This window comes from Streptomyces sp. NPDC058678, assembly GCF_042714835.1.
In the GTDB taxonomy this organism is placed as follows: domain Bacteria; phylum Actinomycetota; class Actinomycetes; order Streptomycetales; family Streptomycetaceae; genus Streptomyces.
In genome coordinates, this window is record NZ_JBHXSG010000013.1 from 113,145 (window position 1) to 168,121 (window position 54,977).

Annotated in this window: 47 protein-coding genes and 4 pseudogenes (1 of these 51 only partly in view); 17 read left to right on the top strand and 34 right to left on the bottom strand. The window is 69.7% G+C overall.

Features of this window, described 5'->3' with window-relative positions:
• Window positions 1-1,753, top strand: partial view of an alpha/beta fold hydrolase gene (locus ACFWWR_RS15045; RefSeq protein ID WP_384303536.1) — the 3' portion only. The gene continues 269 nt to the left of window position 1, outside the view; the window shows 1,753 of its 2,022 coding nt (coding positions 270-2,022); its start codon lies beyond the left edge, outside the window; it ends in the stop codon at window positions 1,751-1,753.
• A gap of 766 nt (window positions 1,754-2,519) precedes the next feature.
• A complete protein-coding gene (locus ACFWWR_RS15050) occupies window positions 2,520-3,107 on the top strand; it encodes a hypothetical protein (RefSeq protein ID WP_384303538.1) in 588 nt (195 codons plus the stop codon).
• Between the two features lie 501 nt (window positions 3,108-3,608).
• Here the strand turns inward: ACFWWR_RS15050 and ACFWWR_RS15055 are convergent.
• The 3 genes from ACFWWR_RS15055 to ACFWWR_RS15065 all read right to left on the bottom strand — a co-directional run bounded on the left by ACFWWR_RS15055 (window position 3,609) and on the right by ACFWWR_RS15065 (window position 6,591).
• Entirely contained in the window at window positions 3,609-5,060 is a 1,452-nt protein-coding gene (locus tag ACFWWR_RS15055) for an MFS transporter (protein ID WP_384303540.1), read from the bottom strand.
• A 116-nt stretch (window positions 5,061-5,176) separates the two neighbouring features.
• Window positions 5,177-5,923: a response regulator gene (locus ACFWWR_RS15060; RefSeq protein WP_384303542.1), complete on the bottom strand. Its 747-nt coding sequence runs from the start codon at window positions 5,921-5,923 to the stop codon at window positions 5,177-5,179.
• A 281-nt stretch (window positions 5,924-6,204) separates the two neighbouring features.
• Window positions 6,205-6,591: a hypothetical protein gene (locus ACFWWR_RS15065; protein ID WP_383875714.1), complete on the bottom strand. Its 387-nt coding sequence runs from the start codon at window positions 6,589-6,591 to the stop codon at window positions 6,205-6,207.
• 130 nt (window positions 6,592-6,721) lie between these two features.
• Here ACFWWR_RS15065 and ACFWWR_RS15070 point away from each other — a divergent pair, with 130 nt between their 5' ends.
• Entirely contained in the window at window positions 6,722-9,499 is a 2,778-nt protein-coding gene (locus ACFWWR_RS15070; protein WP_384303544.1) for an ATP-binding protein, read from the top strand.
• A gap of 107 nt (window positions 9,500-9,606) precedes the next feature.
• Here the strand turns inward: ACFWWR_RS15070 and ACFWWR_RS15075 are convergent, their stop codons facing one another.
• From ACFWWR_RS15075 to ACFWWR_RS15095, 5 genes are all read right to left on the bottom strand, one after another.
• Window positions 9,607-9,813: a hypothetical protein gene (locus ACFWWR_RS15075; protein WP_383878241.1), complete on the bottom strand. Its 207-nt coding sequence runs from the start codon at window positions 9,811-9,813 to the stop codon at window positions 9,607-9,609.
• Between the two features lie 133 nt (window positions 9,814-9,946).
• The gene (locus ACFWWR_RS15080; protein ID WP_384303546.1) at window positions 9,947-11,194 is read right to left on the bottom strand and encodes an NADH:flavin oxidoreductase/NADH oxidase family protein; all 1,248 of its coding nucleotides are present in this window, start codon (window positions 11,192-11,194) and stop codon (window positions 9,947-9,949) included.
• A gap of 80 nt (window positions 11,195-11,274) precedes the next feature.
• Window positions 11,275-12,744, bottom strand: a complete 1,470-nt coding sequence (locus tag ACFWWR_RS15085) for an amidase (protein ID WP_384303548.1) — start codon at window positions 12,742-12,744, stop codon at window positions 11,275-11,277.
• Between the two features lie 773 nt (window positions 12,745-13,517).
• Window positions 13,518-13,982 carry a MarR family winged helix-turn-helix transcriptional regulator gene (locus ACFWWR_RS15090; RefSeq protein WP_384303550.1) on the bottom strand — a complete coding sequence of 155 codons (465 nt, stop codon included), beginning with the start codon at window positions 13,980-13,982 and terminating at the stop codon, window positions 13,518-13,520.
• A gap of 165 nt (window positions 13,983-14,147) precedes the next feature.
• On the bottom strand, window positions 14,148-15,374 hold the full coding sequence (locus tag ACFWWR_RS15095) for an acyl-CoA dehydrogenase family protein (protein WP_384303552.1): 1,227 nt from the start codon (window positions 15,372-15,374) through the stop codon (window positions 14,148-14,150).
• Window positions 15,375-15,437: 63 nt separating this feature from the next.
• On the opposite strand from ACFWWR_RS15095, the gene ACFWWR_RS15100 reads away from it, so the two are divergent.
• Window positions 15,438-16,265 carry an SDR family oxidoreductase gene (locus ACFWWR_RS15100; protein WP_383878251.1) on the top strand — a complete coding sequence of 276 codons (828 nt, stop codon included), beginning with the start codon at window positions 15,438-15,440 and terminating at the stop codon, window positions 16,263-16,265.
• 11 nt (window positions 16,266-16,276) lie between these two features.
• On the opposite strand, the gene ACFWWR_RS15105 is transcribed toward ACFWWR_RS15100, so the two are convergent.
• Window positions 16,277-16,528 carry a hypothetical protein gene (locus ACFWWR_RS15105; protein WP_383878253.1) on the bottom strand — a complete coding sequence of 84 codons (252 nt, stop codon included), beginning with the start codon at window positions 16,526-16,528 and terminating at the stop codon, window positions 16,277-16,279.
• A 262-nt stretch (window positions 16,529-16,790) separates the two neighbouring features.
• On the opposite strand from ACFWWR_RS15105, the pseudogene ACFWWR_RS15110 reads away from it, so the two are divergent.
• Window positions 16,791-17,397: pseudogene (locus ACFWWR_RS15110) on the top strand (transposase).
• Window positions 17,394-17,876, top strand: a complete 483-nt coding sequence (locus ACFWWR_RS15115) for a hypothetical protein (protein ID WP_383874383.1) — start codon at window positions 17,394-17,396, stop codon at window positions 17,874-17,876. The pseudogene ACFWWR_RS15110 and the gene ACFWWR_RS15115 overlap by 4 nt, the downstream one beginning before the upstream one ends.
• Here the strand turns inward: ACFWWR_RS15115 and ACFWWR_RS15120 are convergent.
• Window positions 17,795-18,598: an alpha/beta fold hydrolase gene (locus ACFWWR_RS15120; RefSeq protein WP_384303554.1), complete on the bottom strand. Its 804-nt coding sequence runs from the start codon at window positions 18,596-18,598 to the stop codon at window positions 17,795-17,797. The two genes, ACFWWR_RS15115 and ACFWWR_RS15120, sit on opposite strands and share 82 nt — an antisense overlap.
• Window positions 18,599-19,575: 977 nt before the next feature.
• Here ACFWWR_RS15120 and ACFWWR_RS15125 point away from each other — a divergent pair.
• A complete protein-coding gene (locus tag ACFWWR_RS15125) occupies window positions 19,576-20,460 on the top strand; it encodes an alpha/beta fold hydrolase (protein ID WP_384303556.1) in 885 nt (294 codons plus the stop codon).
• Window positions 20,461-20,691: 231 nt separating this feature from the next.
• Here ACFWWR_RS15125 and ACFWWR_RS15130 read toward each other — a convergent pair whose 3' ends face one another.
• Complete coding sequence (locus ACFWWR_RS15130) at window positions 20,692-21,096, bottom strand: hypothetical protein (RefSeq protein ID WP_384303558.1); 405 nt, start codon at window positions 21,094-21,096, stop codon at window positions 20,692-20,694.
• A 257-nt stretch (window positions 21,097-21,353) separates the two neighbouring features.
• Here ACFWWR_RS15130 and ACFWWR_RS15135 point away from each other — a divergent pair, with 257 nt between their 5' ends.
• Together ACFWWR_RS15135 and ACFWWR_RS15140 are read left to right on the top strand one after the other, a co-directional pair.
• Window positions 21,354-21,827, top strand: a complete 474-nt coding sequence (locus tag ACFWWR_RS15135; protein WP_383874384.1) for a winged helix-turn-helix transcriptional regulator — start codon at window positions 21,354-21,356, stop codon at window positions 21,825-21,827.
• 256 nt (window positions 21,828-22,083) lie between these two features.
• On the top strand, window positions 22,084-22,956 hold the full coding sequence (locus tag ACFWWR_RS15140) for an alpha/beta fold hydrolase (RefSeq protein WP_384303560.1): 873 nt from the start codon (window positions 22,084-22,086) through the stop codon (window positions 22,954-22,956).
• 180 nt (window positions 22,957-23,136) lie between these two features.
• Here the strand turns inward: ACFWWR_RS15140 and ACFWWR_RS15145 are convergent.
• The 7 genes and pseudogenes from ACFWWR_RS15145 to ACFWWR_RS15175 form a co-directional block, all read right to left on the bottom strand.
• Window positions 23,137-23,988, bottom strand: a pseudogene (locus ACFWWR_RS15145) (MFS transporter); the annotation flags it as partial.
• A 70-nt stretch (window positions 23,989-24,058) separates the two neighbouring features.
• Window positions 24,059-24,757: an SDR family oxidoreductase gene (locus ACFWWR_RS15150; protein ID WP_383874377.1), complete on the bottom strand. Its 699-nt coding sequence runs from the start codon at window positions 24,755-24,757 to the stop codon at window positions 24,059-24,061.
• A gap of 184 nt (window positions 24,758-24,941) precedes the next feature.
• Window positions 24,942-25,425, bottom strand: a pseudogene (locus ACFWWR_RS15155) (zinc-binding dehydrogenase); the annotation flags it as partial.
• A 332-nt stretch (window positions 25,426-25,757) separates the two neighbouring features.
• Window positions 25,758-25,958, bottom strand: a pseudogene (locus tag ACFWWR_RS15160) (NAD(P)-binding protein); the annotation flags it as partial.
• Between the two features lie 112 nt (window positions 25,959-26,070).
• Window positions 26,071-27,528 (bottom strand): class I adenylate-forming enzyme family protein, encoded by a 1,458-nt coding sequence (locus ACFWWR_RS15165; protein ID WP_384303562.1) that lies wholly within the window; start codon window positions 27,526-27,528, stop codon window positions 26,071-26,073.
• Window positions 27,529-27,563: 35 nt separating this feature from the next.
• Entirely contained in the window at window positions 27,564-28,487 is a 924-nt protein-coding gene (locus tag ACFWWR_RS15170) for an alpha/beta hydrolase (protein WP_384303564.1), read from the bottom strand.
• A gap of 7 nt (window positions 28,488-28,494) precedes the next feature.
• Complete coding sequence (locus ACFWWR_RS15175; protein ID WP_384303566.1) at window positions 28,495-29,463, bottom strand: enoyl-CoA hydratase/isomerase family protein; 969 nt, start codon at window positions 29,461-29,463, stop codon at window positions 28,495-28,497.
• A 260-nt stretch (window positions 29,464-29,723) separates the two neighbouring features.
• Between ACFWWR_RS15175 and ACFWWR_RS15180 the strand changes: the two genes are divergently transcribed.
• Window positions 29,724-30,407, top strand: coding sequence for a TetR/AcrR family transcriptional regulator (locus ACFWWR_RS15180; protein WP_384303600.1), 684 nt, complete (start codon window positions 29,724-29,726; stop codon window positions 30,405-30,407).
• Window positions 30,408-30,441: 34 nt separating this feature from the next.
• Here ACFWWR_RS15180 and ACFWWR_RS15185 read toward each other — a convergent pair whose 3' ends face one another.
• The 9 genes from ACFWWR_RS15185 to ACFWWR_RS15225 form a co-directional block, all read right to left on the bottom strand.
• A complete protein-coding gene (locus tag ACFWWR_RS15185) occupies window positions 30,442-31,338 on the bottom strand; it encodes a short-chain dehydrogenase/reductase (protein WP_384303568.1) in 897 nt (298 codons plus the stop codon).
• A gap of 352 nt (window positions 31,339-31,690) precedes the next feature.
• Window positions 31,691-32,863, bottom strand: a complete 1,173-nt coding sequence (locus ACFWWR_RS15190; RefSeq protein ID WP_384303570.1) for an exo-alpha-sialidase — start codon at window positions 32,861-32,863, stop codon at window positions 31,691-31,693.
• Window positions 32,864-32,975: 112 nt separating this feature from the next.
• Entirely contained in the window at window positions 32,976-33,755 is a 780-nt protein-coding gene (locus tag ACFWWR_RS15195) for an HpcH/HpaI aldolase/citrate lyase family protein (protein ID WP_383874365.1), read from the bottom strand.
• A 74-nt stretch (window positions 33,756-33,829) separates the two neighbouring features.
• The gene (locus ACFWWR_RS15200) at window positions 33,830-34,819 is read right to left on the bottom strand and encodes an aldo/keto reductase (protein WP_384303572.1); all 990 of its coding nucleotides are present in this window, start codon (window positions 34,817-34,819) and stop codon (window positions 33,830-33,832) included.
• Window positions 34,816-35,757, bottom strand: a complete 942-nt coding sequence (locus ACFWWR_RS15205; protein WP_384303574.1) for an ABC transporter ATP-binding protein — start codon at window positions 35,755-35,757, stop codon at window positions 34,816-34,818. Before ACFWWR_RS15205 ends, ACFWWR_RS15200 begins: the two co-directional genes overlap by 4 nt.
• Complete coding sequence (locus ACFWWR_RS15210) at window positions 35,754-36,638, bottom strand: ABC transporter ATP-binding protein (RefSeq protein ID WP_383874359.1); 885 nt, start codon at window positions 36,636-36,638, stop codon at window positions 35,754-35,756. The genes ACFWWR_RS15205 and ACFWWR_RS15210 overlap by 4 nt, the downstream gene beginning before the upstream one ends.
• Before the next feature lie 3 nt (window positions 36,639-36,641).
• The gene (locus tag ACFWWR_RS15215) at window positions 36,642-37,556 is read right to left on the bottom strand and encodes an ABC transporter permease (RefSeq protein ID WP_384303576.1); all 915 of its coding nucleotides are present in this window, start codon (window positions 37,554-37,556) and stop codon (window positions 36,642-36,644) included.
• Window positions 37,557-37,558: 2 nt separating this feature from the next.
• A complete protein-coding gene (locus ACFWWR_RS15220; protein ID WP_384303578.1) occupies window positions 37,559-38,488 on the bottom strand; it encodes an ABC transporter permease in 930 nt (309 codons plus the stop codon).
• 3 nt (window positions 38,489-38,491) lie between these two features.
• Window positions 38,492-40,066 carry an ABC transporter substrate-binding protein gene (locus tag ACFWWR_RS15225; RefSeq protein WP_384303580.1) on the bottom strand — a complete coding sequence of 525 codons (1,575 nt, stop codon included), beginning with the start codon at window positions 40,064-40,066 and terminating at the stop codon, window positions 38,492-38,494.
• Between the two features lie 223 nt (window positions 40,067-40,289).
• Here ACFWWR_RS15225 and pdxA point away from each other — a divergent pair, with 223 nt between their 5' ends.
• The 3 genes from pdxA to ACFWWR_RS15240 are packed head-to-tail and all read left to right on the top strand — an operon-like array spanning window position 40,290 to window position 44,200.
• Window positions 40,290-42,599, top strand: a complete 2,310-nt coding sequence (gene pdxA / locus ACFWWR_RS15230) for a 4-hydroxythreonine-4-phosphate dehydrogenase PdxA (protein WP_384303582.1) — start codon at window positions 40,290-40,292, stop codon at window positions 42,597-42,599.
• Window positions 42,600-42,655: 56 nt separating this feature from the next.
• Window positions 42,656-43,468 carry a DeoR/GlpR family DNA-binding transcription regulator gene (locus ACFWWR_RS15235; RefSeq protein WP_383874349.1) on the top strand — a complete coding sequence of 271 codons (813 nt, stop codon included), beginning with the start codon at window positions 42,656-42,658 and terminating at the stop codon, window positions 43,466-43,468.
• A gap of 51 nt (window positions 43,469-43,519) precedes the next feature.
• Window positions 43,520-44,200 (top strand): SDR family NAD(P)-dependent oxidoreductase, encoded by a 681-nt coding sequence (locus ACFWWR_RS15240; RefSeq protein WP_383874347.1) that lies wholly within the window; start codon window positions 43,520-43,522, stop codon window positions 44,198-44,200.
• A 321-nt stretch (window positions 44,201-44,521) separates the two neighbouring features.
• On the opposite strand, the gene ACFWWR_RS15245 is transcribed toward ACFWWR_RS15240, so the two are convergent.
• The 6 genes from ACFWWR_RS15245 to ACFWWR_RS15270 all read right to left on the bottom strand — a co-directional run bounded on the left by ACFWWR_RS15245 (window position 44,522) and on the right by ACFWWR_RS15270 (window position 51,005).
• On the bottom strand, window positions 44,522-44,740 hold the full coding sequence (locus ACFWWR_RS15245; RefSeq protein WP_383874346.1) for a leucine zipper domain-containing protein: 219 nt from the start codon (window positions 44,738-44,740) through the stop codon (window positions 44,522-44,524).
• Between the two features lie 221 nt (window positions 44,741-44,961).
• The gene (locus ACFWWR_RS15250; protein ID WP_384303584.1) at window positions 44,962-45,759 is read right to left on the bottom strand and encodes an oxidoreductase; all 798 of its coding nucleotides are present in this window, start codon (window positions 45,757-45,759) and stop codon (window positions 44,962-44,964) included.
• Between the two features lie 291 nt (window positions 45,760-46,050).
• Entirely contained in the window at window positions 46,051-46,269 is a 219-nt protein-coding gene (locus ACFWWR_RS15255) for a hypothetical protein (protein WP_384303602.1), read from the bottom strand.
• Between the two features lie 173 nt (window positions 46,270-46,442).
• Window positions 46,443-47,879, bottom strand: a complete 1,437-nt coding sequence (locus ACFWWR_RS15260; protein WP_383874342.1) for an aldehyde dehydrogenase family protein — start codon at window positions 47,877-47,879, stop codon at window positions 46,443-46,445.
• Complete coding sequence (locus ACFWWR_RS15265) at window positions 47,876-49,408, bottom strand: GMC family oxidoreductase (protein ID WP_384303586.1); 1,533 nt, start codon at window positions 49,406-49,408, stop codon at window positions 47,876-47,878. Before ACFWWR_RS15265 ends, ACFWWR_RS15260 begins: the two co-directional genes overlap by 4 nt.
• A gap of 265 nt (window positions 49,409-49,673) precedes the next feature.
• Entirely contained in the window at window positions 49,674-51,005 is a 1,332-nt protein-coding gene (locus ACFWWR_RS15270; RefSeq protein ID WP_384303588.1) for an MFS transporter, read from the bottom strand.
• 55 nt (window positions 51,006-51,060) lie between these two features.
• Between ACFWWR_RS15270 and ACFWWR_RS15275 the strand changes: the two genes are divergently transcribed.
• Window positions 51,061-51,204 carry a hypothetical protein gene (locus tag ACFWWR_RS15275; protein ID WP_383874337.1) on the top strand — a complete coding sequence of 48 codons (144 nt, stop codon included), beginning with the start codon at window positions 51,061-51,063 and terminating at the stop codon, window positions 51,202-51,204.
• Between the two features lie 292 nt (window positions 51,205-51,496).
• On the opposite strand, the gene ACFWWR_RS15280 is transcribed toward ACFWWR_RS15275, so the two are convergent.
• Window positions 51,497-52,387 carry a LysR family transcriptional regulator gene (locus ACFWWR_RS15280; RefSeq protein ID WP_384303590.1) on the bottom strand — a complete coding sequence of 297 codons (891 nt, stop codon included), beginning with the start codon at window positions 52,385-52,387 and terminating at the stop codon, window positions 51,497-51,499.
• Between the two features lie 151 nt (window positions 52,388-52,538).
• On the opposite strand from ACFWWR_RS15280, the gene ACFWWR_RS15285 reads away from it, so the two are divergent.
• The 3 genes from ACFWWR_RS15285 to ACFWWR_RS15295 all read left to right on the top strand — a co-directional run.
• On the top strand, window positions 52,539-52,985 hold the full coding sequence (locus ACFWWR_RS15285) for a nuclear transport factor 2 family protein (RefSeq protein ID WP_383874334.1): 447 nt from the start codon (window positions 52,539-52,541) through the stop codon (window positions 52,983-52,985).
• A gap of 75 nt (window positions 52,986-53,060) precedes the next feature.
• Window positions 53,061-54,257 (top strand): NAD(P)/FAD-dependent oxidoreductase, encoded by a 1,197-nt coding sequence (locus tag ACFWWR_RS15290; RefSeq protein ID WP_384303592.1) that lies wholly within the window; start codon window positions 53,061-53,063, stop codon window positions 54,255-54,257.
• Window positions 54,258-54,429: 172 nt separating this feature from the next.
• The coding region (locus ACFWWR_RS15295; protein WP_384303594.1) for an SDR family oxidoreductase at window positions 54,430-54,977 on the top strand (548 nt) is incomplete at its 3' end.

Here is a 54,977-nt window from a genome sequence, read left to right on the forward strand (position 1 = left end):
GAACACCGATCCCTTCACACGGACGAGCTCCGACAGCACGGGTCCGGGGTTGTGGTCGCTGCCGGAGTACGGAGAAGCCGAGCGTATCGTTCACCATCCCAGCGGGATATCCGCATTCACGGTCGCGCACGGCGCAGGCACGGTTGCGTACACGGCCTCTGTGCTACCCGGTGCCGCCGACACCGCGGCGCACGCCGAGTTCCGCGAGAAGCGTGAGAGCGCCAAGATCACCGCAGTCCTCTATGACTCCGGCCCCACGCGCTTCGGGGGAGCCGACCTCGGCCCCGCGGAGCCGCACACCTTCGTCCTCCGCCCCGACGGCACACAGGCTGACGTCGGCGGTCAGGGCGTCGTAGGTGGTGGCGACCTGGCGCTCTCGCCGGATGGCACGCTCGTGGCCTATACGCGGGCTGTCGCAGGCAGCGATCCCGACGTGAACGCCAACGTCGTGGTGGTCGCCGACGCTGCCACGGGCGAAGTGCGCCGGATCTTCTCTCGCCCCGGCCACCACTACCACCGCCTGGTCTTCACCGCCGACGGCAGGAGCCTGGTGAGCCAGCGGCAGCGGGAGTTGACCTACGACACGCCGTGGCGGGTGACACTGGTCGCCTTCGATCCGGCCTCCGGCGCGGAGACAGATCTGCTGCCGGACTTCGACAACTGGCCGTGGCCGGGCTCACCGGTGGTCTCGCCGGTGCCAGGGGACGCCACGGTGTGGTTCACGGGCGACGAGCGCGGCCACTGTCCCGTCTTCCGCCGCGGTCCCGACGGCACCGTCACACGCCTGACCTCGTCCGGCGCCTACTCCTCCCTCTGCGTAGCCCTCGACGGGACCACCCTGTTCGCGCTGCGCAGCACCATCGACAGCCCGCCCGACGTGGTCCGGCTGGACGCCGCCGCGCCGGACCAGCAGCCGGTCACTCTCTGGGCCCCGGCCGACCCCGGCCCATTGCCCGGCACCCTGACCGAGGTCCACACCACAGCAGACGACGGATTCCCGCTGCGGGCCTGGCCGGTGCTACCGCGGGACGCCTCGGCCGAACGTCCGGCGCCCCTGGTCGTCCTCCCGCACGGAGGGCCCCAGATGTCATGGAGCGGCTGGACCTTCGGCTTCGGCCCCTGGCCCTTCGCGGCACGTGGCTACGCAGTGCTGCTACCGGACCCGGCACTGTCGACCGGCTACGGGCAGCGCATGCAGGAGCGGGGACTGGGTCAGTACGGAGGCCGCCCGTACCGCGACATCATGATGCTGGCCGACGCGACGCAGACGCGCGACGACATCGACGCGACTCGGACAGGCCTGGCCGGCCACTCCTACGGCGGCTATATCGCCAACCGGGCCGCGACGCTCACCGACCGCTTCAAAGCCATCGTCACCTACGGCGGACAGTGGAACCTGGAGTCGTTCCAGGCCGAAACCGACCTGCACGCGCACGCACGGCGAATCTTCGGCGACCCGCTGACGCAGCGACAGAGATACGAAACCGACTCACCGCACCTTGACGTACGGAAGGCAATGACGCCCATGCTCGTGGTGCACGGGGGAAAGGACTACCGAGTCCCGGTCGGGCAGGCGCTCGGCCTCTTCAACGACCTGCAGCGGCACGAAGTGCCGGTCAAATTCCTGTACTTCCCAGACGAGAGCCATTCCGTCGGCGCGCCCAACCACGTGCGGATTCTGTACGAGACGGTGTTGAACTTCCTCGACCACCACGTCCTCGGGCAAGAGTGGCACCGACCGCAGCTGCTCTAGTACCGACCGGGAAGGTTCGCCGGGTTGGGGCGGCCACGACGGGGAGGCAGGGTGTCCGATGGAGGGATCGCATCAAGGGCCACTCACTCCACTTTGCACCCGGTGAACGTTGCGGTCACAGCAATAGCGCGGCGGGAGACCCGTTCTGTGAGGCTGCCGAAAGTGCCTTGCGCAACACCTGTTGCGATCATTACGGTGCCTACTAATAGCCACTGAGCTGCGACGACTCCATCGAGAGTTTGCCTCGGGATCGGCGACCACCAGAGAACTGTCGATGTGCCGTGCGGATGAGGAGACCGTTGCTGCCAGGGCCGTGAGATGGGCGAAGGCGTCCGCCTGCTCGTGCCGCCGCGTCCGGTGTGTGCGAAGCGAGTTGGGCGAAGGCGTGACGCGGGCGGCCGGGTGCGGCGGTCGGCAGGGGGAGTCTCCGCGGTTCAGCGGTAGCCCTGTTCCCCTGCCGCTGCAGGTTGCGCGTGCAGAGGCATGGATGGATACGCCACGGGAAGAGAGGCCGCCCGGGCCGGTGGCCTCGCAGCAGCGGAGTGGTCGTCGCACCGGGCGCGTGCGCCGTGGTGAACCTGCTGGCCCGCCACTCATGTGAGTACGGTCATAATCCCAAATCTGGTCAGGCTCTTGTCCGCAGGCGGGCTCCCTGCTTATTGTCGTATGGTCGTAATGTAAAACCTCAACGAGCGTGCGGCGCAGCGTCCTGCGAACCCGAGGGCCAAAGAGGCCCAGCAACTCTCTCAGCCGAAAGGGACTTCCCATGAAGTCGCTGGTCTTGCCGAAGACGATGCCTGGGGCAGCGGACGAGGCACGGAGTGCGGAACGGGCGGACGCCGATACGGCCGCGGCGCGACGGAACCCGGGCGCCCCCGGTCCGCTCGCCTCCTTCGCCCGCTTCGTCGTGTTCGGCGGCGGTGTCGGGGTCGCGTCAAGCACTGCCGTGGCCGGGCTCGCCGGACTGATGCCCTGGGCTGTGGCGAACGCGCTGATCACCGTCGCCTCGACTCTCCTCAGTACGGAGCTCCACGCACGCTTCACCTTCGGGGCAGGGCATGCCGGATGGCGCCAGCACTGGCAGTCCGCGGGGTCGGCCACGGCCGCCTACGTGGTGACCTCCACCGCGGTACTCGTCCTGCACCTCGTGGAGCCGTCGGCCGGAGTGCTCTACGAGCAGGTCGTCTACCTCACCGCCGCCGGGCTCGCCGGCATCGGGCGTTTCCTGCTGCTGCGTGTGTTCGTCTTCGCCGGTGGCCGGACCCGGACCACGGTGCGGGCCATGGAGCCGGCGCCGGCGCGGGAAACGGGCGCCGCCAAGGTGTCCCTGCTCTTCCCGGTACCGGCGTTGTGAGCAAACCGGCCGACAGCGTTTCCTCGCAGATGACCGCCGACTCCAGTGAGGCCTCGGAGGGCCCGCAGCCGAACGTTCTCAACCGGTAGGCGAGGTGGGCACCGGAGTCGGGGAACGAGGGTGTCCACCACTTGCGAACCCGGACGCGGACGCGACATGTATCGGCGCGTCACTTCCTGTCCGCCTTCCGCCAGGACCTTGGTGAAGCACTCGGTGCTCTCGACCTCCAGGCCATCCGTCAACGGCATGGAGACCAGGGCCCGCAGCATCTGCTGCGGGCCCTGGGGCACCTACTGGCCGGCACACCGGTGAACAGCGGGTCGGGGATCGCTTCGGCCCGCGCTCGGAGTCGCGGGCCGACGTTTCGAGCCGGAGGGCTACTGGCACCCGTAGGTGATCCACACGAGCCGGTGTCTGTCCGGCATGGCCCTGTCCGTCGGCGGCGGTCTGGGTGTCCTCGACGATGGGGGCGTACGAGTGGCGCTGGGCGTGGCGCGAAGCTCAGATGATGGCAGGGGCGCCGGCCGGAGCATCCCCTGGGGCCAGGCCGGCAGCTGGGCCACCGGTCTTGCGTCGGCTGGGGATCAGGAACGTCAGTGCCGCCGCCACACTGAGCGCACCGGCAGCGAACCAGAGCGCCGGGATCAGTCCGTCCACGAACCGGGAAGCGGACTCGTAGCCCCCCTGGGCGGAGAAGATGGCCGCCAGGGACGCGACGCCGATGGCGCCGCCGACCTCACGGATCGCGTTGTTGGCGCCGGAGGCGATGCCCTCTTCCTCCGGGGGGACCGTGCTCATGACGAGGTTGGCGGTAGGGGCGAAGAACATGCCCATGCCGATGCCGCAGACGATCAGTGCCGGCACCAGGTCGGGGTAGGACACCTGCGGCTCGACGGCGAGCGCCCAGAGCCCCAGGCCCACGGCCTGCAGGGCAAGCCCCACCGCGACGACCGGTCCGCCGCCGATGCGGTCGGAGAGCGCCCCTGCGAGCGGTCCGGCGATCATGGGCATGGCGGTCCAGGGCAGCATCCGCACGCCGGCTTCCATCGGCGAGTAGCCGCCGACCGTCTGCAGGTACTGGCTGAGCAGGAAGATCGACCCGAACATGCCCAGGAACATCAGCAGGCTGGCGGCGTTGATGGCGCTGAAGGAGGGGTGGCGGAACAGGCGCATCGGCAACATCGGGTGCTTGGCGCGCTGTTCCCAGGCGACGAAGGCGACGAGCAGGAGGGCGCCGCCGATCAGGCCGCCGAGTACGAGGGGGCTGGTCCAGCCCTCGGCGTTGCCGCGGACCAGGGCGTAGACGATGCCGAACAGGCCGCCGCTGGCCAGCACGGTGCCGGGCAGGTCCAGGCTCGGGTTGGTGCCGTGGCTCTCGTTGAGGCGCAGCCGGGCGAGGGGGAGCAGTGCCAGGCCGATCGGGACGTTCACCCAGAAGATCCACTGCCAGGAGAGGTGCTCGGTGAGCGCGCCGCCGATGAGCGGTCCCATGGCGACGGCGATGCCGCTGGCCGCACCCCAGATGCCGAAGGCGACACCGCGCCGCTCGGCAGGGACGGCGGCCGACAGCAGGGTCAGGGTGAGCGGGGTGATGATCGCGGCGCCGAAGCCCTGCACCGCGCGGGCGGCGATCAGTTCGTTCATGCCCGGGGCGAGCGCGGCCGCGGCGGAGGCGGCGGTGAAGATGCCCAGCCCGAGGACGAACAGCCGGCGGCGGCCGAAACGGTCACCCAGGGAAGCGCCCAACATCATCAGCACGGAGAAGCTGAGTGTGTACGCGCTCACCGTCCACTCGAGTTCTTCCAGGCCGCCGCCGAGGTCCTCGCGGATGGAGGGCAGAGCCGTGGTGACGATCAGGTTGTCGAGCGCGGTGATGAATCCGGCCATGCTGGTGATGACCACGGCCCACACGGCGCTGCCGCGGCGGGCCGGTTGCTGGCTGTGCTGTTCCATGACTTCCCTTGACGGACTGGGTTGGTAATTGATCATTTGGATGACGCTGCCGGTGCTCAGCGTGAAACCGAGCCCCGTCAGCGGCAGGCTGCGTGCGGATTCCGCGTGACGGGACCTCAGCCGGCTGCGGACAGAGCGTCAGGACCTCTGCGGCCGACGCTGACTGGGCGCGGCGGTGCTGGTCGGGCGGGTCTGACCAGTCCGGTGTCGTAGGCGAAGATCACGGCCTGGACGCGGTCGCGGGCGCCGATCTTGGCGAGGATGTGGCTGACGTGGGTCTTGACGGTGGATTCGGCCAGCGACAGCCGTTCGCCGATCTCGAGGTTGCTCCAGCCGGAGGCAATGGCGGTCAGCACTTCGCGCTCGCGCTGCGTCAGGGATTCGTGCTTGCGCTGGGGCAGGAAGGCGAGCTGCCGCTTCTGGCCGGGGGCGCGGCCGGGCAGCCGGTCGGAGAAGACGTCGATGAGTTCGCGTGTCAGGCCGGGGGCGATGACCACGTCCCCGGCGGCCACGGACCGGATACCGGTGACGAGTGCGTCGGGCAGCGCGTCCTTCAGCAGAAACCCCCTGGCGCCGGCGCGCAGGGCGTCGTATGCGTGCTCGTCGATGTCGAAGGTCGTCAGGACCAGGACGTGGGAGCGGCCTCCGGACTCGACGATGCGGCGGGTGGCCTCGATGCCGTCCATGCCGGGCATCCATACGTCCATGAGCACGACGTCGGGGCGCAGTTCGGCGGCTTTGCGGACCGCTTCGGCGCCGTGGGTGGCCTCGCCCACCACGGTCAGATCGGGGTGCTGTTCCAGAAGCATCCGGAAGCCGAAGCGCTGCAGAGCGTGGTCGTCGACGATGAGAACGGTGGTCATGCAAAGTCTCCGTGTGGGCGGTGGTGGGGGTGGTGGGGACGAGAAGGGCACGAAACGGGCCAGTCGCCGCGGGAGTTGGGGCCCGCGGCAACCTCTCCCTGGCGGAGGGCGGCCCGGTCGCTCGCGGATGCCGACCGGCCTCTGGTCGTCGCCGTCATGGCCGTGCACCCGTGGGTGCACGACGGTCCGGTGTCCTCGGCGGTGATGTCTACCGCGTTGAGGACGGGGATGAAGATGAGGTGCGCCTCGAGGTACGGGGGCGGCGTCCTTGACGATGTCGGTCAGGACTTCCCGGACGTTGCGGTGGACGGCGAGCTGGAGACCTGGGTGAGGCCTGCCGCGTCGCCCTCGGTGTGCGGAGTGGCGGTGGACCAGGCGGCGCGCGCCCACCGCAACAGGGCGCCGAGGTCGACCAGGTCCGACTGGGGTGTGTACGGGGTGCCGTCCGGCTTCTCGCCGTCGTCGCGGATGACGGCGTCCGCGGCGTGCTTCTCCTTGCTGCCGTTGCTTTGATCTTGGTGCTTGCTTCCCGGTCGACAGTTGGTCGGCCGGTTGAGTGTGCGGAGTTGCCTGTCGAAGGCCCGGGCGGGAACGACATGGCGGAGCTTGCTGATGCCTCCGGTGGTCGGGCCGACGGCGTAGCGCAGTATCGCGAATGCGCTGATCACGTTTCGACGCTACTGATGAGGGGATGGCAGCGGATCCGTCACCGTATCGGTCATATAATTGTGAAAGTTGGTTGCGTGTGGGTACGGGGAGTGGCTCGGTGCGACAGCAGTCCCTTAAGCTTTCAAGCAAATGGACCTATACGGACGGCGCCCTGAGCAGGCAGCCCTTGACCGGATCCTTGACGGTGCTCGCCAAGGCGACGGGGCGACGTTGGTGCTGTGGGGCGACCCCGGCATCGGTAAGACCGCCCTGTTGGAGTACGTGACCGAGTCCGCTGCTGCGGACTTCACTGTCCTGCGATGCGGGGGCACTCGTCTTGAGTCGGGGCTGACGTTCGCCGCACTGCACGAATTGCTGTGGCCGGTGACGGAGCGGATCAGTACGCTCCCGGAGCCGCAGGCCAACGCCTTGAACGGGGCGCTCGGTACCAGTCACGACGTGGCGGACCGGTTCCTGATCGGCGTGGCCGTACTGACGCTCGTCGGCGAGCTGGCCAAGGAACGGCCGGTGCTCATCGTCGCCGATGACGCCCAATGGCTCGACGAGCCATCCGCACAGTGCCTGGCCTTCGTCGCGCGCCGACTGCGGAACGAGCCCGTGGTCATGCTCCTCACCGGACACGACGACCCCGTCGACGGCCCCTGGGAGAAACTGGCGGCCATGGAGGTCCAGGAGCTGGGCGACGAGGACGCCCGGCTCCTCGCCCGCGCCGTCGCTCCACATGCGGACGAGTCAGTGATCCGCCGCACGATCCGCGCGGCAGCCGGAAATCCCCTCGCACTCCAGGAGCTGACCACGTCCGTGGCGGCAGGCGACATCTCGGCGCACCCTCTTGCCGATGAGCAGATCGCCGTCGGACCCCGCCTGCGCCGTGCCTTCCGCGCCCGGATCGAGCGGTTGTCCGCGCCTGCCCGCACCGCACTCCTTCTCGCCGCCGCCGATGACCGTAGCGATCGAAACACCATGTGCCAGGCCGGACTTGGGCTCGGCCTCGACTCAGTCGCGTGGGACGAGGCGCTGCACTCGGGCCTGCTCACCACGCGCTCGGACGGTCGCATCTGCTTCCGCCACCAACTGATGGAGGCGGTGGTCTACGAGGAGGCGCCGCCCGCGAACCGCCAGGCCGTTCATCATGCGCTCGCCTCCGTACTGACCGGTGAGAACGCCGACGAGCTGCGCCCCTGGCACCTCGCCGCGGCCTTGGAAGCCGTGGGCCGACTCGACGAGGGGGTGGCCCGGCTGCTGGAGGAGTCGGCCCACCGGTCCTGGGCGCGCGGTGGCTGTGCCACGGCGGCCCGTGCCCTGCGGCGCGCGGCGAAGCTGTCTCCCTCTACGGACGACGCTGCCAGACGACTGGCTCACGGAGCGAGGGCGGCCTGGGAGGCCGGCCACGTCGACGTGGCGCGGGGGATGCTGGAGCGGGCCGAAGGGGTCTCCTCCGCATCCACGGTCGCGGATCTCAGCGAGGGGTTGCGCGGGCTGATCGAGTTCGCGCACGGCGATCTGGAAACCGCCTGCCGTCAGCTGACCAGGGACATGGAGCGGGTGGCCGATCCCGGGCAGGCGTTCAGGCTCGGCAGCATGGCGCTGCGGGCGGCGTGGGCGGCCAGTCATGGCGCACTTCAGCGCGAGGCGTTCCAGCGGCTCGAGCGGCGGCTCCCGCAAGGGAACTTCCCGAACGCCGACATGCTGCCGTTGCTGCGCCAATGGTGGACGGAGGACCGGCCCGTCGGCACCGATGACCGTGACCAGATCGTGGCCCCCGGCGCTGAAATCCTCACCCGGCTCAGCGGCAGTTCCTGGCTCCTGATGCCACCGGCACCGCTGGCGGTGGCCTGGGGCATCGAGTCCGCCCTGCAGGAGGCGCTCCGCCGTGAAATCGACACGCTGCGGCACACGGACCAGGTCACTGCCCTGACCCAGGCGCTGGCCCAGACCGTGGCGCTCGACATCGCGCAGGGCTCCTGGACCTCGGCCAAGGCGAACGCCCTTGAGGGGTTCCAGGTGGCCGAGGGGACCGGCGACGACCACCTGGCGGCGCAGTGCCTCGCCGGTCTCGGATGGCTGGCCGCAGTGCGAGGCGAGGAGCAGACCGTCGCGGACTTCGCCGCCCAGACCATCGATGAATGGGTGCCGCGTGGGGTGCGCGTCTTCAGTGCCGGCGCGGAGTGGAGCCTCGGTATGTCGGCGCTCTTCGCCGGCCGGGCCGAGGAGGCGCTGGACCGCCTGGTCCGGCTGAGCGAGCATGGGCACGAAGCGGCGAACGACACCATGGCCGTGCTCGCCGCGCTCGACACCGCCGAGGCCGCCCTCCAGGCAGGGCAGCGGGCGACGGCCGAGGAACAGGCGCGGCTGCTGAGGCGGTGGGCCGAACGGACGAACGCCCCATGGGCGATCTCCGCGACGCACCTTGTCCATGCACTGCTGGCGTCCCGAGCGGATGCGGAGAAGCAGTTCCGGCTTGCGCTGGATGTCCCCGGAGCCGCGTCGCGGCCCTTCAACTACGCCCGCACGCGCCTGCTCTACGGCGAGTGGCTGCGGCGGGCCCGCCGTCGTACCGATGCCCGGACACAACTGGCCGAAGCCGCGGAGACCTTCCGGCGACTCGACACGGCTCCGTTGCTCGCCCGCACGAGGGCCGAACAGGAGCTGACCGGGCAGCAACCGCGCCGGGACTCCGCGAGGGCAGGGGCACGGGACACCTCAACGACCCTCACGGCGCAGGAGTTGAGAGTCGTACGGCTGGCCGCGGAGGGACTCACCAACCGGGAGATCGGGGCACAGCTGCTGATCAGTCCTCGTACGGTGGGTCATCACCTGGCCAACGTGTTCCCCAAGCTCGGTATCGTCGCGCGCGCCGACCTCGCGCGCGTCGACTTCGAGGACGGCCTGCGTTTGCTGGGGTGACCGGTGGTGTCCCGGGGCTCCCGGGACACCACCGGTCACCTTTGGTATCCCGGGGCTGCCCGGGTGGTTCCCCGACGCCCGGATTGGCACCCTCGGGATGACCCCCGTCACGGTCCCTTGGGCTGGGTCAGCCGCCGTACCAGGTCCACCCAGGTGGCCTGGAGGCGTGCGGTGGCCACTCCGCGCTCCTCGCGCAGGTAGTCCGCCGCTTCGAAGCTCGTGGAGGCGAGAAGGGCGTGGGCGAGAATGTCGACCTTCCGGCAAGCGCTATGGCCCGGTGGACCCAGATGTGGGCTCAGCGAGATCAGCACCATGGACAGAAGGGCGTGTGGGGCGTTGAGTCGTCGCTGTCAAAGCCGGTGACCGGCGTCGAGATGCTCCACCGGGTAGCGCAGCCAGTGCCGAGGCAAACTCAGCGTGGGCTCCAACCGTTGACGCTGCGAGCGCTCATGACCCGCCTCGCTTGGCGCGGAACGAGGTGCGCCCGTTGCGCCGAACCATCGCGACGGTGGCTGCAAGGCTGCCGCGATTCAGGTCGGGGCGCAGGCCGGACCCGAGGCGATGTATCTGGTCGGTGTGCCAGCTGATGTCCAGTACCCCGTCCAGGGACTTGAGGTCGGTGATTTTGCCCAGCAGGGTCCTCATGCCGTAGCGCACCTGGTGTGCCGTGAGTGCCTCGGCCTGCCCTTCGAGGATGAGCCGGGCTGCGTCTGGCGTGGTGATCGTCGGCCGGCCGATGCCGACCACGTCGCACTCGCCGGCCTGTACGGCCTGCTGCATCGCATCGCGGGTGCGGAATCCGCCTGTGACGGCGAGTGGGATGTCGCCCACGAGCTCGCGAACAGTGCGGGCGTATTCCAAGAAGTACGCCTCGCGTGCCCTGGTGCTGGGGGCCGCCGAGCCGCTCATTGCCATGGACTCGTAACTACCGCCGCTGACCTCGATGAGGTCGACACCTTCGTGGGCCAGCGCGGCCAGCACGGCCTGGGACTCGTCCTCGGTGAAGCCGCCCCGCTGGAAGTCCGCCGAGTTGAGCTTGATGCCCACTGCGAAGCCGGGCCTGACGCGGCCGCGGATGCGGCGGACGACCTCGAGGCCGAAACGCATCCGCCGCTCGAGATCGCCGCCCCAGTCGTCGTCGCGCCGGTTCGACAGCGGTGACAGGAACTGCGAGATGAGATACCCGTGGGCCGCTTGCACCTGTACGCCGTTGAAGCCGGCGGTCTCGCACACGGCCGCGGCCGTGGCGAACCGCTCGATGATGTCCTCGATCTCGGCCGGTCGCAGTTCACGCGGCGTCGTGGCTCCGGGCAGTTTCGGCGGGATCGGGCTGGGGGCCACCGGCGTGTGTCCGATGGCCAAGGGGTTGGCTTGGCGCCCGGGGTGGTTGAGCTGAGCCCAGATCGCACCGCCCGAGTCCTGGGCTGACTTGGCCCAGCGCGAGAGCGCGTCGAGATCACGCTCGTCCTCGATGACGATGTTGCCCGGTTCACCAAGCTGTGCGCGATCGACCATGACGTTGCCGGTGATCATGAGGCCATAGCCGCCTCGGCTCCACGTGGAGTACAGACGGCCGAGGCGCTCGTCGGGTGCGTTGTTCTTGTTCCCCAGCGCCTCGCTGAGCGCTGACTTCATCAGGCGGTTGGGCAGTATCTGGCCGTTCGGGAGAGTGAGGGGGGTGTCCAGCGTGTTCATCTGGGCTCTTCTCGGTGTGGTCGGCGCCAGCCGGGGTTGTCTGGAGGTCGGGTTCGGGGGCGGTGCGGGTCGGCGGACCGTCACATGAAGGCCGGAGGGGGCTGGTAGCCCTCGAGTTCTCGGCCGAGGAGCTCGGCGAACTTGATGGTGGTGAGGTCGCCGCCGCTCGGACCCATCGCCTGGAGCCCGACAGGCAGACCGTCTCGGCCGGTTCGCACCGGGATGGTCGTCGCCGGAGAGCCGGCCACGTTGGCGATGGCGCTCCACTTGACCTGGTCCCAGTAAGGGCGAGACCGCTCGTCGACCTGGATCCGGCGTCCGAATCTGTCAACCGGCTTGTTGTGGTGAGGTGGTGCCGTGGTGGGTGTGACCGGCATGAGGAGGACATCGAAGTCCCGGAAGAACTCGGTCCACCGCTGCCGCAGCTCGTGGCGTGCCACGTCGGCCTGGAGCCAGCTGTAGTGGGACTGGAAGGTTCCGCGCAAGGCGTACAGCGCCTCTCCACGAGGATGCTGGGCAAGACGCGCGAGGAGAGCTGTGTTGGAGGCCGCGGTCAGTCCGGATCGGTCGTAGGTGAACGCACCGAAGAGCAGGCGCAGGAAAATGTCATGACTGGTCGCCATGTCATCGGGGAGGCCGGAGGGCCGCATCTCGACCTTCGCGCCGGCCGACTTGAGGGCGTTCAGGGCGTCGTCCATCGCTGTGGCGACGTCGTGGTCGACGGGGCACGAGGGGTCCTCGGGCCACACCGCGACCCGGAAGCCGTCCAGCTCGCTCGCCCTGGGTGGTGCGAGGGTGTAGCTGAAACCGCCGTCGCGCTCGGGCGGCCCTACCGTCGCGTGGAGGACGGGGACAAGGTCGCGTGCCTCCCGCACCTGGGCGCCCGCACAGGCGAGGTCGATCTCCCCCCACCGCCCCACACCGGGTCCGCCCGGCACGTGGCCGATGAGCGGAATGGACCGCCAGGTCGCCTTGTGTCCGTAGAGGCCGTTGAAGTGTGCTGGGATGCGGGTGGATCCGCCGATTTCCGAGCCGAAGTCGAAAGCGGTCAGCCCTGCGGCTGTAGCCACGGCGCCACCCCCTGCGGAGCCTCCGGACGTGCGTGCGGTGTTCCACGGGTTCAGCGTCGGTCCGAACACCGGGTTGTCCGCCTGGACGTCCTGGTTCCCCGCGGGCATGTTGGTCTTGCCGATGATCACCGCACCTGCGGCACGCAGCCGTCGCACCGCCTCGGCGTCCTGTTCGGGCACGTAGTCCTTGAGGTGGGGCCGACCACAGACGGTCCGCAGACCAGCGGTCTCGTAGCTGTCCTTCAGCGTGATCGGCAGACCGTGCAGCGGACCGAGTTCTGCCCCACTCGCGCGTTTCGCGTCGGCACTCCTGGCCTCGTGCCGCGCCCGTTCGACGTCAAGGGTCACGATCGCGTTGAGCGTCTTGTTGTGGGCGTCGATGCGGCTCAGGTAGACGTCGAGCAGTTCCTCACTCGATACCTCGCCCGAGGCCATCGCACTCAACTGGTCCGCGGCTGACTGGAACGGGAGGTCACGCACGGAGAGCCTCGTTTCTGTATGTGCTGATGCGGCGGGCTCAGAGGCCGAGAGGGGGGCGGTCCCCTAATCATCAATGAACGAACGGTCATACTATTATGACCATACGTTAATGTCTAGTGCTCGTCGCCTTTTGTGATTCCGCGGCCGGGCACCACTCCTCTGCCCTGGTTCGATTGGGCCCGGGGCCCGCGACGGTGGCTCGCCAAGCCTGCGTGACGAACTGAAAAGCGAAGCCCGGTCTGTGATCGCACGGGCGCGCCGGCAGAAGCTGTTTGTGTTCAGATCACTGGGCCGCTTACGCCCCTTGACTGACGTGCAGTGGGCGCGGCGCAAGCCTCTGATGCTGGATCGGATGCCAAGGCATGGAGGCCGTGCCCGGGGCCGTCGTGAGGTGATCGACGCGTCACCGAGAAGTTGCAGACCGGGTCGCAGCGGGTGCACATGCCAGTGAGGCGCGGCAACTGGTGGGCCTCTGTCACCAGATGTCGGAGTCGTCAGACGCTGCGGGGTGCGCGGGATCGGCCGGAGATCCCATCGTGCCTCTGGGGGCATCGGTACGGCAGATGTGAGGCCCGCTCCGACGGCATCCGATCGAACTCAGTGGACGTTAAGTCCGATCTTCCTAGGTTCGTGATCGCTCGATCGAGGTACTGATCGTCGGGCACCATGTGGTCGCTGAAGGAAAAGAGAAGTGCGACCTCGGCGGCCGCCCTTCCGGGACTTTGCCAGAACCGGGGCGTACCGCCGCACCCGGGTACGATCCCCCCAAGCCGCTAAGCCCGTTTCGCTCCATTCTGCTCCCGGACGGCGTCGAACAGGGAGGTCAGAGTGGGACTTCCCGCGAGGCTGCCCAGCAGGGCGTGAAGCGAGTCTCGTTCCGTGGCACCCAGGTCTGCGAGGACTTCACCGTCGAGATCGACGAGTGTGCGGTTGAGGTCGGCAAGAACCTTGCGGCCTTCGGCGGTGATGTCCACGGCGTAGCGGCGACGATCCTGTGGATCTCGCGTCCGCTCGGCGTATCCGGTGCGCTCCAGGTCGTCGAGACTCGTCACCATCGTCGCCGGGTCGATGCGCAGGAATGAACCAAGTGCCAGTTGCGGCATGGCGCCGTTGTCCGCAAGAGCTTGCAAGACGCTGTAGTGCCGCACTCGCAGACCGGTCCCGCCGATACCGTCCTCAGCGATCCTGAACGCCACCTGCCCGAGCTTGACCAGCAGGCAGATGGTGTGTTCGGCCACTGTCCCTGGTACCAGCGGAGCCTCGGACATCGTTTATCCCGCCCATGGTTAGTCATACGTATGGTCCTGTCCATCGTACGAGAAAGCCCGAGGCGGCGGGACCGCTGCAGGCCGACGGGATGCCCCACTGTCCGTCGGCTTACTGCACCGGCGCGTCCTGGGTGATCAGCCGACGATGGCCCGACCGAAGATCTGCCGAGCTATGACCCACTTCTGGATCTCATTGGTCCCCTCGTAGATCTCACCGATTTTGCTGTCCCGGTAGATCGCCTCGACAGGGCCGGGGCTGCCGTCGGCACCCAGTTCGCGCGCGAAGCCGAGGCCTCCGAAGGCTTGGACGGCGTCGCGTGCCATGTCCACGGACAGCTTGGTGGCGTAGTACTTCGCCATCGCGGCCTCGGGCTCCGGGGACGGGTCACCGGCATCCAGACGCAGGGCGGCCTTGGTGCAGAGGGTGCGGGCGTTCTCGATCTCGGTGGCCCGTTCGGCGAGCAGGAACTGCCAGTGCTGGTTGGCGGCCACCGGTTTGCCGAAGGTGTGTCGCGTCGACAGGTGGGCCACGGTGTGATCGAAGGCGGCCTGCGCCATGCCGACCCCGGCAGCCGCGATGCCGATCCGGCCATAGGTCAGAGTCGACAGCGCATGGCGCAGTCCGTGCCCTTCGGCGCCACCAAGGAGGTCGTCGTCGGAAAGCTGCACTCCCGTGAATCGGATGTCCGCGGTGAGCTGACCGCGGTTTCCCATCTTGCGGTCGGGAAGGCCGACTTCCACGCCCGGAAGTGCTGTGTCGACGATGAACATGCTCAGCCGCCTGCCGGTGCGGGCGAGAACCACCACGAACCCTGCGACGGGCGAGTTGGAGATCCACCGTTTGTGGCCGTTCAGCACCCAGCCGGCCTCGGTGCGTATCGCCTCGGTCTGTACCGCTTGCGGAGACAGGTCGCTGGAGGCATCCGGCTCAGTGGTGGCGAAGGCGCCGACCACTGAGCCTTCCGCGACCTTTCGCAGCCACCGCTGCTGCTGCTCCTCAGTGCCCTGCCGCAGGGCGTTGCCCGCCAGGATGCAGTGCACATCGAAGACGGCCGCGACGCTGCTCGAGTAGTAGGCCAGTTCCTCGATGGCCGCGGCAGTGGCGGTCGCCGGGTGGGTCAGGCCATCGCCGCCGACCTCGCCGGGGAAGGGGATTCGGAAGACCCCCGCCGACGCAAGCCCTTCAAAAACATGCCGGGGGAAGCCGTCCGTGCGCTCGTCGCCACCGGCGATCGCCACGGCGTGCGGAGCCACTTCGCGTTCTGCGATCCGGCGCACGGCAGCGCGAACGGACTGTGTCTCTTTGGGGGCCAGGAGCTCGTGGTAGAGCCGGTCGATCTGGCGTGTGGGAGTCGAAGTCATACGTGGAAGATACCATTAGTATCGCGTATCATTAGTCCGACAATCTATTTTGGAGGTTCAGCCATGACTCAGACGCTGGCCGGCAAGACCGTCCTGATGTCGGGAGGCAGCCGCGGCATCGGACTCGCCATCGCCCTGCGCGCGGCCCGCGACGGTGCGAACGTGGTGATGCTCGCCAAGACCGCCGTGCCGCATCCAAAGCTCGAAGGCACGGTCCACACCGCCGTCGACGAGGTTGAGCGCGCGGGCGGCAAGGGGCTGGCCGTAGTCGGCGACGTCCGCGAAGAGGACGATGTGCGCACCGCCGTCAACGCGGCGGTCAGCGCCTTCGGCGGCATCGACATCGTGGTCAACAACGCCAGCGCGATCGACCTGTCGTCGTCGGAGCAGCTGGAGATGAAGCGGTACGACCTGATGCAGGACATCAACACGCGTGGCACGTTCCTACTGAGCAAGGCAGCGATCCCACATCTGCGCAAGGTGAGCAACCCGCACATCCTCACGCTCTCCCCGCCGTTGAACCTCGCGCCGCACTGGGTGGGGAAGCATCTCGGTTACACGCTGTCGAAGTACGGCATGAGTCTGTGCACCATCGGGCTCGCCGAGGAGCTCGCCGCCGACGGCATCGCCGCCAACTCGCTATGGCCGCGGACCCTGATCAACACAGCCGCCGTGCGCAATGTGGTCGGCGGCGCCGGACAAGCCCGTAGTCCGCGGATCATGGCTGACGCCGCGTACGCCATCGTCACGCGTGACGCGCGGAAGTGCACCGCCAACCTGTTCATCGACGACGAGGTCCTCTCGGACGAGGGCGTCACCGACCTGTCCGCCTACAGCCCTGCCGGCTTTGAGGGTGATCTCGCGCTCGACATATTCGTCGATCCGGCCTGATCCCGCACCGCTCAGCACATGAACGCGAGGGCGTTCTCAAGGACCTCGTCGGCGAGCTTCGAGCCGAAGGCGACGCGGGACAGTTGCAGCGACCCCGCCATCATCGCGAAGAGTCCGAGGGCCTTGGCGCGTGCGGGCGTGGGATCCTCGGGTGCCAGATGGCCGACGATCTCGTCCACGATGGCCCGCGCGCCGTCGCTGCCGACCCGATTGACCGCGTCCGGGCAGCGGCCGACTCCTCGAGCAAGGCGACGGAAGCACATCCGACGCCGCGCTGGTCCCGGCGCCCGGGCGACAGACAGTCGCGAACGAGACCGCGACGACGTTGGCGACGACGTCGCCCTCCGATGCGAAGTGGCCGCAGAAGCCTCGGTCGGTCAAACCGGCATCCGACATCAGCGTGGCGGTGCCGGAGCCACCGACACCGTCTAAGTGGACGTTAAGTCCGATCTTCCTAGGTTCGTGATCGCTCGATCGAGGTACTGATCGTCGGGCAGGCCATCTGCTGAGCATGTGCATGCTGAGATGCGGGACGTGAAGAGAGAGCCGTACCACAGCGACTTATCGGACGAGCAGTGGGCGTTGATCGAGCCGATGATCACGGCCTGGAAGCAGGACCGGGTGGCCCGGTCGGCGACCGGAGATCCCGGGTCCTGTGACCTTCGGGAGGTCGTGAACGCGATCTTCTATCAGAACCGGACGGGCTGCCAGTGGCGCTCTGGGGCTGATCATCGGCGTCGTGGTGCTGGCCGCATCCGCCCACGACAACACCGCCGGCACCGCCCTGCTCGACCAGGCCGCCGACCGCTGCGGGAACCAGCTGAAGAAGGCCCTGGTGGACCAGGGCTTCAAGGACGAAGTCCTCATCCACGGCGCCCTGTTGGACATCGACGTCGAGGTCGTCCGCCGCAACCTCGACGACCAAGGCAAAGGCTTCGTCCCGCAACCGAAAAGGTGGATCGTGGAGCAGGTCAACGGCACGTTGATGCTGCACCGGCGCCTGGCCCGCGAGTACGACCACCGCCCCGAGACCTCCGCCTCACGCGTCTACTGGGCCTCGATCGCGAACATGACCCGCCGCCTCACCACACCCGCACCGGCCTGGCGAGACACCCTCGGGCTGGCCGCGTGAACATCGCCGACCTTCTGGCCAGCCTCCAGGCCCAGCACGACGAAACCATGGCTCGGGCCGGTGAACTACGCGACCAGATCGAGCACTTGACCGCCGCCCTGGCCGAGACCGAAGTGCGACTCGCGGACCTGGCCACCGCACACAAGGTCATCGCCGAGCTCGCACCGGCCCAGGACGAACCCGAACCGCCCGAGACGAACACCGCCTACCAGGCCATCGTGAACGCCTTCAACCAGCACCCCAAGCGGGAGTCCCGAGCCCGTGAGCTGCACGAGCTCCTCGGCATGCCCACCGACGAGGCGTCGGTCAACGTCACCCGCGCCCGCCTTGGACGCCTCACCCGCCAAGGATTCCTCACCCAACCCGGACGAGGCCGCTACCAGGACTTAACGTCCACTCAGGACTCGAGGAACCCAAGCGCCCTTGCGACGAAATCCTCGTGGTTCTGGAAGACCCCCCCGTGGCCGGAGTCCGGGTAGAGGGGCACAAGTTCGCTCTTGGGCAGACGAGCGGCCAGGTCGATTGTGTTCTGGCTGGGCACCATCCGGTCGTTCGCACCGTTTGCCACCAGGACGGGTTGGCGCACGGCCGACAGGTCCGACGGGGCCAGGCGACCCCATCGTTTGACGGCCTTCAGCTGGGCACGGAGCGACGGCAGCGAGATGTCCTTGTCGCGGTTGTCCGTGCGCTCCTCCAGCCGTTGCAGAAAGGCGCGTCCTGCCCGTCGGCCGCTTGCGGTGTCGGTGAAGAAGAGGGAGAGCTTCGGGTCCTGGCGGATCAGGGCCCCCTTGAGCGTGGCCTGGATGGCAAGAGCCGGAACCTTGTCTATGCCGTGGCCGCCGGCGGGGCCGGTGCCCGCGAGGATGACCTTGCGGACGAGGCGTGGTTCTTCTTCCGCCATGACCTGCGCGACGAAGCCGCCCATCGACAGACCGAACAGATCGACCTGGTCGAAGCCAAGGGCACGGATGAACCGCACCGCGTCGCGGGCCATCCCTTCGATCGTGTCCGGCGTGGAGCCGCCCGACCCGCCCACCCCGCGGTTCCCGAAGGTGATCACCCGGCGCCGTGCGGCGAGTCCGTCGACGATACGCGGATCCCAGTTGTCCAGGTTTCCGGACAGGTGGATCAGGAGGATCAACGGTACGCCGTCCTCCGGGCCGAGCTGCCGATAGACGAAATCCACGCCGTCGACGGACACGGAGCGGGTCGGCGCGTTCGCGTACGACGATCGTGAGGGGGAGGGGGAATTGCGCGGTGCGCTCATGTCCAGGTCTTTCATGTAGGTGGGGCGGGGCGTTCTCGTCGCTGGAGGATCAGAGGGAAACGGGTTCTACACGTCATCCTGACGACGACCTTGCCGGCCTTCGCGTGTCCAACTGTTTCGGTACGGCTGCCGACAGAGGGCCGGCAGCCTCGGTGATGAGTGCGTGTCAGGCGGCTGGGTGAAGTACCCGACGCTCGCCTCGGTGGCAGAACTCTTCGGAGCGGCCTTACCTCGCGTCATGGATGCCGGGGTGTCTGGTGCCATGCTCCCGCGATTAAATTACGCTCATCATTCTAAGCGGCCGGCCGGTGGGCCGCAAGAGGGGCCTTTCTCTCGTGTGTGCCATTTCTCGTGGTGGGTGCGGTGCCGGTCGGTGGCACGAGCGCTTCGATCACGTCTCGACGCGGCTCGCAGGCGGCGGCCCTGAGGTCTCCGGGGCGGCGAGGGAGGGCATGCTTCCTCTTTCGGTACGCCAAGGCCTTCACCAAGCAGGTGGCCGATGTCCTCGCTCCCGACCGCACCGCTGACGCCCGGGTGGTGCGGGGTGGCGTTCGGTTGGCCCTGAGGGCGGGCGTCGCCTCATGTGACGTTGGGGCAGCGCCCGCCTCCATTTGCCGTGGGGCGACATGCGGCCCGGCCGGCAGTCGGTGCGCCCTGGCCGTGCCGCTTCGTCCGCTCCGCGACATCGAGGGCCTGCCTGTGGGGGAGGGGTGGACTTCTCGCGGTACCGATTCGCTGTCTGGGTGTCCCGGCCTCGCTGCCGTCGTGTGCGAGCTTCTCTTGCGAGGTGCATTAAAGTATGGTCATAATTCAATCGTCGGTGAGGCTGAAGGGCTCAACCGAACAGGTCCGACTCCTACGGGCCTTCTGCCGTCGACCGAACCGACTGCAGCCGCAGTCCACAAACCCCCATGCAGAAGGGCACGGCCGTGAACGACGCGCAAGGAGTACGAGGCGACGTGGTGACGTCGTACAAGAAGGCGCCCACACGCACCCTCGCCGCCGGTGGAGTGACCTTCGCCTACCGCGACCTCGGCCCGAAGACCGGCGTCCCGGTGGTCTTCATCACCCACCTTGCCGCGGTCCTCGACAACTGGGACCCCCGGGTCGTCGACGGCATCGCCGCCAGGCATCGCGTCATCACCTTCGACAACAGGGGTGTCGGCGCTTCCAGCGGCTCGACGCCAAAGACCATCGAGGAGATGGCGAAGGACGCCGTCACCTTCATCCGTGCACTCGGGCTCGAGCATGTCGACATTCACGGCTTCTCGATGGGCGGCATGATCGCCCAGGTGATCGCGCAGGACGAACCGCAGCTCGTCCGCAAGCTGATCCTCACGGGCACCGGCCCCGCAGGCGGCGAGGGCATCAAGAACGTGAGCCGACTGTCCCATCTCGACACTGTCCGGGCCCTGTTCACCCTCCAGGACCCGAAGCAGTTCCTCTTCTTCACCCGCACCGCGGGCGGGCGCCGAGCCGGAAAGCAGTTCCTGGCCCGCCTCAAGGAGCGTACCCACGACCGGGACAAGGCGATCTCCCTCAAGTCGTACTTCGCCCAGCTCAAGGCCATCCACCGCTGGGGGCTCGCGCAGCCCCAGGACCTCTCCGTCATCCATCAGCCCGTGCTCATCGCCAACGGCCAGAGCGACAGGATGGTGCCGACGCAGAACTCGTTCGAACTGGCCCGGCGACTGTCGAACGCCGACCTGGTCGTCTACCCCGACGCCGGCCACGGAGGCATCTTCCAGTTCCACGAGCAGTTCGTGGCGGAAGCCCTCGACTTCCTTGAGTGGTAATGAGTGGGGGGCGAGCGGCACGTGCGCCGGGGACGTTGGAGGCTTCTCCGGCCCGGCTGGTCGACCGCCCGTCAATCGGTCATCAGTCGAGGTCGGAGAAGCCACTTCGCGAGCCCGCGAGTGGCCATGCCCGGACGCGCGGAACGGCTGTCGCATCCGGGCTCGGCTCAATGCCCTCACGCATCGCCAGGCGAGGTCGACCGTCACACTGTTGCGGCTCGGTCGCTCCTGTCAGTCCAAGAACGTGTGGGCGTTCTCGATTCCCCGCTCGAGGACCTCGTCGGCGAACTTACGGTCGGCGAGGGCGCGGGACAGTTGCAGCGTCCCCACCATCATGGTGAAGAGCCCGATGGCCTTGCCGCGAGCGGACTGCGGATCCGCAGGCGCCAGACGGGCGGCGATCTCTTCCACGATGGCCGTCGCGCCCTCGGTGGACGCCTGCTTGGTGACGTCCGCGCAGCGGCCGATCTCGTCGAGCAGCGCGGCGGAGGGGCATCCGGTGCTGGGCTGGTCACGGTGTTCGGGCGACAGGTAGACGCGAACGAAGTCCTCCAGCCCCTGTCGGCCGGGCCGCAGCGCGTCGTACTTCTCCATCTGTGTGCGCAGTTCATCGGCGACAACGTTGGCGACGGCCACAGGCTTCCTCCCGTCGCGATGTGAGGCCGCTGCCTTGCAATCCGAGCTCAGTCCATGGTCTGACGTATGTAATGTTATGCCTGCGAGGCCATGTGCATGGCTTACGCCCCGCGGTGGGCGTTCGACCCCAGTGGTGATCGTCGATTGCGAGGTCGAGTGGCGATCGCGGCATCGAGAGCTGAGTATCTAAAAGTAAACTAAACTCGGTTAGTATTGCTTCCATGGATGCGTGGACCGAAGTTCTGCAAGACACCGGCATGGACCCCCGACTCGACCGGGACACGTCCAACTGCTCGATCGCGCGGACTCTTGAGATCGTGGGCGAGAAGTGGACGATCCTGATCCTGCGTGAGGTGTGGTACGGCTCGTCCCGGTTCGGTGACTTCGAACGTGTCCTGGGCTGTCCTCGTAACCTTCTGGCGACGCGGCTTCGGATGCTGGTGGAGGAAGGGATCCTGGCGACCGAGACGTACAAGGAGCCAGGTTCGCGGAGTCGGCCGAAGTATGTGATCACCCCTAAGGGCATGGATCTGGTGCCCGCCGTGATGGGGCTGCTGCAGTGGGGTGACCGCTACCGCGCCGACGCGGAGGGGCCGGCGGTGCTGGCGCGACACCGCGGGTGCGGGGCGCAGGTCGACGTCCAGATTCGCTGCGAACGAGGCCACCCGGTGCAAGCCGAGGACATCGAGAGCGTCCCCGGCCCAGCCTTTCGTATGAGGTCGCCCGAGTGAGCTGAGGACTACTCCTCCGTCAGCTTTCCGTGATCCGGCCGCTCTGTCGGGTACGCGCCTGATGGAGGCGGACCTTGGTGCGGTTTCCGCGGCGGGACACGGAGCACCAGCGGCGGTTGCGGGCCGGGAGCGGTCCAGGAAGCGCAGTGCACAGCGGTCCGCTCCGCAGACGCGTACGCGCCGGATCTCGGCGGACAGAAGCAAGTCGACGGCGTCCTGGGCGATGAGCGTCAACGCGAGGGTGGGAGGCGCATCCATGGGACAGCCGACAGTGGCGACCGGAGTGACGCAGGTGGACGGGGTCCGCCTGCACTACGTCCGAGGCGGGTCCGGACCTCTGCTCGTCCTGCTCCACGGCTGGCCGCAGACCTCCGACTGCTGGCGGCCGGTACTGGCGGATCTCGCCGCCGACTACACCGTCGTGGCGCCGGACCTGCGCGGATACGGCCTGAGCGACAAGCCCACCACTGGTTACGACAAGCGGCGTATGGCCGCCGACATGGCAGGCCTCGTCGAGGCGCTCGGCTTCGAGCGGGCCATGGTCGTGGGCCACGACCGCGGCGCTCGCGTGGGGCACCGCTGGGCGCTGGACCGCCCGGACCAGGTGGAGCGGCTGGCCGTGCTCGACATCGTCCCCACCCGGGAGATGTTCAGCCGCCTGGACGCCTCGCTCGCCTCCGGGTACTGGCACTGGCTGTTCCACATGCAGCCCGATCTGCCCGAGCGCTTGGTGGGGCACGACATCCGCGGGTATCTCGAGTACTTCTTCGAGCGGTGGACCTACAACCGCCACGCACTCACAACCGAGGCGGTCGACGGCTACGTCCGTGCGTTCTCCCGCCCGGGCGCCCTGCGTGCGAGCCTCGACGACTACCGCGCCATGGAGGAGGACACCGCGCTCGACGACGTCGACGCCGCCGAAGGCCGCCGCCTCACCATGCCGCTGCTGGCGCTGTGGGGTTCCGTGGGGCTGCCTGCCCGCCTGCCGACACTGGAGATCTGGCGTGACTACGCCGACGACGTCACCGGTGCCGAGATCCCGGAGTGCGGCCACTTCATCCCGGAGGAGCAACCGGAGGCGCTGCTGGCGCATCTGAGGCCTTTCCTGGCCGGCGGGACGAGCCGGTGAGCCCTTACGGTGACGGAAGTCGATGCCCCTCAGCCGGTCGAGGGCCGGCCCGAGGGGTGCGCTGTCCGAGGGGCCCTCGACCACGGTGTGATGAACCCGCGCGGCGAACGAGCCCGGAAGGCAGGACAGGCTGATGGGCGGCCCGCCGTACACCGGCTGGGCCGCCCCTCGGTCCGGGATTCAGGTCGCGACCGTGACGCCGGCCGCAGCATCTGCCGTGGCCAGGCCGGCAGCCGGTCCGTCGGCCTTGCGCTGCCGGGGCGTCAGCAACGCCAGGGCCGCGGCCAGGGCGAGCGCACCGGCCCCGACCCAGAGCGCCGGGACCAGCCCGTGCACGAACAGTGCGGCGGACCCGTAGCCGCCCTGGGCGGAGAAGACCGCCGCCAGCGAGGCGACGCCGATGGCGCCGCCGACCTCACGGATCGCGTTGTTGGCGCCGGAGGCGATGCCCTGCTCCTCGGGGCGGACCTTACTCATGACGAGGTTGGCGCTGGGAGCGAAGAACATCCCCATGCCGATCCCGCAGACGATCAGAGCCGGCAGCAGAGCGGTGTACGACACCTGCGGCTCGACCGCCAGCGCCCAGAGCCCGAGGCCCACCGCGTTCAGGGCCATGCCCACCGTGACGACCGGTGCGCCGCCGATGCGGTCGGACAGGGCTCCTGCGAGCGGTCCGGCGATCATGGGCATCGCGGTCCAGGGCAGCATCCGCACGCCGGCTTCCATAGGTGAGTAGCCGCCGAAGGTCTGCAGGTACTGGCTGAGCAGGAAGATCGCCCCGAACATGCCCAGCAACATCAGCAGGCTGGCCGCGTTGATGGCGCTGAAGGAACGGTGGCGGAACAGGCGCATCGGCAGCATCGGGTGCTTGGCGCGCAGTTCGTAGAAGACGAAGCCGACGAGCAGGGCCGTACCCGCGATGAAGCCCCCCAGCACCGTTGTGCTGGTCCAGCCGTCGGCGTTGCCGCGTATCAGGGCGTAGACGATGCCGAACAGACCGCCACTGGCCAGGATTGTTCCGACCAGGGCGAGGGACGGCATGGCGTGCGGCAGCGAGCACCGGCATCGACTCGGCTCGGTGCGGATTCTTGGGCGGCTGCCCTTAGGGGAGCTGCGGGTAGAGCACGGAGACGCCTCCGGCCAGTGCGGCCTGGGCCTGGCGGGCGGCGTCGTCCGCGAGGATCTCGTAGGCGTCGGCGGCGATGCCGTCGATGGCGATCCGGGCGATGTCGGCGGGGTCGGACTTGGCCGAGGTGACGGCCCGGACCATGTCGGTGTCCATGTAGCCGACGTGCAGGCCGGCCACGCGGATGCCCTGGTCGGCGAGCTGCACGCGCAGGGCGTTGGTGAGCGACCACTCCGCGGACTTGGCGGCGCAGTAGGCACCGAATTCCGGGAAGCTGACCCAGGACAGGCCGGACAAGACGTTCAGGATTGCGCCGCCGCCGTTGGCCGCGATCTGGGGTGCGAAGGTGCGGGTCACCGAGAGGGTGCCGAAGTAGTGGGTGTCCATTTCCACTCGGACGTCGTTCAGGTCCGCGTTCAGCAGGTCGGCGCCGGTGGAGGATCCGGCGTTGTTGATGAGGAGGGTCACGTCGCCGGTGGCCTGGGCTGCGGCCGCGACGGAGGCGGGGTCGGTGATGTCGAGCGCGATCGGCTTGGCGCCGGGCAGGTCGACCTGGTCGGGGTTGCGGGCGCCGGCGTAGACGGTGGCGCCGCGGCTGAGCAGTTCGGCGGCGAGGGCCCGGCCGAAGCCCCGGTTGGCTCCGGTGACGAGGGCGGTGCTGGTGGAGAGGTCCATGGAGGTTCCTGACGAAATGGCGATTGAAGTATGACCGTAATATTAAACGGGGAGAGTCGGTGCGCGCAAGCGCTCTGCGCGAAAGGTGTGCCCCGCCCCTGGTGCGCCGACTGTGCCCGCGACCAACCGAAAGGGGCCTGCCATGCGCACGGCAGGCCCCCTTCGCGGTCCGTCGAAGGTGGACTCAGAGCTTGACGATCATCTTTCCGACGTTCTCGCCCCGCATCATCGCGAGGAAGGCGTCCAGGGTGCTGTCGGGGCCGTCCCGCACAGGACGATCCGTGCGTGCAGCTTGAGGGCGCCGATCACCGCCTCCAGGTGCTCACCCCCGACGTTGTCGAAGAAGACGTCGATGCCCTCCGGCGCCGCCTTGGCCAGTTGTTCGGCGACCGGCCCGTTCTTGTAGTTGAACGCCGCCTCATAGCCGTACTCCTCGATGAGCAGCTTGACCTTCTCGTCCGAGCCCGCGCTGCCGATCACCCGTCCGGCGCCCTTCAGCTTGGCGATCTGCCCGACCTGGGTGCCGACGGCACCTGCCGCCCGGAGACGAATACCGTGTCGCCCTCCTTGATCTTCGCGAACCGCTGCAGACCGATGTACGCGGTGAGGCCGGGGACGCCGAGCACGCCCAGGTAAGCGGTGAGAGGCGCGAGGTCCGGGTCCACCTTCTGGGTTGTTGCGGGTGGACGATCGGGCCGCGGAAGTCTCGCGCCCCTCGAAGTGGGGGGTGTAGCCGCCGGCGTAGTCGTAGTAGCCGGCAGCTGAGAACAGCACGCCGCAGGTGACGTCGAACTGATCGCCGCCGTTGGTGGGTTCGAGCGTCACGGTCCGGCGTGAGGTGTCGGACGAGAAATCCGCGCGGAGCACCTTGTGGCCGAGGCGCAGGTGCCGATCGAGGTCGTTCTCGGTGATCGCCTCGTGCAGGTAGTCGAGGATCTCGTGTGCGTCGGATGGCGTTGTCCTTGGTCCACGGCTTGAACTCGAAGCCGAAGCTCTGCATGTCGGCGTCGGATCGAATACCCGGGTAACGGAACAGGTCCCAGGTCCCGCCGATCGCGTCGCGGCCGTCGACGATGGCGAAGGTCCGACCCGGCTGCTTCGACTTCAGGTGACAGCCCAGGTCGATGCCGGAGATGCCGGCTCCGACGATCAGCACGTCGACATGCTGGAGCCTCGGTGTCACTGCGGCGGTTTCGCTCATCGGGTTCCTCCTTGAGGCTGTGGCCGCCCGGAACTGGACTCACCCCGGACGGGACTACAGGCCGTCACCTGAGACGCCCCAGAGCGCGCCATCAACTTGATCAGGACCGGGCCTAGAGGGCGGCGTGGCGGGTACGCAACGAGGCTTTGTCGATCTTGCCGACCGCGTTCTTCGGGATGGCTTCCACCACGAAGAACGCGGTCGGGCGCTTGTAGCCGGTAAGGCTGCGCGCGCAGAGGGCTTTGAGAGCCGACAGATCGACGTTCGACCCCGGCCGCGGCTGGACGTAGGCGACAACCACCTCGCCCCACTTTTCGTCGGGTACGCCGATCACCGCGGCCTCGAGCACCGACGAGTCGCCTGCGAGCACGTCCTCGATCTCCTTGGGGTAGATGTTCTCCCCACCACGGATGATCATGTCTTTCGAGCGCCCGACCAGGGTCAGATAGCCCGCGGCGTCGAGGTGGCCCACATCGCCCGTGTGCAGCCAGCCGTCGACGATGACTTTGGCTGTTTCGTCGGGGCGGCCGAGGTAACCACGCATGACGTTGGGGCCCTTCACGACGACTTCACCGTCCAAGCCCGGCGCCACCTCGCTGCCGTCGGCGTCGACGATCCGGATCTCCTGGCCGGGGAAGGGAAGCCCCACGGTCCCGGCGCGCCGCGGGCCGGCGACGGGGTTGATGGTGGAGCCGCAGGTTCCTTCGGACAGCCCGTACCCCTCGACGAGGGGGAACCCGTACCGGGCCTCGAACCGGGACAGCAGATCGGCGGAGGCGGGTGCGGCGCCGCAGACTCCGAACCGCAGCGACGACGTGTCGGGCCGGACGTCCGGGAGTGCCGCGAGGATGCTGTAGATCGTCGGTACCGCGCTGAAGAAGGTGGGGCGCTCCTGCTCGACGAGGTCGAAGAAGGTGCGGGGATCGAACCGGCCTGCGACGACGACGCTCGCGCCCACGAGCAGAGGCATGAGGACGCTGACCACGATGCCGTTGACGTGGAAGAGCGGCAGGATCAGCAGGCACCGGTCGGCCGGCCCGACCTCCAACGCCTGGCGCCCCATCTCCACCATGGCGTCGATGTTGGCGTGGTCGAGCATCACGCCCTTGGGCACCCCGGTCGTACCGCTGGTGTAGATGAGCAGGGCCAGCGTGGCCGGGTCCAGAAGCGGTGCTTGATCCGGCTCCACCGTTCCTTCGTACAGTTCGCCGACGGCGAGTACGGCAACACCGTGCGCCACTACGGCCGCACCGTCCTCGACCACCAGCAGGCGCGCACCGGAGTCCTGGAGCTGTCGAGCCACTTCGACGTCGGTCATGCTCGGGTTGACCGGTGTGATGGTGGCGCCGAGCCGCCAGGCGGCGAACAGCAGGATGACGAACTCGACGCGGTTCGTCAGCTGGAGGGCGACGACGTCACCGGGACCGATTCCGAGGTCCTGGAGCTGACGCGCTGCCATGCGGACCCGGCTCAGCAGCTGCGAGTTGGTGAGGGACTGGTGCCCGTCGCAGACCGCGGCCCCGTGGGGGTCGAGCTCGGCGCGGCGGTCGGGCAGAGAAGCGAAATTCATGGCGGGCGTACCTGTCTCGGTGTGATGCGATCCGGTCAAGGAGTCGACGCGGCGGGTGCCGGGTGCAACTGGCGGGCGAGGAACTCCGTCTGGTCGCGCACCAGTTCCTCGAAGGTCTCGCCGGTGTAGAAGTCGAAGTGGCCGGCGTCGTACCTCTTGATCTCTCCTCGGGGCGCGGTGCCCGCGTACCGGAGGGTCTGGGCGGGGGGCGTGACCGAGTCGGTGTTGCTGACGCAGAAGAGGATCGGCATGGTGACCTTCTTCGCCGCACGTCCGGGCCGGTAGGCGGCGATGGTCGGGATCACCCGTGCCGCCACCTCGTTGCGGAACGTTGTCCCGGGCGGCTGCAGCGCCTGGTATCCGGGCAGGGCGTCCGCAGCGTTCATGAGGGCCGGTGAACCGGGGGCGGCGGCGATGGGAACCATCGCGGGCGCCCTGCCGCGGACCCTGGTCGCCAGATCCCGGGCGAGCACGGGGGTCATCCTGAGTGAGGCGACCGGGCCCAGTGCGAGCGCGGACGCGAGGCCGTCGGTGAACGGGCACTGGGCCACGGCCGCGCGCAGTTCGGGATGGCGGGAGGCGACGGTGATGGCGTGGCCGCCGCCGAAGGAGCTGCCCCAGACCGCGACACGGGAGCGGTCGACGTCCGGGCGGGACTTGACGTAGGCGAGCGCGGCATCCCAGTCGGCGAGCTGACGCTTGATCGACAAAAACTGGCGCGGCTGGCCGCCGCTGTCGCCGAAGTGCCGATAGGTGAAGGCCACGGCGGCGATACCGGCCTGCGCGAAACGCTCGGCGAAGGCGTCCAGGCGCATCTCGCGGGTGGCGCCCAGGCCGTGCCCGAGGACGACGACGGGCGGGGAGGTGACGCCTGTGGGGAGGTAGAACCACCCGGCACAGCTGCTGTCACCGGAGGGGAACGTGATGTCGTGGCGGGTGAAGGAGTGCGCGGTGGTCATCGTTGGCTCACCGTCCGTTCGCCGAGCGGTGCCCGGGCACACTGCCCGAGGCGAGCGCCTGTGCGTAGGTGTCCGGCCGGTAGAGCGGGAGCTCGCCGGTGGCGTCCGTCGTCTCCATGTAGTCGAGCATCAGTTCCTGCCCCTCCTTCGACATGACTCGGGTGAAGAACTCGGCGCGTTCGACGTGCAGGCCGTCCTCCAGGGACATCGAGCCGCCGAAGTACACCGCCCTCTTGGCGGCCGAGACCGAACCCTTGGACCGCTTGCCGAAGCGCTCCGCGAGTTCGACCGCCTGCGCGAGCACCTTGTGCTGCGGAACGACCTGGTCGACCGCGCCGTTGGCGAGAGCCTCCGCGGGCGTGAACGGCTTACCTTCGAGGATCGCGGCCAGGGACCGGTGGGTGCCGATCAGGCGGGTCAGCCGCTGGGTGCCGCCTCCACCCGGGATGATGCCGAGGAGGATTTCCGGCTGGCCGATGAAGTAGTCCCCGTCGGCCATGACCCGCAGATCGCATGCCCAGGCGAACTCGGCGCCGAGACCGAGAGCCGAACCGTTGAGGGCGGCGACGAAGAGGACACCGCTGGCGTTCATCCGGAGGAAGGTCGTGTGCAGACGCTCCAGCTGGAGGGCTCCCCGCATCGGGGTCCTGCGCATCACAGACCCGAGGAGACGGGACCGGTCCACGTGCTTAGCCGCGCGTACGACGGCGGCGGCACCGCGTCGGCCGACCGTAGGGCTCGCGGCGCCCTCTTCCTGCAGCCACCGAACCGCGGCATGGCTGACGAACCGCTCGGGATGCGCCCCGGTGAAGACGACGGCACGGATGCTCGGATCGCGGTCGGCCCGGGTAACCAGCTTGTCCAGCTGATGGGCGATGTCGAGGCCGAACACCTGGTGCCGGCCGCCGTCGACCCGGACGACCAGGACGGCCCCGAGATCTTCGACTTCCAGATGGCCCTTGTCCTTGTACGGCATGAATTCTGCTCCCGTGCTGAGTTCATGGGGGTGGAGACTGCGTGGGGACAACCGCGGAGGCGTGTCGCAGCGATGGGGTCGGGTTCGCCCCGACGGGCTGGGTCCGCACCGGTGGCAGGAGACTGGACCGGCGCGTGATGACGTGTCCCAGGACGGACGCGTGTATCCGGCACGTCACGTCACGTGCGATGTGTACTATTGCCGTGAGGATTACATAACCAAGTTATTTCAGGTGTGTCAACGGTGGAGGCGTGCGAGACATGGCAGGGCGGGCGAGGCTTGATGACGCACCGGAACGGCTTGTGCGGGCGGCCATCGGTCTGCTGGCCGAGCAGGGGCCATCGGCTGTGAAAGCGCGCACGGTGGCTTCCGCGAGCGGACTGTCGACGATGGTGGTCTACAGCCACTTCGGTGGGATCCCCGAGCTGATGGGCGCTGTTGCCGACCATGGGTTCAAGGAACTCGGCAGAGCGTTCGCACAGGTACCGGTGACGCAGGACTCGATCGCGGATCTCTATGCCATGGCCTTGAGCTGCCGGCGGCTGGCCCGCGAGAATCCTCACCTCTACGACCTGATGTTCGGGCTGTCCACTCGGGCGACGTACCGGCCCCTGTCGGATGCGGACCTTCGCCTGAGTGGGCATTCCCCGGCCTTTCGGGAAGCCCACGCTCATGTGATCGCAGCGTGCGAACGGCTCGTGCACTCCGGCAGGGTCGAGCGGCAGGAACCCGAAGTCATCGCCGCCCAGTTGTGGAGTCTCGTGCACGGTTACATCACGCTTGAACTGGCTGACCATTTCGTCGAGTTCGACGACGCCGTGGTGCAGGTCCTGCTGCCGATGGGCGTGAACTTCTCTGTCGGGTTGGGTGACGAGCGGGAACGTGCCAAGGCCTCGCACGAGGCCGGCGCCCGCCTGTACGACTCGATCGTCCAAGGCCACTGAGGAGTCGGGTGGTGGGGCACAGTCCGGTGCCCGGCTAGGACGACCTGGTCTCCACGGCAGGGGCATCGGTACCCGGCGTGAGTTGGTCATGCCTCCCCAACGCCGCGACCTCCCGTTCGAGGGACGGAACCGCCCGGGCCGCGAAGCGCCTCGCCCAGGGCCAGGCGAGCGGTGAGTTCAGCGCTCCCTTCGCCCAGTTGGCCACGGCGACCGCGCGCGGCACGTACACGCGGCTGCGTCGGCGCACGAGCCCGTCGACGATCGCGGCAGCCGCCCGGTCGGCGCTCGTGGTGACGTTGCCCGGATAGGGCAGCCGCCGGCGCAGCCCCTGGAAGGAGGGGAGGTCCGCCTCGGCGCCCCGGACGAGGTCCGTGTCGATCCAGGAGGGGTGCACCAGGCCGACCGTGACGCCGAGATGTGCCACCTCCTGACGGTAGGTCAGGGCGAGCAACTCGGCCGCCGCCTTGCTCGCGCCGTACGAGGCCATCGCGGCCAGCGGCATGAACGACAGCGCGGACGCCACGACCACCACATGACCCCGGCTGCGCTCCAGATGGGGGGTCGCGTACTTGAGGGTGCGGAACACGCCGTTCAGGTTGATGTCCAGGACCCGCTCGAACGACGCCTCGTCCGTCTGCCGCACCGTCCCGTACGCCACCACGCCGGCATTGGCGACGACGAGGTCGATGCCGCCCATCACCTCCGCCGCCGCATCGATCGCCGACCGTAGGGCGGCACTGTCGCGCACATCGGCCTCATGCCACGAAGCGGCGGGGCCCAGGTCCTCGGCGAGGTCGCGCAACCGATCGGGCTCCAGTCCGATCACGGTCACACGAGCCCCTCGGGCGGCCGCCAGTCGGGCCACCTTCTCGCCGATGCCGCGTGCCGCACCTGTGACAACCAGCCTTCTGCCCTGCAAGTCACGTTTCATGACGGCAACATAACTTCGTTATTGATGGGGCGCAAGATGCCGCGCACCGGCCGATGCTCGGTTTACCTGCTGGGTCTCACGACTGGACGAACCTGCACCGGCTGGACCGGCTGGTGGGGGAGGGACCAGGCACCGCGCTTGCGGCGGAAGCACGTCCTGCCGTTTCGGGGCATCATCGAGACGGTGGTGGCAAGACGCCCGCGGCGCAGGTCGGGTTCCAGGCCCCCGCGTCTGCGGCATGATCCGCCGGACGGGCCTAGGCGCATCTTGTGTGCGATGACCGCCTCGGCGCGACCCGCGAGGATCACGTCCGCGGCTCGGCCGTCGAGGCCCGACCGGCCCGAGCGGTCACTCACCTCGCGCTCCGCGAGGTGAGCCTGATGTGGCGGATGACCTTTCGGTGGTGTGTGTAGGCGATGTGGAGGGCGCCGTCCGGTGTCTGCGTTATCGAGGGATAGGACAGTTCGCGGTTGAGGCCGTCGCGGGAGTTGTTGGTCAGGCAGTGGCCGTCGCCGGTCACGAGGTCGGCGCGCAGCGGCCAGCTGAGGCCGCCGTCGGACGAGAGGGCGAGGCTGAGCGGCGCGCGCGGGGCTCCCCAGAACGCGGTCGAGGGGGTCTGCCGTACCGCCGTCGTCACCGAGCCGTCCGGGGCCTTGCCGTCGGCGAGTGAGCCCGTGTCGTCGATCTCGTCGTAGAGGGAGATTCGGCGGGCGGTCGCGTCGGCGGCGCTGCTGTGGTTGTAGACGAGGGCCAGGCGGCCGTCGGCCAACGGGACGTACTGGATCGAGGAGTTGTTGTTCGGCAGGTCCAGCGGTTGCGGCTCGCTCCAGGTGTCGCCGTCGTCCAGCGACACGGACCGGTGCACGGCGTCGGCGCGCCGGCTGCGGTAGAGGGCGAGCAGGGAACCGTCCGGCAGTCGGTGGACGTTCATGTGCACCAGGCCCGTGGAGCCGGGCACGGGGTGCTCGGACCAGGTGCCGCCGTCGTCGTCGCTGATCATGACGGCGCTGGTGTCGAGGTCGCCCGACCACTTCTCGCCGGGGGCGGTCCGGCAGCGGAAGACGGGCAGCAGCAGGCGGCCGGTGGGCAGGACGACGGGTGGCTGGCGGACGAAGACGCCGCCGACGCCCGGGGTCGCGGGGAACAGGGTGCGGGTCGGCTCCCAGGTCGTGCCGTGGTCGTGGCTGACGCGCAGCCGTACCTCGGCGGTGTCCTGGTCTCCGCCTCGCTGGGCGGTGTGCAGCAGCCACAGGGAGCCCGCGGGCATGGGGAAGAGCACGGGATTCTGCTCGGAGCGTGCCGGGTCGTCCGAGAGGCGGACGGGCTCCGTCCACGTCGTGGTGCCGGGCGCGAGCCTCGAGAACCACACGCTGATGTCCGCCATGCCCTCCTGCGTGCCGCCGAACCAGACGCAGCCGAGGTCGCCGCCGGGCAGCACGGTGAGGTTGGCGGCGTGGCTCTGCACGGTCGGTGCGGGCAGCGTGGTGTCGGTGCGGTCGAAGCTGTCGAGGAGTCGGTTGGTCACAGTGCCCCTCCAAGGGTCCGGACAGCGGCCAAGTGCTGGCGGGCGGTCTGTTCCAGGTGCACCAGGTCGCAGGCGGCGATCGCGAAGGTGAAGGAGTCGAGGCGTCGGTTCGTCACAGTGCGTCCTCAGGGGTCCGGGCAGCGGTCAGGTGTCGGCGCGCGGTCTGTTCCAGGTGCACGAGGTCGCAGGCGACGGTCGCGAACGTGAAGCCCTCGGCGAGGCGCTTGGCGGCGCTCGCGCCGTCCGGGTTGTGGATGCCCGCGGCGATTCCGGCGGCCGCCGCCGCCTCGCGTACGGTGCCGAGCGCGGCCTCGAAGGCGTCGGCCAGGTTCGGGTCCGTGGACGAGGCGCCGCCGAGGGCGATGCGCAGGTCGGAGGGGCCGACGTAGACGCCGTCGAGGCCCGGCGTCGCGCAGATCGCCTCGACGTCGGCGAGTCCTTCGGCCGTCTCGATCATGGCGAGGACGACCGTGGTGTCGTGCGTGTCGGCCGGGTCGGGGCCGATCCTCAGCGCCGAGCGCATCGGGCCGTAGGAGCGCCGGCCGAGGGGCGGGTAGCGGACCGCGGCCACGGCCTCGGCGGCCTGCGCGGCCGTGTCGACCAGCGGCACGATCACTCCGGTCGCGCCCGCGTCGAGGGCGCGGCCGATCGGGGCGGGGTCGTTGGCCTCCACCCGGACCAGGCCGACGGCCGTGGAGCCCCGGCTGTCGATCGCGAGGAGGTTGTTGAGCATGCCGGAGTAGCCGAACAGGCCGTGCTGGGCGTCCAGGGCGACGTAGTCGTAACCGAGGCGGGCGATGCGTTCGGTGGCCACGGGCGCGTCCATCAGGCACCAGTAGCCGAGCAGTTGCTCGCGGGCGCGCAGGGCGGCGGTGAACTCTGCGGGGGTCATGGGCAGGTGTTCCTTCGCAGGGGGCGGGGCGTCGAAGTCGCGTACGGGCTCAGCGGTTGTAGGTCGTGCAGGGCTCAGCGGTTGTAGGCGGGCATGGGGCCGCGCAGGCCGGCGCCGACCTCGTCACAGGCGGCGGTCACGTCGGGGGGCAGCGGTCCGGCCTGCGCGGCGGCGAGGTTGGCGCGCAGGTGCCCGGTCCGGGAACCGCCGAGCAGCAGCGCGTCGGTCGAGTCCCGGTCGAGGAGCCAGCGCAGGGCCAGTTCGGTGAGCGGGATGCCCGCGTCCTCGGCGATACGGGTCAGTTCGGCGACCGCGGCGAACAGGCGGGGATCCCAGTAGCGCTGCCGGTACATGTCCGCGAGCCGGGAGTCGGCGAACCGTCCGGTCTCGGGGGCCTTCTCGTAGTGGTGCCGTCCGGTGAGGAGGCCGCCGCCGAGCGGGTTGTAGACCATGGTGCGCAGACCGGTGACGGCGGCGTACGCCGCATACTCGACGTATTCCTCCTCGATCCGGCGGGCGAGCAGATTGTGCAGCTGCTGGGCCACGACCGGGCGTGGGGCACCCACCTCGTCGGCGACCCGCACCAGTTCGGCGATCTGCCAGGCGGCGTAGTTGGAGACGCCGAGCGCGAGGACCTTCCCCTCCGCGACGAACTCGGCGACGGTGGCGAGGGTCTCGGCGAGCGGTGTGGCCCGGTCGGGCTGGTGCAGATAGAACAGGTCGACGTGGTCGGTGCCGAGTCGCTTGAGGCTGCCTTCCAGGGCGGCGCGCAGGCCGGGGGCGGACAGCGGGGCGTGCTCCGCCTGGTCGGGGTGCGGCATGCCGGCCTTGGTGGCGAGCACGATCCGGTCGCGGTGGGCGGGGAGCAGCTCGGCGAGGATGCGTTCGCTGTCGCCGCCTGCGTAGCTGTTCGCGGTGTCCACGCCGGTGATGCTGGCCTCCAGCGCCGTCGCGAGCATGTCCGCGGCGCCGGCCCGGTCGACGGTGTCGCCGAACGTCATGGTGCCGAGGACGAGCCGGGACAGGGGCACGGGTACGTTCGGCAGTTCGATGCCGGTGGTCACTTGCCGGTTCCTTCCGGTGAGGCGGTCAGGGGGGTGTGGGGAGTCCGGGGCGTGTGCGGCTCCGGTGCGGCGGTGGCCGAGGCCGCGGCCGAAGCCGCCAGGGTGCGGGGTTTGAGTCCCCTGATCGCCGTAGGGTCGAGGGCGGCGCGGCGCAGCGCGCGGGTGTAGGGCTCGGTGGGGGCGGCGAGGACGTCGGCGGTACGGCCGCGCTCGATGACCCGTCCCGCCTTCAGGACGACGACGTCGGTGCTGATCTCGCGCACCACGCCGAGGTGGTGGGCGATGACGATGTAGGTGATGCCGGTCTCCTCGCGCAGTTCGCGCAGCAGATCGAGGACCTGGGCCTGCACGGACACGTCGAGGGCCGAGGTGGCCTCGTCGCACACCAGGAGGTCGGGTTCCGAGGCCAGGGCGCGGGCGATGGCGATGCGCTGTCGTTGTCCGCCGGAGAACTCGCCGGGCCGTCGTTCGAGTGCCGTGGCCGGCAGTCCGACGCGGTCGAGCAGTCCGGTGGCGCGGCGGCGCCGTTCGGCCTTGTCCTTCACGCCCGCGACGCGCAGCGGTTCGGCCACGATCTCCAGGGCGGTCAGGTGCGGGGCGAGGGATCCGTAGGGATCCTGGAAGACCATCTGGGCGCGGCGCCGCAGCGGCCTCAGGCGCCGCTCGGGCAGCGCGGCGAGGTCGGTGCCGTCCAGCACGATCCGCCCGGAGGCGGGCTTGAGCAGCCGTACGATCGCGCAGGCGATGGTCGACTTGCCGCTGCCCGACTCGCCGACGACGGCGAGTGAGCCGCCGCGGGGCACGCTGAAGCTGACGTGGTCGACGGCGCGCACGGGGCCGGCCGGGGTGGGGTAGTCGACGACGAGGTCCTCGACGGCGAGGAACGTCGACGCGTCAGTCACGTCGGCGGCCTCCGGTGTCGCTGCTGCTGGGCTCATCGGACTGCTCCCTGTGTGCTGTGGTCGTCGAGCCCGTCCTCGTCCCAGGGCCCGAGGCTCGGGACGGCCGCGAGCAGTTTCCCGGTGTACGGGTGTGCGGGCCTCTCGACGATCTGCTGGGCCGGTCCCGACTCGACGAACCGGCCCTCCTTCATGACGTGGATGCGGTCGGACACCAGCCGGGCGACGCCGAGGTCGTGGGTGATCATCAACATGCCCACGCCGGTGCGTTCCTGAAGGTCCATCAGCAGGTCGAGGACGCTCGCCTGGACGGTGGCGTCCAGGGCGGAGGTGGGTTCGTCGGCGACCAGCAGCCGCGGTTCGGCGGCCAGCGCGACGGCGATGAGGATGCGCTGGAGCATGCCGCCGGAGAACTGGTGCGGGTACGCCTTCCAGCGCGTTTCGGGCCTGCTGATCCGTACCTGGTCCAGCAGGTGGGTGCCGCGCTCGCGGGCCTCGGCCCGCGACAGGCCGGGGTGACGCAGCCGGAGGGCCTCGCCGAGCTGCCGCCCGACCGTGTGGACGGGGCTGAGCGCGGTCATCGGGTCCTGGGGGATGAGGGACACGGTACGGCCGCGCGCCCGCCGGGCCGCCCCGGGGTCGGTGACGACGTCCTCGCCGCCGATGCGGGCGGTGCCGGACAGCACGGCGAGGCCTTCGGGCAGCAGCCGCAGCACGCCCATCGCCGTGGTGGACTTGCCGGACCCGGACTCCCCGATGAGCGTGACGGTCTCGCCGCGTTGGACGGTGAAACTCACGCCGTCGACGGCGCGGACCACGCCACGATGGGTGACCAGTTCGATCTGCAGGTCCTCGACCTCCAGCAGGGCGCCGGAGGCCGGCAGCAGGGCGCCGGAGGCCTGTGAGGTGTCGCTGGTCATGGCTCAGGCTCCCTTCGCGGGCTTCGTCGTACGGATGCGGTCGCGCAGGCCGTCGCCCATGAGGTTGACGCCGACCACGAGGAGGGCGATGACCAGGCCGGGGAGGGTGACCAGCCACCAGGAGGTGGTGATGTAGTCCTGGCCGTCGGAGATGATGCGGCCCCAGGTGGCGAACGGCCGCTGGGGTCCGGCGCCCAGGAAGCTGAGGGCGCTCTCCAGGAGCACGGCCTGGGCGAGCAGCAGCAGGACCACCAGGCTCGCGGGGCGCAGGACGTTGGGGATGATGTGCCGTCCCAGGACCGACCAGCTGCGCATACCGAGGAGACGGGCGGCCGCCACATAGGGTTTCTCGCGTTCGACGAGGACCAGGGAGCGGGTCAGCCGGGCCACTTCCGGCCACTGGGCGATCGCGATCACGCAGGTGATGACGGTGACCGACGGGCCGAAGAGGGCGACGACGAGCAGCAGCATCATCAGCAGGGGCAGCGCCAGCTGGGCTTCGAGGAGCCGGCTGACGACCGTGTCGATCCAGCCCCCGAAATAGCCGGCCGCCGAGCCCGTGGCGATCCCGATGAGCCCGGAGACGACGACGGCGAGGATGCCCACGGTCAGCGACACCTGGCCGCCGTGCAGGATGCGGGAGAGCAGATCGCGTCCGAGCTGGTCGGTGCCGAACAGGTGCCCGTCGGTGAACGGCGGCACCCGGCGCCCGGCGAGGTTCTGGGCGTCCGGGTCCGGCAGCGGCAGCAGGCTCGCGAGGGCCACCGGCAGGGCGACCAGCGCGGTGCACAGGGCTCCCGCCCACAGTTTGAAGCGGGCGCTGCGCCGCTGCCTGGTGGCGGTGGCGCGGGCCAGGTGCCCGGCGGTGACGGCACTGGACCGGGCGCTGTCGGCGGACGGTGTGAGCGTGGTGGACATGGTCAGGCCGCCTTTCCGAGTCGGACCCGCGGGTCGAGGAGCGGGTAGGCGAGGTCGACGAGGAGCTGGACGAGGATGGCGAGGGTCGCCGTGACCAGGACGGTTGCCTGGATGAGCGGGTAGTCGCGGGTCTCCAGGGCGCGGACGACGAGGGAACCGACGCCGGGCCAGCCGAAGACGACCTCCACCAGCACGACGCCGTTGAGCAGTGCCGCGAAGCGGGTGCCGACCGCGGTGACCAGCGGGACGGACGAGTTGGCGAGGGCGTATCGCCAGGTGAGGGCCCGTTCGGAGACACCGCGCGAGCGGGCCACGGTGATGTACGGCGAGGCGAGTGCCGTGGTCATCTCGCGGCGTACGAGCCGTGAGACGAGGGCGAGTTGGAGGGTCGCGATGGTGAGGGTCGGCAGGACGAGGCCGCTCCAGGAGGTGAAGCCGGAGGCGGGCAGCACCGGCAGCAGCACGGCGAAGACGGTCAGCAGCATCACGCCGGTCCAGAAGTCCGGCATGGACTGTCCGGTGATGGTCAGGACGTTGGCGCCGAGTTCGCGCGAGGTGTCGGCGTGGCGGGCCATCCACACCCCCAGCGGGACCGCGACGGCGACGGTGACGGCGATCGCCGCGACGGAGAGCGTGATCGTGTACGGCATGCGGTCCAGGACCACGCTGAGGGCGGAGTCGTGGAAGGAGTAGCTGGTGCCGAGGTCGCCGCTCAGCAGGTCGCGCAGGAAGATTCCGTACTGGGTGATCAATGGCTTGTCGAGGCCGAACTGGGCGCGGATCCGCTCCAGGTCGGCGGTGGTGGCGCTCGGCGGCGCGTATGCGGCGGCGGGGTCTCCGGGGGCGAGCCGGACCAGCACGAACACCGTGGAGATGGTCAGGAAGACGGTCAGCAGGCTCTGGCCGAGACGGCGGGCGAGGTACTTGGTCACGGCTCAGCCCTCCAGCCGTACGGCGGTCAGGTCGTAGGAGTTGATCGGCAGCAGCCGGATGCCGTCGACGCGGGCGCGGCGGGCGAGCACGGTCTTCGGCACGAAGGCCCACATGGCCGGCCAGGTGTCCCAGACGGCGTGCTGGGCGGCGGTCAGTTTGCGGTCACGGGTGGCGGGGTCGGTCTCGGTGGCCGCGTCGGACAGCTGTCGGGCGATGCCGGGGATGACGTAGCCCATGAACGCGTCACCGGTGCGCTCGTCCTCGGCCGTGCCCGCGTACATGGCTTGCAGCATGGTGGTGGCCTGGCCGGTGGTGCCGGGGAAGCCGTTGCCGATGACGTCCCAGTCGCCTCCCTTGCCCTGGCGCCACTTGAGGATGTCGCCGCCGGGCTCGAACTGCTGCAGGGCGGCGCGCACACCGACCTCCTTCAGCATCTCCGCGACGGCCTCCATCACGGAGGCGTCCGCGGCGAACTCGCCCGACTCCCAGATGATTTTGATCCGCAGCCCGTCGGCGCCCAGGGACTTGAGCAACTGCCGTGCGCGTGCGGGTTCGTGGGCGTAGCGGCCGGTGGGTTCGGCGCCCTGGAGGCTGAGTGGGACGACTCCCCGGGCCTGCTCGGCCGAGTCGGTGAGCACGTCCCGGACGAGGGACTCGCCGTCGATGGCGTACGTCAGCGCCCGGCGCACCCGGGCGTCGGCCAGCGGATGCCCCCGCGGCTTGCGGAAGTTGTAGAAGAGCTGGCAGATCCGCACCCCGGAGGTCTGCTCGAGGTGCACGCCGGGCAGACCGGTGAGCTGTTCGGCGGAGTCGGGGGTGATGGTGTCGATGACGTCCAGTTCGCCGCTGCGCAGGGCGACGACCCGGCTCGACTCCTCCGGTACGAAGCGGACCCGGACCCGTTCGACGGGCGGCCGCCCGCCCCAGTACTCCGGAACGCGGGCCAGGGTGTACTCGCCCGCGCCGCTGTTGGCGCCGACCACCCGGTAGGGGCCGGTGCCGACGCCGGAGCGCAGTTCCTCGGGCCGGTTGTCCTTCGCCGGGGTGATGAGGATGTTGGACATCAGCCGGTCCAGGACGGGCACCGGCTTGCGGGTGTGGAGCAGGAAGGTGCGCTCGCCCGTCGCCTCGACCTCGGGGAGTTCGGGGAACAGGCCGAGGATGAACGAGCCGGCGACCTCTCCGTACATCCGCACCGCGGTGGCCACGTCGTCGACGGTCACGGGCCGGCCGTCGGAGTAGCGGATCCCGTCGCGCAGGCGGACGCTCCAGGTGGTCGGCGCGGTCATCTCGAACCGGTCGGCGAGGACCGGTGCGAGTCGCATGTCCGGACCGATGGAGGTGAGGGCCTGACGCACGGCCCGCTGCACGGTCACCGCGGCGTCGAACTGGTTGAGCTTGTTGTCCAGGCTGACCAGCGAGCGGTTCAGCCCGAGCGTGAGGGTGCCGGGGCCGGGGGCGCCGGTGGGTCCGGCGCAGGCGGCCAGCGGGGAGAGAGCGAGACCGGCGCCGCCCGCGGCGCCCCAGCGCAGCAGGGTGCGACGGCTTGGCGTCTCACTCGGTGGAGTTCGGGTCATCGTCGACCTCTCGGGGTTTTTTGTGCGGCGACCGGCTCGGGACGGCGCCCGGTCCCGCAGGACCGCCGTCGGTTGCCGTCGGTTTCTGTCGCGCCGGAAACCGTTCCACGGTTGCGCGAATCACGCAATAGGTCTCGCGCACATCGCGCAGACTGTGCCATCATCGAGCGCCGAGGCCGCCCCGCATGCCACCCCGGCTCGACTACAGGTCCAGGAGGATGACGTGTCCTTCCCCTTCCCCTCCCTCTCCCTCCGCCGCGAGGGGACGGCACCGCGACGTGTCCTCGCCCTTGCCGACGACCTGTCCGGGGCGGCGGAGACCGCGATGGCGCTGGGCGTGCCGGGCCGGATCGTGCTCGGTCCGGCGCCCTTGGACGCGCACGCGTACGGCGAGGCCGTCGTGGTCGACCTCGACTGCCGGTCCCTGCCCGCGGCCGACGCGGCCCGGCGCGTACGGGAGGCACTGCGAGCCGTGCCCTCGGACGTTCTGGTGCTGAAGAAGGCCGACTCGCTGCTGCGGGGCAACCTCGCCGCCGAGACGGCCGCCTGCGCCGACGGCACCAAGGGCGTCGTCGTCGCCACCGCCCTGCCCGCCCTCGGCCGCACGGTCCGCGGCGGTGTCGTCCATCTCGACGGCGTCCCCCTGCACATCACGGACGCCTGGCGGGCGGAGAGCACCGCGCCCCCGCCGTCGATCTCCGCCGCGCTCGGGGACGCCCGTACGACGCTCGTCCCTCTGGAGGCGGTACGGGGCGACGCGTTGCCCGCCGTGCTGCGCGCGGCGATCGCAGCCGGACACCTTCCGGTGTGCGACGCCGAGACGGACTCGGACCTGGACCTGATCGCCGCGGCGGCGCTCGCATGCGGGCCCGGCGTCCGCCTGACGGGCACGAGCGGCCTCGCCGCGGCGGTCGGCCGCCTGCTGAGGCGTACCGGCGGGACGCCGGCCGCCACCACGGCGGGACAAGCGGCTCCGGCTCCGGTCGGGGGACGCAGCCAACGTCCCCTCCTGGTCGTCGTCGGCACCGCCGATCCCTCCGTGCCTGCGCAGATCGCGCAACTCACGGAGCGCGGGGCCCGCCATGTACATGTGCACCCCGACGCCCTGACCTCCGACGTCCGGTCGCCCCCGGGCGTACCGGGTCCGTCTTCCGGCCTGTCGGACGATGTCACCGTCCTCAGCATCGACAGCGGCCCGGGCATCCGGCCCGGTTCGGCACGCCGTCTGGTGTCCACACTCGCTCGCCTCGCCGCCGAACGCGCGGGCGACGCCGACCTCGTCCTGACGGGTGGCGAGACCGCCCGCCGCGTCCTCGACGCGCTCGGCGTTCCGCACCTGGCGCCGCTCGGCCAGATCCACCACGGCGCCGTCCACGCACTCACGCCCGACGGACGCCATGTCGTCACCCGGCCCGGCAGCTTCGGAGACACCGACTCCCTGCTGCGGATCGCCACGGCGCTCCGGCCGGACCTCCCCCACCTCCCACCGCAAGGAGACCTCCCGGTGAACGCGATCCCGAGCGCCGACCACCACCGTTCGCTGCCGCTCATCGCGGTGACCATGGGAGACGGCGCGGGCATCGGCCCCGAGGTGATCGTCCCGGCGCTGCTGCACCCGGACACCCTCGCCCGCTGCCGTCCCGTCGTCATCGGTGATGCCGGACGGCTCCGGCAGGCCGCCGCGATCCTCGGTGTCGACTGCGACATCGTCTCCGTGACCGCCCCGGGCGAGGCCGAGTTCCCACCGGGCCGCGTCAACGTCGTGGACCTGGACCTGCTCCCCGCCGACCTGCCCTGGGGCGAATTGTCCGCCCTCGCCGGCGAGGCCGCCTACCAGTACGTACGGGTGGCCGCGGACCTCGCGATGAAGGGCGCCGTGCACGGCATCTGCACCGCGCCGCTCAACAAGGAGGCCCTGCACTCCGCCGGGCATCTCTACCCGGGCCACACCGAGTTGCTGGCCCACCTCACCGGCGTGGACGAGGTGTCGATGATGCTGTCGACACCCCGGGTAAAGGTCATTCACGTCACCACCCACATCGGCCTGATCGACGCCGTACGGCGCATCGAGCCGGGCCTGGTCGAGCGCACGGTGCGCCGCGGTCACGACGCGTTGGTGCGGGCCGGTGTCGCGAAGCCGGTGATCGGCGTCTGCGGCATCAACCCGCACGCGGGTGAGAACGGACTGTTCGGCTACGGCGAGGAGGAGGAGAAGATCGTTCCCGCCCTCGACGTGCTGCGCGCGGACGGCATCGACGCCCGTGGCCCGCTCCCCGCCGACACGGCCTTCTTCCTCGCCGGGCGCGGCGACTACGACCTGATCGTCGCGATGTACCACGACCAGGGGCACGGCCCGGTGAAGGTGCTGGGCATCGAGTCGGGCGTCAACCTGACCGTGGGACTGCCCGTCATCCGCACCTCGGTGGACCACGGAACGGCCTTCGACATCGCGGGCAAGGGCGTGGCCGAGGCCGGTAGCATGGTCGAAGCCGTGCGCCAGGCAGCCGAGATGTCGTCCGTACCGGTCCGCTGAGACCGCCGCCCGTAGTCCGCAGTCCGCAGTCCGCGCAGAGAAGGACTCCACGACAGATGTCTCCCCTCGGATCCAAGGCCCGGCGCGAACGGATCCTGTACGTCGCCACCACGACCGGCCTCACCAGCGTCGAGGAACTGTCGCAGCGCTTCGGCGTCACGCCCTCCACGATCCGCCGCGACCTCGCCAAGCTGACCGCCGACGGCCGGCTGGCTCGCACCTACGGCGGCGCCATGGCGCTGACCGCCCATCCCGAGGCGTCGCTCCGGCAGCGTACGGGCGAGGCGTTCGAGGAGAAGCGGGCCATCGCGCGCCGCGCCGCCATCGAGGTGCGCGCAGGTGAGACGGTGCTGCTGGACGCCGGATCGACCGTGGGCGCCCTCGCCCACGAACTGCGCTCCGCGAAGGAACTGACGGTCGCGACCACGGGGCTGACGGCCCTGCAGGAACTCTCCGACGTCGAGACGGTGCACGTCGAGTGTCTCGGCGGCACTCTGCGGCCGCTGAGCCAGGGCTTCGTCGGTCCGCTGACCGAGGCCGCGCTGGAACGGATGACCTTCGACCGGGTCTTCCTCGGTACCGACGGCATCTCGCCCGAGCACGGCATCTGCGAGGCAGACCTGCGCCAGACGCGGCTGAAGGAACTGATGGCCCGCCGCGCCGACCATGTGTACGTCCTCGCGCACGCGGCGAAGCTCGGCCGCCGCCCCTTCCACGCCTGGGCGAAGCTCCCGGCCGACTGGACCCTCGTCACCGACGACGGAGCCGACCCGTCGATCGTGGCCGAGTTGCGCGGGCGCGGCGTCGAGGTGGTGCTGACCGAGGTGGCGGCGCCCAACGGGCCGGAGCACCGGACGTCGCCCTCATGACCTCGACGGAGAGCGCCGAGCACGCTGGGACGCGGGCCGGGCGGGTGTGCCATGACTGAGACGCGGCGCGCCCTGGTCACCGGCGTCAGCTCGGGAATCGGCGAGGCGATCAGTGGTCGCCTGCTGCGGGAGGGCTGGCAGGTCACCGGGATCAGCCGCCGCCGTCCGGTACCCGCGCCGGGGCTGACCTGGCTCCGGGCGGATCTGGCCGAGCCCACCGAGCTGGTCCGGACCCTCGTCGGCGTGCCCGCCCCTGACGCCATCGTGCACGCCGCCGGGCTCCAGCGCTCGGCACCGCTGGGCGAACTGTCCGCCGACGACGGCGAGTTGATGTGGCGGGTACACGTCCACGCCGCCACGATCCTCGTCGACACGCTCGCCGACCGGCTGCCCGACGGGGCCCGCGTGGTCCTCGTCGGCAGCCGCACCGCCACCGGAGTACCCGGCAAGAGCCAGTACGCCGCGACCAAGGCTGCCCTGCCCGCGCTCGCGCGCTCCTGGGCCGCGGAACTGGCCGTCCGTGGCATCACCGTCAACGTGATCGCCCCGGGCCCGACCGACACTCCGATGCTGTCCGACCCCGGCCGCGTCCGCACGCCCCCGGCAAACCCGCCCCTGGGCCGGTTCGTCTCTCCCGACGAGGTCGCCGGCCTGACCGCGTTCCTCCTCGGCCCGGACGGCGGAGCGATCACCGGGCAGCAACTCGTCCAGTGCGCCGGGGCCTCACTGTGACATCTGCGCGCCGGCATGCTGCTGCTGGGCGCCCCGAACGTCGCTGCCGCCCTGCTGAACAGCTTTGCCGCCACCGGCACCAGGTCGAAGCGCCAGGTTCGATGCCGAGCCGGAAGGCTGCGGTGTCGCCGGAGCCGCCGTCTGCCAGGCAAGATGGACTTCGACGCCCCAGACCAGGTCTCGTCCATCATGTCCAGGGCCAGTTGCCACTTCTCGAACATGGCCCACGTCCAGCGGGATGCCGCACCGTTCACGGCGGGCCGCCCTGGTGGATCGGCCTACGGCAAGGTGGGATCCCAGCTAGTGGGGAGGAACAAGCCCTCAGTCGCTCGCCGCGGAATGCTCGGGCTGCCGCCGCAGCGCTTCTACCAGCTCCGGGATGCCCCCTGGGCCTCGGCTGGGGCTGCCGGCTGGCCGGGAGGAGTGATCGAGCGGACCGTCCTCGCCGTGCGCTTGCCGGCGGGCGTACCACTTCGCCAGGCAGCGGTGGGATGTGCCGGGCTCAGCGGCGATGTGCGTGATCGGACGCCCAGCGTCCACACGTTCGCATCATCGGCGGCGCCCTTCCGGCGTCAGCGGGGAATTGGGATACCCCGCCATGTCAGCCCGTCCTGGTCCCAGATGTGGCACTCATCCTTTTCAGCGTGCACCTGGGCACTGACAATGACCCCGCGCCGAGGGCGCGCGACGGTCAACGTGCATCGTGATCATCCCCAGGCGCGAGCCGATCGAGTCGCCCGCTGGTCCCCGGCCCGTGGCTGTCAGGGGGTCATGCGGTTGAACTTGCGCACGGACTTGTCGAAGGTCCGGGCGGGGAGGATGCGGCGCAGCACCTTGAGGCGTGGGGCAAGCGAGCCGGCGGGATAGCTCAGTTTCGGCTTCCGGTCGGTCGCTGCCGCGACGACCACCTTGGCGATGACGGCGGGATCGTCGCCGCCCCTCAGCTGCTCCTGCGTCACCTCCTCGTAGATGGCCCGTTGGCGGTCGTATACCGGTGCAGGGGTGTCGGCCTTCACCGAATTCGTGTCGAACGGGGTGTTGAGGGGGCCGGGCTGGACGCGCAGGACCCGAACGCCATGCTCGCGGACCTCGTGGTCCATGGACTCGGTATAGCCCTCGACCGCATGCTTGGTCGCGATGTAGACGGACATGAAGGGGTTGCCGACGAACCCGCCCAAGGAGGAGACGTTGATGATGCGTCCGTGGCCCCGGCCGCGCATGTGCGGCAGGACGGCCTTGGTCATGCGCATGAGGCCGAAGACGTTCACATCGAACACGCGCTGCGCCTGGGCGACGGAGATTTCCTCGGCGGCGCCGTCGATGCCGAGCCCGGCGTTGTTGACCAGGACATCGATCCGCCCGAACCGCTCGATCACTTGCTGGACGACGCTGCTCACCGAGTCGTCGCTGGTCACGTCGAGGGCGAGGAACGTCATACCGCTGCCAGGAGTGCTCCCCGACGTCTTCCGGCTCGTCCCGACCACGTCGAACCCGGCCTCGGCGAGTGCGTGCGCTGTCGCCTTGCCGAGACCCGAGGACGCGCCCGTCACGAGTGCCACGGCCGACTTGATGTCATGACTACCTTCTGATCCTTTACATTACGACCATACTGCCATGGGGTCTGCTCGGGGCAACCTGATCGCTATCGCCGACATTCCCGCACCTTGTTTCAGCCGTGTACGCCCCTGGCCGCTGCGCACTCGCACCCACGGCCGTCGATGTTCTCCCGCAGCCACGGCAGGGCCGCGACCTGGTCGGCGCAGCGATGTTCATCGCAAGCAGCAGTCCGCGGTTCGCCGGCGCCCCGTCGATGCAGGCGAACCCCTCCATGCCGACTTGGTTGTTGAAGGTCACCACGACGAGATTCCCGTAGCCGGCCAGCCGGCCAGCCGGCCAGCCAGCCCGCATCGGGGGCGGGGTCGTCGCCGGCACCGAACCGGTAGGCCCCGCCGTAGATCCACACCATCACCGGGCGCCTCGTCGCCGGGTCCGGATCGGCTCAACGGCTCCTGCGGTGGCGGGGGACCGATCACGAACGTCTCGCGCGTGCCCTCCCATCGACGCACCACCCGCGGCGCGGCGAAACGCAAGCTCCCCGCCGGGGGCTCGGCGAACGGGATGCCCGGAAGACCGCGAGACCCTCGTCCGGGCGTCCGGACGCCCGGCCGGACAGGCCGCGCATCATCCTCAGGATCGTGCGGTCCGAACCGCGGGGGCTGCCTGTCCGTGACGGGCGGGCACCTCAGGCGAGCGAGGTCCAGACGCTCTTGACCTCCGTGTACGCGTCGATGGCGCCTCTGCCCATCTCCCGGCCCCAGCCGCTGGCCTTGAACCCGCCCCAGGGGGCGGAGGCGTCCACGGGGTTGGGCATGTTGATGAACACCGTGCCCGCGCGGATGGAGCCCGCCACGCGGTGCGCCGCGCCCACGTCGCGGGTCCATACGGCCGCCGCCAGGCCGTACTCGGTGTCGTTGGCGCGGGCGACGGCCTCGTCCTCGTCGTCGTACGGCAGGACCGACAGCACCGGGCCGAAGATCTCCTCGCGGGCGATGCGCATGTCGTCCCGTACACCCGTGAACACGGTCGGCTGGTAGAAGAAGCCCGGCAGGTCGTCGACCGGGGCCCCGCCGGCGAGCAGCTGGGCGCCTTCCTCGACCCCGCTGCGCACCAGTGCGTGGACGTGGTCACGGTGTTCGCCGGTGACCAGGGGGCCGAGTTCGGTGTCGGGCGCGCTGCCCGCGCCGATCCGCATCCCGCTGACGGCCTTGGCGCAGCGCTCGGCGAACTCGTCGGCGAGGGAGCGGTGGACGAGGAACCTCGTGTAGGCGGCGCACACCTGGCCGCTGTTGAGGAGCGCGCCCTGAAGACAGCCCGTCACGGCTGCGTCCAGGTCGGCGCCGGGCAGTACGAGGCTCGGTGCCTTGCCGCCGAGTTCGAGCGAGACGCGCTTGAGGTTGCCCGCGGAAGCCCGGACGATCTCTTTGCCGGTCTCGGTCGAACCGGTGAAGGAGACCTTGTCCACGCCGGGGTGCTCGACGAGGGCCCGGCCGGCCTCGGGACCACCGGTCAGCAGGTTGATGGCGCCGTCCGGCACACCGGCGGCCCGACACAACTCGACGAGCCGCACCGTGGTCATGGGGGTCTGTTCCGCGGGTTTGACGATCACGGTGTTCCCGCAGGCGAGGGCCGGTGCGATCTTCCAACTCGCGATCATGAGCGGGAAGTTCCACGGGGTGATCAGCACGCACACTCCCACCGGCTCGCGCTTGGTGTACTGCAGCACGCCGGGGATGGACAGTGGCGCCGTCTCGCCGTAGATCTTGGTGACCCAGCCGGCGTAGTGGCGGAAGTGCTCGGCAGCGGTGGCGACGCTGACCGCCGTGGAGACGCCGAGCGGCTGGCCCTGGTCGCGCGTCTCCAACTCGGCCAGTTCCTCGGCGTGTTCTTCGATGAGGTCGCCGATGCGCCACAGGATCCGGGCGCGCCGGGCCGGGGTGAGTCCCGCCCACTCCGGGTTCTCGAAGGCGGCGCGGGCGGCGCGTACGGCCGCGTCGGCGTCCGCGGTCCCCGCCAGGGACACCTGGGCGTGGGGTTGCCCCGTCGCCGGGTCCAGGGTCTCGAACTCCGCTCCGGAGGCCGCGGCTTGCCACTCGCCACCGATGAAAAGGGTATTGGTCACAGCTGTGCTCCCAGGATGAGGTCGGCGCAGCGCTCGCCGATCATGACGGCAGGTGCGTGGGTGTTGCCGGAGGTGACGGAGGGCATGACGGAGGCGTCCGCGACGCGCAGCCCGGCCACGCCGTGTACGCGCAAGTGCGGATCGACGACCGCCATACGGTCGATGCCCATACGGCAGGTGCCCACCTGGTGGTGATAGCTGAGGAGAGTCCGCTTGATGTACGCGGCGACCTCCTCGTCCGTACGTACGTACGGTCCGGGTGCGACCTCGCGGGCACGCCAGTCGCCCAGCGACTTCTCGTCGCCGATCTCCCGCATCTGCTGCACGGCCCGCACCATCGCCGCGAGGTCCGACGGCTCGGAGAAGTAGCCGGGGTCCAGGGCAGGAGCCTGGGTGGGGTCGGCCGAGCGCAGCCACAGGCGGCCGCGACTGAGCGGACGGATCGTCCCGGCGAGGACCGAGAAGCCGTGGCCCTCTTCCGGAACGTTCATGTCGGGCACCGGCAGTGGCAGGTGAGACATCAGCGGCTGCAGGTCCGGCACGGCCAGCGTCGGGTCGGACTTGGCGAAGTAATGGGCCTCCAGCGCGTTGGCCGTACCCTGCGGCACCGGCCGTGCCGACTCCCACACCACCGGAGCGAGGGTGTGGTCGTGCAGGTTCGCGCCCACTCCCGGCAGGTCCGCGGTCACCCCGATCCCGAGGGCCCGCAGCTCGTCCGCCGGCCCGACACCGCTGAGCAGGAGCAGCTGGGCCGATCCGATGGTGCCGCCGGACAGGATCACGTCCCCTTCGCAGCGGATCTCCGTCGTACGGCCTTCGCGCAGCAGCTCGACGCCCCGCGCCCGGCCACCGTCCACCAGGACTCGCGTGACCGCGGCGCCGGTCATCACTGTCAGCAGCGCGCTGTCGAGCACCGGCTGCATGAAGGCGGTCCACGCGCTGACGCGCTTGCCATCGCGGATGTTGCGGTGCAGCAGGTTCACGCCCAGCTGGTCCTGGCCGTTGCAGTCGTCGTTGTACGGGATCCCGTAGTCCTGGCAGGCCTCCACGAAGGCGGTGGTCACCGGGTTGGGGGAGTGGTTCCGGCTGACGGGCAGCGGGCCGCCGGCCCCGTGGTAGTACGACGCGCCGTCCTCGAAGTCCTCCGAGCGTTTGAAGTACGGCAATACCTCGTCGTACGACCAGCCCGCAGCTCCCTGGTAGGCCCAGCTGTCGTAGTCGGCCCGGTGGCCGCGGACGTAGATCATGCCGTTGAGGGCGCTGGAGCCGCCGAGGACCTTGCCGCGCGGCCAGAACACCTGGGTTCCGGAGGCGTGCCGCTGGGGTTCAGTGGTGTACGCGTGGTCCTGTGGGGAGTTCCACAGCTCCCACAGGCGCCCGGGGTCGTGGATGGCCGGGTTGTCGTCCCGGTCGCCCATCTCGATCAGCAGGACGGTCCGGCCGGCGTCCACGAGTCTGCGCGCGAGCGCACAGCCCGCGGACCCGGCGCCCACCACGATGTGGTCGTAAACGGTGTGTGTTGCTCGCATGACGGGAGGGTCACAGGCGGACGGGGTACCGGCTTGTGCGGCGGTGCACCGTCTCTTGTGGAGGCGGGCACGAACGGCTGAGTGCGGGTCGGGACAGGCCCCCTGACCGGTCGCGCGTTGCCCTTACCGGCCGATGGGTGGCCCGGCAGCTGCTTGGGTGACCGGCCGGACCGCGCGGGCGCACAGCTCGTCCCAGGCAGCACGTGACGGCCAGGACCACCTCGGTGGTCCTGGCCGTCACGGGAGTCGTAGCAAAGGGGCCGGGTCAGGAGACGACGGCTTCGCTCGTGGTTCGCTCCGCAGCGCCGTGGCGGACCGCCGCCGCGTTCTTCCTGCGCAGGACGGCGGGAGCCGTCTCCTTCAGTCCGAGCGCCAGCAGGACGACCAACGCGGCACCCGCTGCCGAGATGTACATGGCCGTCTCAAGCCCCCAGTTGTCGGAGGCCCACCCGGCGATCACCGGAGCGAGGAAACCGCCGGCGAGCTCACCGATGCCCATGACGAGGCCCAGCGCGGTCGCCAGCGCGCCGCGGGGGACGGTCTCCGCCGGGATGGTCGCCATGAACAGGGTGAAGCAGCCGAGGCCCGTATACGTGAGCACGACCACTGCGCCGAGCACCAGAGGGCTGCTGACATACACCACGGCCAGGGGACAGAGCGCGGCCATCACCGTGAAGACGATCAGTGTGTTCTTGCGGCCGAACCGGTCCGAGATCCCCGGTGTGACGAAGCCCCACACGACCCACGCCACCCCGAGGCAGGTGACGACGCCGCTCATCGTCGCGGGTGAGAAGCCCTTGACCGAGGTCATGTAGACCGGCGCGAACGTGATGATGACGAAGAACCAGGTCATGTACGCGCAGGCGATCAGCACGCAGAGGATGATGTTGCGCTGCCGGAGGATGCTGCCGATGCTCGGCTTGGCCGCGGCATCCACGGATTCCGCCACGGGCTCCGTCATCACACAGCCACCCGGCGGCTCCTCCCGTACCGACCGCCAGATCCACAGGGCGAGCAGCAGGCCCGGGACGATGGTCATGACGAACGCCAGTCGCCAGCTGTACTGCGTGGCGATCCACACCACCGCGAGCGGGCAGAGGATGCCGCCCAGCAGCCCGGCCGAGGACCCCTGCAGCAGACCCATGTTCAGACCGCGCCGGTGCTCCTGGGACGCCTCCACCATCAGGGACTGTGACGCCGGTAGAACGGCACCTTCCGCCAGCCCCATCAGCGCCCTGGCTCCCAACAGCGCGGCGAATCCGGTCACCAGCCCGCTCGACGCCGAAAGGCAGGAGAAGAGCACCACGGCGATGATGATCACGGGTTTACGACGGCCGAGCCGGTCGGACAGGCGTCCGGAGATCATTCCGGACAGGGCCCAGGTCAGGGCGAGGACTCCGGAGAGGGTGCCCAGGGCGGTGTTCGAGAGGGGGATGTCCTCGCTGATGAAGGGGACGAGGAAGAGAAGTGCCTGCCGGTCGAAGAAGACGAGGCCGAAGCCCAGGAAGAGGATGACGAGCAGCTTGTTCTCGTAGCGGCGGGCGTCGGGGCCGGCACCACCGAGCGGAGGGGGCGCGGCGGATCGCTTTCTCAGCATGAATGCCTCATTCGTCGGATGAGCGGGAGCCGGAGAGGCAGGAAGGGAGGCTGCCGTGGGGAGAAGAGACAAGGCGGGGCTGCCGATCAGCGCGGTGACGCTCTCCGACCCTGGGGGAGGTCGGGACGTCAGCCCGTTCCTGTGTCTGTGGATGTTCCTGCGCAAGCCGCTCACTGGCGCCCGCGAGGCGGGCCCGTGAGGAGTGTGCGGCTCTCTCTCACGACCGGAGGGTGCACCTCGGCGGCCCACTCCGGCTTGCGTGCTGGTGCACCGGCCCTTGCTGGGGCGGGCACGATCGGCAGATCCGCTGAAGGGCAGCGAAACCGCGTGGCCGCCGCTGAGCGCTCCCTAGATGATCCATTCCAAAGGTTCGTTGATGACTCGATGACCTGCCACAACGCAGTCGCCCGGAGCGGGGCCGGGCCGGCGCCGACGACTCCGGTCGAACCGACGGGGCCTGCGCCATCCGATCAACTGTCCGTCATCCGCTGTCACATGGAGATGGGGCCGAGGTCGGCGGCGGTCTGGGCCAGTGCGCGGAGGGTGGGGCCGTCGGCGGTGGATCGCCACGTGAGGGCCCAGTGGAGGGTGGGGGCGTCGGGAACGGGGAGGAAGACGATGCCGGGGGGACGGTTGTAGCGGGCGGCGATCTCGCCCAGCGGGTGGACACACTGTCCGGAGGCGACCAGGGAGAGAACCTCGTGGAAAGTCCGCGCGGCGGGCCCGCGCGGGATACGGCGACCGAGCGGCGTACGGGTGGGGACCATGGCCGCTATCCAGTACTCGGGGGCGTCGGGGCCGAAGTCGACGACATGGTTGTCGCCGAGGTCTTCCAACGACGCGGTGCCGCGCTCGGCCAGCGGATGGTCTGCCGCCACGGCGAGCACGCGGCCTCCGGTCAGCACGGTCGGGCCGACCGTGAGGTCCGGTTCGGCCACCGGAAGCCACAGCACGTGCGCGTCGTGCTCTCCGGTGCGCAGTGCGGTGAACGGGTCGCTGCCGTTGATCTCGCCGAACTGGACATCGCTGCCGGGGTGGCGGGAGCGGAAGGCCTCGATGAGGGGGCGCAGTTCGTGGCCGGCATGGCCGAACACACCCAGGCGCAGGGTCTGCCTCGTCCCCGCGCCGGCCGCTTCGGCGCGGGCGAGCCCTTCCCGGAGGAGGTCGACGGCCTGCTGGAGGTCCTCGCGCAGACGCCGGCCGACCGGGGTCAGGGCGACGCGCCGGCTGGTGCGGTCGAACAGGACGACGCCGAGGCGCCGTTCCTGCTTGGCGATGGCCTGACTGACGCGGGCCTGCGACACATGAAGCCGCTCCGCCGTGCGGCCGAAGTGCAGTTCCTCGGCCAAGGTCAGGAAGATCTCGATGTCACGCAGCTCCATGCACAACCCCCACCCCATGCATAACCGCCACATTATGAATAGCCCAAGGAACCTTACATTGTTCCGCCGGCCCGCCCGCGCCGATGCTGGATCCATCACCACCGGACAGGCGGCACACGCCTGACGCACACATGGATGGGGAGGGAAACCGATGGGCGACATGCGGGCCATCGCCGATCGCGTCGAGATAGAGGCGCTGCGAGCCGAGCTCACGGACGCGGTGATGATGCGTGACTTCGACCGTGCCGCCTCGCTGTTCACGCCCGACGGCGCCATGTGCTGGCCGCACATCGGCAGGGAGTTCGTCGGCCGCGAGGAGATCCGCGCGGGGATCGAGTGGGGCCAGTCGCTCTGGGAGTTCTTCGTGCAGAACGTCCACCCGGGCGTCATCCGGCTGGACGGCGACACCGCGGCCGGCCGGGCGTACGTCCAGGAGTTCGGACGGATGCGCGACGGCAGCTCACATCTGAACCACGCCGTGTACCACGACCGTTACGAGCGCACCGCCGACGGCTGGAAGTTCAGCGAGCGCGCCTACGAGGTCCGGTACCTGGACGCCACCCCGCTCCGCGGCTCGGCGCCGCAGCGCCTCAGCTGATCCGTCCGGCACGCCGTCACGGCGTGCCAAGTCGACATCTTGCGTGCGAATCCCTGAAAGCGGAGGAGAGAAACCATGGCTGAGAACATCGAGGTCGTCGTGATCGGCGGCGGTTACGCCGGGGTCATGGCGGCCAACCGGCTGACACAGCGCGACCAGGTGACCGTGACGCTGATCAACGCCCGCCCGGACTTCGTCGAGCGGATCCGACTGCACCAGCTGGCGGGCGGGACGCACAAGGCCGTCAACGACTACCGGAAGGTCCTGGGCGAGCGCGTCCGGCTGGTGGTCGACACCGTGACCCGGATCGACGCGACGGGGCGCGGGGTGCAGCTGGCGAGTGGCGGCACGGTCGGCTACGACTACCTGATCTACGCGGTGGGCAGCGGCAGCGCCGACCCGGGCGTGCCCGGAGCTGCCGAGTTCGCCCATCCGATCGCCACGTTCGAGGAGGCGCAGCGGCTGCGGTCGGTCCTCGACGCCGCTCCCGCCACGGCCCCGGTGACGGTGGTCGGAGCCGGTCCGACCGGCATCGAGGCCGCCGCCGAACTGGCGGAGGCGGGCCGCACCGTGACTCTGGTCTGCGGCGGGCTGGTCGGCCCCTACCTGCACCCGAACGGCCGCCGCTCGGTCGCCAAGCGGCTGGCCGCCCTCGGTGTGACCGTGCTGCAGGGCCCCGGCACGAAGGTCACGGAGGTGACCGGCGACACCGTGCGGCTCGGCGACGGCCGTGAGCTGGCGAGCGAGGTCACCATCTGGACCGCCGGGTTCGGCGTGCCGGACCTGGCCGCCCGCAGCGGGCTCAGCACCGACACCCTGGGCCGCCTGCTCACCGACGAGACCCTGACGAGCGTCGACGACGAGCGGATCGTCGCCGCCGGGGACTCGGCGGCACCGTCGGACATGCCGTTCCGGATGAGCTGCCAGGCCGCCGGCCCGCTGGGCGCGCACGCCGCCGACACGGTGCTCAGCCGCATCGCGAGCAAGCGGCCCGCACCGATCGACCTGGGGTTCGCCGGCCAGTGCATCAGCCTGGGGCGCCGCGCGGGCGTCTTCCAGTTCGCCCACAAGGACGACACCGCCAAGCGGCTCCACGTCGGCGGCCGGACAGGCGCGAAGGTGAAGGAACTCGTGTGCAAGCTCACCGTCAAGCAGCTGGTGGACGAGGCACGCAAGCCCGGCTCCCACACGTGGGTCAAGGGCGACCAGGGCCGTCGGCTGCTGCGGGCACAGCGCCGGGAGACGGCGGCCACCGCCGAACAGCCCGCCTGAACCACGCACATCGGCAGCCGACGTGCGGCCGCATACCGACGGTCCTGGCACACGGCTCGTCCGTGACGTCCTCCCTCGATACGAACAGCGATAGGACCAGCAACACGAACCGCGATCATCCACCGCGCGGGATCCACTACTGGCACACGCACTAGGAGTTAGGGGTTCAGCCATGATCCTGATTACCGGGGCCACCGGCGTCGTCGGCCGGGAAACCGTCCGCCTCCTGGTTGAGGGGGGAGCGAAAGTCGCCGCTGTCACCCGCGACCCGCACGCCGAATTCCCCGCGGGTACACAGCTCGTCCACCCCGCGAAGGTTCCCACCACCGACGGCGTGGAGGCCATCCTGCTCAGCCCGCGTGCCGCCGGATCCACCGCTGTCGATCTGTTGGCCCGCGCCCGCGAGACGGGCGCGGCAAGGGTGGTCGTGCTGTCCGCCGTGACCGTGCAGTACCCGGCTGGGCACGCACGCTTCCGGCAGCAGTTCCACGCGGTTGAGGAAATCGCCAAGGGGAGCGGCCTGGACTGGACGATCCTGCGCTGCGCCGATTTCGCCGCCAACACCCTGGCTTGGGCCGGGCAGATCCAGGCGACCGGGACCGTGCGGGGGGCATACCCGCACGCGAGGACCTCGACCGTCGACGAGCGTGACATCGCCGCGGTGGCCGCCCTCGCCCTGACCCACCCGCAGCACCGCGGTCAGACGTACCTGCTCACCGG

Coding starts and splice junctions, on each gene's coding strand:
- ACFWWR_RS15050 (WP_384303538.1), top strand. CDS start 2,520: ATGAAGTCGCTGGTCTTGCCGAAGACGATGCCTGGGGCAGCGGACGAG.
- ACFWWR_RS15055 (WP_384303540.1), bottom strand. CDS start 5,060: ATGGAACAGCACAGCCAGCAACCGGCCCGCCGCGGCAGCGCCGTGTGG.
- ACFWWR_RS15060 (WP_384303542.1), bottom strand. CDS start 5,923: ATGACCACCGTTCTCATCGTCGACGACCACGCTCTGCAGCGCTTCGGC.
- ACFWWR_RS15070 (WP_384303544.1), top strand. CDS start 6,722: ATGGACCTATACGGACGGCGCCCTGAGCAGGCAGCCCTTGACCGGATC.
- ACFWWR_RS15075 (WP_383878241.1), bottom strand. CDS start 9,813: ATGGTGCTGATCTCGCTGAGCCCACATCTGGGTCCACCGGGCCATAGC.
- ACFWWR_RS15080 (WP_384303546.1), bottom strand. CDS start 11,194: ATGAACACGCTGGACACCCCCCTCACTCTCCCGAACGGCCAGATACTG.
- ACFWWR_RS15095 (WP_384303552.1), bottom strand. CDS start 15,374: ATGACTTCGACTCCCACACGCCAGATCGACCGGCTCTACCACGAGCTC.
- ACFWWR_RS15100 (WP_383878251.1), top strand. CDS start 15,438: ATGACTCAGACGCTGGCCGGCAAGACCGTCCTGATGTCGGGAGGCAGC.
- ACFWWR_RS15105 (WP_383878253.1), bottom strand. CDS start 16,528: ATGTGCTTCCGTCGCCTTGCTCGAGGAGTCGGCCGCTGCCCGGACGCG.
- ACFWWR_RS15125 (WP_384303556.1), top strand. CDS start 19,576: ATGCAGAAGGGCACGGCCGTGAACGACGCGCAAGGAGTACGAGGCGAC.
- ACFWWR_RS15135 (WP_383874384.1), top strand. CDS start 21,354: ATGGACCCCCGACTCGACCGGGACACGTCCAACTGCTCGATCGCGCGG.
- ACFWWR_RS15140 (WP_384303560.1), top strand. CDS start 22,084: ATGGGACAGCCGACAGTGGCGACCGGAGTGACGCAGGTGGACGGGGTC.
- ACFWWR_RS15150 (WP_383874377.1), bottom strand. CDS start 24,757: ATGGACCTCTCCACCAGCACCGCCCTCGTCACCGGAGCCAACCGGGGC.
- ACFWWR_RS15165 (WP_384303562.1), bottom strand. CDS start 27,528: ATGAATTTCGCTTCTCTGCCCGACCGCCGCGCCGAGCTCGACCCCCAC.
- ACFWWR_RS15170 (WP_384303564.1), bottom strand. CDS start 28,487: ATGACCACCGCGCACTCCTTCACCCGCCACGACATCACGTTCCCCTCC.
- ACFWWR_RS15175 (WP_384303566.1), bottom strand. CDS start 29,463: ATGCCGTACAAGGACAAGGGCCATCTGGAAGTCGAAGATCTCGGGGCC.
- ACFWWR_RS15180 (WP_384303600.1), top strand. CDS start 29,724: ATGGCAGGGCGGGCGAGGCTTGATGACGCACCGGAACGGCTTGTGCGG.
- ACFWWR_RS15185 (WP_384303568.1), bottom strand. CDS start 31,338: ATGAAACGTGACTTGCAGGGCAGAAGGCTGGTTGTCACAGGTGCGGCA.
- ACFWWR_RS15195 (WP_383874365.1), bottom strand. CDS start 33,755: ATGACCCCCGCAGAGTTCACCGCCGCCCTGCGCGCCCGCGAGCAACTG.
- ACFWWR_RS15205 (WP_384303574.1), bottom strand. CDS start 35,757: ATGAGCCCAGCAGCAGCGACACCGGAGGCCGCCGACGTGACTGACGCG.
- ACFWWR_RS15210 (WP_383874359.1), bottom strand. CDS start 36,638: ATGACCAGCGACACCTCACAGGCCTCCGGCGCCCTGCTGCCGGCCTCC.
- ACFWWR_RS15215 (WP_384303576.1), bottom strand. CDS start 37,556: ATGTCCACCACGCTCACACCGTCCGCCGACAGCGCCCGGTCCAGTGCC.
- ACFWWR_RS15225 (WP_384303580.1), bottom strand. CDS start 40,066: ATGACCCGAACTCCACCGAGTGAGACGCCAAGCCGTCGCACCCTGCTG.
- ACFWWR_RS15235 (WP_383874349.1), top strand. CDS start 42,656: ATGTCTCCCCTCGGATCCAAGGCCCGGCGCGAACGGATCCTGTACGTC.
- ACFWWR_RS15240 (WP_383874347.1), top strand. CDS start 43,520: ATGACTGAGACGCGGCGCGCCCTGGTCACCGGCGTCAGCTCGGGAATC.
- ACFWWR_RS15265 (WP_384303586.1), bottom strand. CDS start 49,408: ATGCGAGCAACACACACCGTTTACGACCACATCGTGGTGGGCGCCGGG.
- ACFWWR_RS15270 (WP_384303588.1), bottom strand. CDS start 51,005: ATGCTGAGAAAGCGATCCGCCGCGCCCCCTCCGCTCGGTGGTGCCGGC.
- ACFWWR_RS15280 (WP_384303590.1), bottom strand. CDS start 52,387: ATGGAGCTGCGTGACATCGAGATCTTCCTGACCTTGGCCGAGGAACTG.
- ACFWWR_RS15285 (WP_383874334.1), top strand. CDS start 52,539: ATGGGCGACATGCGGGCCATCGCCGATCGCGTCGAGATAGAGGCGCTG.
- ACFWWR_RS15290 (WP_384303592.1), top strand. CDS start 53,061: ATGGCTGAGAACATCGAGGTCGTCGTGATCGGCGGCGGTTACGCCGGG.